Consider the following 55,347-nt stretch of genomic DNA (forward strand, 5'->3'; position numbering starts at 1 on the left):
GGTCTGCGGCGGCATCCACATGTCCGACATCCCAAGCATGCCCTACCGTCTGCTCTGGGGCGAGCGGCGAGTGGTCTCGGTGGCGAACCTGACCCGAAACGACGGAGCCGAATTCTTCTCGATCGCCAAGGCGGCCGGAGTACGATGCGTCACCAGCGTTTACGCTCTCGAGAATGCGAACGGCGCCCTCGACGACCTGCGCGCAGGCCGTGTTACAGGCGCCGCCGTGCTCGTTCCGTAGCTGAGGATCAATCCGGATCATCCGGCAACACGGAAGCTTTTCCGACGACGGACGTCGGCCAACTGCTCGCAATTCTCATTAGGGAGCATTCCCGCGCGCTCGTCACGGTCGCAAGGAACGGCCTCTCTTCGTTGCCGCCGACGTGCAAACCCGGTAGCGACCGCGGAGGCGGTGTTCGGCCCGATGCGATCACAAAGTCGCTCTCGTGCTTGATGAAGATCAACGACGAAGTTCTGCGGCACTGGCACGATCGACATGTCGTAAACCTGAAGGAGGTTGTCATGGACGACATTCGTCTCAGACAGAACATTCTCGATGAAATGGAATTCGAGCCCAGCATCGACGCGGCTGGTATCGGCGTTGCGGTCCACAGCGGGATCGTGACCCTGACCGGTCACGTGCGCACCTACGCGGAGAAGGAAGCCGCAGAGCGGGTAGCAAGTCGCGTCAAGGGCGTACGCGGAATAGCTGCCGACATCGAGGTCCAGATTTTCGGTCCGAAGGCAACAGACGACGACGACATCGCCCGGCGGGCTGTCAAGATGCTCGACTGGAACGTCTCCGTGCCGAAGGATTCGGTGCAGGTGCGGGTCCTAACGGGGTGGATCACCCTGAGAGGTCAGGTCGAGTGGCAATATCAAAAGAACGCAGCCTACGACGCAGTGCGTGATCTCGCCGGCGTGGTCGGCGTGTCGAACCTGATCGAGTTGAAACCGCGCATCACGGCGGTGGACGTCAAGAAGCGCATCGAAGACGCATTCCAACGAGACGCCGCTCTGGAGGCCGATGCAATCAAGATCGATGTCAAAGGCGGAAAGGTTATCCTCTCCGGCAACGTGAAGACCTGGTCGGAACGGCAGGCGGCGGAGCGTGCCGCGTGGTCTGCACCGGGAATCAGCATTCTCGATGACCGGCTGACGGTCGGGTGATCGAATGTTGGGAGCGGCTGGAGTTAGCCGCTCCGCCCACCCGGCAGCGAGAGCGCCGCTGCGACCGCCTCGCATACGTCACCAATCCCAAGATCAAAGGTCCGCCGTCAAGCAGAACCGCCATCATGCCTCGTGTCGAGCAACAGCCTGAGATGCGTCGACATCTCCGACGCCGTGTACGGCTTCTTTAGCCAGCCGGCGCCTGCTTCGATCTCCTTTTCTGCAGCATGGGGCTCCGAGAAGCCGGACGTGAGGAGAATTTTCACCTGCGGCCAGCGCTCGCGAACCTTGCGGGCCAGTTCGTCGCCGTTCATTCCAGGCATGGCCACATCGGTGAACAGGAGCGCTACGTCGTGCGCCGCCTCCAATTCCTTCAATGCGTCGATTCCGTTCGTGGCTTCGATCACAGTGTAGCCGAGCGTCTGCAGACGGCTGACCGCCACTCTGCGAACTCTCGCGTCGTCTTCGACGACCAGAATGGTTTCAGTTCCCTGAGACCGGGTGTGCTCGGTCTGCCCTTCTTCCGGATGGGAATCCTTCCCGCCATCGGCGCGTGGAAGGAAGAGGCGCACCGTGGTCCCCTCGCCAGGTTCGCTGTAGAGCTGCAGGTGTCCTGCGGATTGCTTTGCGAAACCGTAGACCATGCTTAGCCCGAGTCCCGTTCCCGAACCCGTCGGCTTTGTTGTGAAGAACGGCTCGAATGCTCTCTCCCTAACCTCGCTTGTCATTCCAGTCCCTGTGTCGGTAACCGAAATGAGGACGTATCTGCCGGGTCGGATTGCCGGATACATCCCGGCGTAATCGGAATCGATCTCTACCCCGGATATCTCGATCGTCAAACGGCCTCCGGCAGGCATCGCGTCTCTGGCATTGATCGAAAGATTGAGAAGCGCACTCTGGAGCTGCGCCTTGTCTGCCATTGCGGTCAACCGCCGTCCGGGAATGACCGTCCGGAGTTCGACGGAGTCACCGAGCGTTCGCTGGACGAGGTCCGAAAACTCTCCAAGCAGGGCGCCGACGTCCAACTCCTTGGGTGCGAGAGCCTGCCGCCTTCCGAACGCGAGAAGCTGGGAGGTAAGCCTGGCGCCGTCGTCGGCCGCGGACTGCGCCTCCCGCAGCAGAGACAACTGCCCCGGTTCGACAAGACTGGCCTCCAGCATCTCGAGATTACCGCTGATGACCGCCAGCAGATTGTTGAAGTCGTGGGCGAGCCCTCCCGTCAACTGGCCGACCGCCTCCATCTTCTGGGACTGCCGCAGCTCGGCCTCGATGCGGTGACGGCTGGTCAGATCCCTGACGAAGCCTGTGAAAATCCGTTTGCCGCCCGTGACCGCCTCGCCGACGGAGAGCTCCATTGGAAAGGTGGTCCCGTTCTTCCTGAGACCGACGACCACGCGCCCGTAGCCGATGATCCGTCGGCGCCCGGTCCGAATGTATGAATCCACGTATCCGTCATGTGCCTCCCGGTCGGGAGAGGGCATCAGCATGGAGACGTTTCGCCCGATGGCCTCGTGCGCGGAGTAGCCGAAGAGTTTCTCTGCCGCAGCGCTGAACGAGGCAATGATACCTCTGTCGTCTATGACGACCATTGCGTCTGGCACCGTATCAAGAATGGACTGGAGGTGAGCCTGCCGCTCCCGCAGCTCGTCTCCGACCTGCTGCATAAGCGTCACGTCGTTATTGGACTGCACGATGAGCGTGTCGGGATCGCCAAGTTCGAGAACAGTCCACCGCGTTGCGATCGCCAGTCTGACGCCGTCCTTCCGTCGATGATCCACCAGACCGCTCCAGAAGCCCTTGCTACGCACATGGGCCCGAAGCTCGTCCAAGTCGACCGGAAATCGCGTATCCAGGAGTTCGTGGACCACCTTTCCCACGGCCGCCTCGGCGGACCATCCGTAGAGCTGCTCGCAGCCCGCGGTCCAGCGCTGGATAATGCCGTCGAAGCCGTGGACGATCAGGTTGGCCACGTCGAACATGCGCACGATCCGGTCCAGGTCGGTTTCACTGGTAGCGTGTTCCAGCATAGCGTGCTCCAGAGTATTCTTCGAAGTCATCGTCCGGGTCTTCGTCGGCGGTGCGAGCCAACGCCGACCGGCTGGTCACCTTGAACTGATGCTTGTCAGCAGGCAATAGGATGCCTTTGGCGACAAGTTTGGTGAGCGTCCTCGACACGGTCTCGATCGTCATGCCCAGATGGTCGGCGATGTCGGCGCGGACCATCGGCAGACTGATCGTCCGGCCATCCCGTCCCTCGTTCCGTTCAAGCCGCTGCAGCAGGAAGGTGCAGACTCGCTGCTCGGCGTTCTTGTGCGACAGCAGGAGCATGTGGTCCTGCGCTGCAGAAATCTCGTCGCGTAGTTGCGACAGAAGCTGAAGCCGGAATTCAGGCACCAGTTGCAGCTCCTCTTCCAGCGTCCGCTTGTTCATCCGGGTGAAGGCCACGTCGTCGATCGCCTCGCCTGCAAACATGTATCTGTTGTGAAAAGACAGGCCGACCAGATCGCCCGCGCCAAGAAAACCGATGATGAGGCGGCGGCCGTCCGAAAGGAACCGGCATATGCGCACGTTCCCGCGCACGATGCGAAACACATGGCGGGCGGCGTCACCCTCGAAGAAGATCGTGGTTCCCGCCTGGGCTTTCTCTATGGTCTGGCCCATGAACAGCGGCGCGAAGTCGATCATTCCTTGCGTTAGTGGCCGTTCAAGTGAGTGAATATTCGATACCGCAGGCATGTCGTGGCTCCCTCCGCCGTTGTCTGGCGTGGATTTGACCGAAGTCTGATGACACCGGGATGCGAGGAGCGTAAGAATTGATGCGATTGTGTAACAATCCGTAACAACTCGAGAATCCTGGGATGACGAGCGGACCTGTCAGGCGAACCCGCATACTTGTCGTGGACGACGATGTCCGGATCCAAAGAATGCTCGCGCAGTATCTCGGCGAGGAAGGATTCGACGTCGACGTGGCAGGCGGCAGCTCGCAGATGCGTGCCAGGATGGCGGGGGCCAAATTCGACGCCGTCCTGCTCGACCTCGTCCTGCCGGGAGACTGCGACGGGCTCCAGCTTGCAAGGGAGATCCGTTCGGCTTCGGACGTTCCCATCATCATGCTGTCCGGTCGTGACGATGTCATGGACCGCGTCGTCGGTCTGGAGGTCGGCGCGGACGATTATATTGGCAAGTCATTTCATCTCCGGGAGGTGCTCGCGCGCGTGAGGACGGTCCTCCGAAGGCGCACCGTTCCCAACGAAGTCGCACCTGCGGAAGCTGACGTGCTGCGCTTCGCGGGGTGGCGGCTCGATGTGGATCGACGGGCGGTGATCAACCCGGCCGGAGACGAAGTGGCAATGTCGACGGGCGAGTTTGACATGCTGCACGTGTTCGCCACCCATGCCGGACGCGTCATGACGCGCGACATGCTGATGGATCTGACGCATAAACGTGGCCGCGACGGCTTCGACCGCACCATCGACGCACTGATCGTCAGGCTGCGGCGCAAGATAGAGGTTGATCCGGCCAATCCAAGCCTGATCAAATCTATTCGTGGCGTCGGATATCTCTTTACAGCAAGGCCGGAGACGGCTTCTGGTCAACCCTGACCATCAGGCCGTGGTCCCACCGGAGAAATCTGTCGACGTTTTCCATCTCCGCGAAATCGCTTGGAAACCGCCCCCAAAACCGCATGAAACTGCATCCCGCCGATCGCGTCTTCAACGAAGTGAACAGGACGTCCGCGATGGTGACTTCGTCGATGACGCTTGCTGCCACGAAGATCGGAATGTCCATCAATCGCCCGGCGATCGGATGCGCGCCGATCCGATAGACTGCCAGCCCACGCACATAACCTGCCGGATCCTCTAGCGAGACGAGCGTCCAACGATCAGCGCTTGTCACCACTTGCGCCCAATTTTCGGCCGAAAAGCACGGAGCCGCCACCTGGATCAGGCTGTATGCCTGCAGCGCATCGTTCATATCCAGCAGGCGGACGTAATAGCCCGACGTCATGGCTGGTTTCCCTCCTTGATCGAGAGAAATGTTGGCATGGTCCGGCGGTCGGGGCCTTGTCCTAGGTCAATCTTCACTCCGGGGAAACTCGAATGACAAAAGGCAGGTGATTTGACGGTGATCAAAGACCGAGAATGCAATGAACTGTTTCATGTGCACGTCGCCGCCTGTGAACGACGGCATTCTTGAGAAAAGGAGAATGACTATGGCAGACTCTGCACCGAAACTTACCGCAAAGTCAGAAGCAAGGCCGGCGGCGCCAGTCGACCGCTGGTGGCCTCTCGACAGCCTCCGGTCCGAGATCGACCGCGTGTTCAGCGACTTCGGGAGCCCCTCGATTTTTGACCGGGCCTTCAGCAGGATGCCGGCCGCTTTCTCGCGCGGCATGCTCGCCGTCGATCTCGTTGAATCCGACAACGCCTTCGAGCTGTCGGCCGAGCTTCCCGGCGTAGACGCTAAGGATCTTGAGGTCACGCTCGCCGACGGGATTCTCACCATCAAGGGCGAGAAGAACGAGGCCAAGGAGGAGAAGGAAAAGGACTATTACCTTTCCGAACGGCGCTATGGATCGTTCCATCGAAGCCTGGAGGTGCCGCGCGGCGTGGACATCGAGAAGATCGAGGCGAATTTCTCGAACGGCGTTCTCAAGGTCTCGCTACCGAAGACGCCGGACCGTCAGAAGAATGACAAGAAGATCACGGTCAAGGCGGCTTGACGGCCAACCCTGCGCTACGCCGAGGGGCGGCGTACGGTGGGCAGGGAGAGAGGGAGGGGGCGATCCCTCCCTCTTTTCAGTTGATGCGGATGTGATTCTCGACGGTGGCCACGCCTGGTACAGACCAGGCCGTCCGTTCGGCGACGCCGCGCTCGTGCCAGGCGCGCACGCCGCCTTCGAGAACGACCTTGTCGTCCTGAACCTTCACCGAGATTCCGCCGGCGTCGAGTTCGGCGCTCCGTTTCAGCGCTTCTTCAATCCGACGGCGGACGTCCGGCACCGTCGGGCACGGTCTTATCGTGAGCAGATTGAGGACGCCGACCACGCCACCGAGCTTCCTGACGGCATGCTCGGCAGCAGCTTTCTGGAACTGCCAGCGCACTTCGCCCGACAACGTCACCCAGCCGCCCTCCACCTTTACATGAACCGGTCCCTCCGGAAGCGCCGTGGTCCAGGCAATGATGTCGATTGCCCGCGATGCGATCTGGTTGTCCGCATGCTGCTTGTGACCTACGCACCGCACTTCGATGTCCACGGCTACGGCCCGGACGCCCTTCACCCGCGCTGCAACGTCCTCCGCCGTCAGCTTTTCGGCATAGGTCGAGACGTGACCGGAGAGGGTCGCAATACCATCTTCCACCGAGACGCCGATATGGGCGGCATCGATGCTGGGTTCGAACGCCAGCTCGTCGAGTATGTCCTGTTGAAGTCCTAGATCCGTCATTTCTACCTCCTGTTGGGTTCCGAAGCCCGTTGGCCTCGCGGAGTATGATGCGCCGTCCAAAATTTCCGGCGTTGCGCTCGGTCAATTGAACCGTCGACGACCTGCATCTTCCCAATCGACCGAGTGTCGGGCGAACGCCGATGATGTCTTTGACCTTCGTCAACGTGCGGCCGTCCGAGGTGCCTTAAAGTCCCTGACAACACATAGGAGTTGTCATGGCCAATCCGATCCTTCACTTCCATGGCGCTGCGGGCTCGGTGACCGGATCATGTTTCCTTTTGGAAGCCGGTGGCACACGCATTTTGATCGACTGCGGAATGTTCCAGGGCTCGAAGTCGGAGAAGGAGCTCAACTACAAGCCATTCCCCTTCGAACCATCGCGGATCGACGCCGTGCTGCTCACGCACGCGCACATCGACCACTCGGGGCTGCTTCCGAAGCTTGCGAAGGCGGGATATGGCGGGCCAATCTTTGCAACGGGAGCAACGATCGACCTTTGCACAATCATGCTCCAGGATTCAGGTCACATCCAGGAGTCGGAGGTCCGGCAGCTCAATCGAAGGAATCGCAGAAGGGCGCGAGAGACGGTGGAGCCCATCTATACCGCCGACGACGCCCGCAGCATGCTGCCGCAGGTCATCGTGGTTGAGTATGGCGAGTGGCGGGAGACCGGCGGCGGCGTCAGGTTCCGTTACTGGAATGCTGGACACCTGATGGGTTCCGCATCGATCGAAGTCGAAGCGCCCGGCACCGACGGGGCGACAAGAATTTTGTTCTCCGGCGACGTCGGCGCGAGCAACAAGTTGTTCGAAAATCTCCCTCGGGCGCCTTCCGGGGTCGACTACCTCATCTGCGAAAGCACGTACGGAGACCGGGAACGGGAAGAGTACGCCCTGGAGGATCGACGGGATCGGCTGCGTGAAGTGGTGGCGAGTTCGAACAGCCCCGGGGGGGTTCTTCTCATTCCCTCCTTCGCCGTCGAGAGGACGCAGGAAGTGCTGACCGATCTTGTCGCCCTCATGGACGAAGGAGAGGTGCCGCGGTGCCCCATCATGATAGACTCGCCGCTCGCGTCGCGAGCGACCGAGGTCTTCAAGAAGCATGCGGCCGACCTCGGTCACGGCAAGGCGTTCCTTCGCGCTCTGAACGCACCAAACGTCCGCTTCACCGAGACGGCCGAGCAGTCGAAGGCGCTCGATCTGGTCCGTGGCTTTCACATCATCATCGCTGCAAGCGGAATGTGCGAGGCGGGGCGGATCCGCCACCGCCTGAAGAACTGGCTCTGGCGGCAGGAGTGCACCGTGCTGTTCGTGGGGTTCCAGGCGGCGGGGACGCTCGGCCGCATCCTGCAGGAGGGCGCGACCGACGTCCGCATCCAGGGCGATGAGATTCACGTCTGCGCCAGGATGGCGACGCTCGACGCCTACAGCGGACATGCGGATGCAAGCGAACTGGATGCGTGGGTTGCCGAGCGGGAACCAATCCGGAAGACGATCTTCCTTGTCCATGGAGAGGAGAGCGCTCGTGAAGCGATGTCCGCTCGGCTCCCGCAGCAAGCTTCCGCAAAGGTCGTCTGCCCGTCGCTGGACGACGCCTACGAGCTTTCACCTGCGGGTGCACGCCTCATCGAAGACACGAGGCCTGCACGTATCAAGCCGGTCGTGCCCGGCAGACCCGACTGGAACAACGACTATCAGCGGTTCGTTCTGGACCTGTCCGATCGTCTGAAATCCGTCGCCGACGAGAAGGGTCGCGCGGTCGTGCTGCGCAGGCTTCGACGCGCACTGGACCCGGACGATGTTTCGGCGGCCGAAGGGAGAAGAGAAGGCAATGTTGATCATGGATCGTGACTGCAAGCGGGGCGGCGAACGCTTCGCGATACCGACCCAGGGCGAGGTGCAAGGCAAGCTTACCGTCCTGGAGGTCGTCGCTATAACCTGCCTGAGGGAGGTTCTCGCTTCGAAGAATGCCTTTGCGGTCGCTGCGTTAAAGAAGAAGGTCCTGCGGGCAATGAAGGAGCAGTGCGCGTCGTTCGGTCTGTCGTCGGAAGACGAGACGTGCGTCCTCGAGTACGCATGCGAGTTCTTCGAGGAGGCAAAAAAGGAGGCAGGCAGGGAGCCCGCCACCGAGGAGGCTGCGAAGTTTGCCGAAACGGCACGCCCCAGGAGTTCGAGACATGGATAAGGTTGCCGTCGCCTTCAACGCTGGATCCTCCAGTCTGAAGATCGGCGTCTTCAGGCTGGAGGACGGTCTGGCGCGCCGGCTGGGAGGCGGTGTTGCCACGCTTGGAGACCAGTCAAGATTCACCTTCCGATTCTCTGACGGGGATGAGACTGTCGATCTTCCGTCCGGGACAGTGATCGATGCGCGGCTGGTTTCGCAGGTCGTCGATTGCATCGTCCGCGGAGGATTCGACCCCGTCGTGGCCGGCCATCGCATCGTCCACGGAGGACAGACCTTCAATGGCCCCGTTCTGCTGGAGTCCGATGTCGTCCTCAAAATCGAAGATCTGACGCATCTCGCGCCGGTGCACCTTCCTCCGGCGCTGGCGATCGTCCACGCAGTGCGGAGCGCATATCCGGACATACCGCAGACGGCTTCGTTCGACACCGCATTCCATTTTTTGCAGAGCAGCCTTGCCGCACGGCTCGCCATTCCAAGAGCGCTGCACGATGCAGGTCTCCGCAGATACGGCTTCCACGGTCTTTCCTATAAGTACGTCGCCCGCGAACTCAGGAAACACGATCCCGACCTCGCCGCCGGGCGGGTCGTCTGCGCGCACCTTGGAAGCGGCGCAAGCCTTTGCGGGATGATCGACGGCGTCAGCATAGACACCAGCATGGGCTTCTCTCCGCTGGACGGAGTTCCGATGTCGACCCGGCCGGGCTCGCTCGATCCCGGCGCCGTCGTCCACCTTCTGCGCAACAATTTCCACGACGCAGACGGTCTCGAGGATTTCCTCTACCACCGTTGCGGGCTGCACGGCGTCTCCGGGAAAAGCGGGGACGTCCGGGTCCTGCTGGAGGACTTTCATCCGGCTTCCAGGGAAGCCATAGACCTCTTCTGCTTCAGGATCGCCGGCGAGATAGGAAGGCTAACCGTCTCTCTGGGCGGGGTGGACGCGATCGTCTTCACCGCCGGCGTAGGCGAGAACCAGCCGGAGATACGCAATGGCGTCGCCCACCATCTGGGTTGGCTCGGTCTCTCGTTGAGCGAGCCTGCGAACAAGATGAATGCGACTGTGATCAGCTCAAGGGAAAGCGAAATCGTCGCTCTCGTCGTTCCGACGGACGAGGAACAGGTCATCGCCGAAGAAGCGTTGGAAGTCATCAGCCGGCACAAGCATTTGAGGATCGAACATGTCTGAACATCGCAGCCTTCAGCTCGCTGCTCGCGAACTCGAACTCATCGACCGCTACTGGCGGGCCGCAAACTATCTGTCCGTCGGCCAGATCTACCTCATGGATAACCCGCTTCTGCGCGAGCCGCTTCTGCCGGAACATATCAAGCCCCGCCTTCTCGGACATTGGGGAACGACGCCCGGCCTCAACTTCATCTACGTCCATCTCAACCGCGTCATCAAGGCTCGTGGCCTGGACGTCCTTTATGTGTGCGGGCCTGGCCATGGCGGGCCGGGAATGATCGCGAACACCTATCTCGAGGGGACATACAGCGAGGTATATCCCGGCATCTCCCAGGATGCCGACGGCATGCGCAAGCTGTTCAGGCAGTTTTCGTTTCCGGGAGGCATTCCCAGCCACGTCGCCCCGGAAACTCCCGGTTCGATCCACGAGGGCGGCGAACTCGGATATGCGCTGGTCCACGCGTTCGGCGCCGCGTTCGACAACCCGGACCTCGTGGTGGCCTGCGTGGTCGGCGACGGCGAAGCGGAGACAGGACCACTCGCGGCGGCCTGGCATTCGACGAAATTTCTCAATCCTGCTCGCGACGGCGCGGTGCTGCCGATCCTGCATCTCAACGGCTACAAGATTGCCAATCCGACGATCCTTTCGAGGACAAGCGACGAGGATCTCCGCAGCCTGTTCGTCGGATTTGGCTATGAGCCAATCTTCGTCGAGGGCCACGAGCCGGCGGACATGCATCGGCAGATGGCGACCGCCTTCGACCGGGCATTTGGACATCATCGAGTCCTTGCAGGCGGCGGCGAGGAACGGGTCGCCCGCGGCCGGCGTGCCGCGGTGGCCTATGGTCGTGCTTCGCAGCCCCAAGGGCTGGACCGGGCCGAAGGAGGTCGACGGCAAGAAGGTGGAGGGGTTCTGGCGCGCCCACCAGGTGCCTGTCGCCAATTGCCGCGGTGATGCCGGCCACCGAAAAATCCTCGAAGACTGGATGCGGAGCTATGATCCCGATGACCTGTTCGAAGCGGACGGGCGGCTCAAGGACGAGTTGCGGGCCCTGGCGCCGACTGGTGAGAAGCGCATGGGAGCGACGCCCTACGCGAACGGTGGACGGATGCGCAGGGAGCTGCAGCTACCAAGCATTCGCGACCACGCGGTCGCGATCGACGTTCGTGGTGCTGCCCAGGTCCAGTCGACAGAGATTTTAGGACGGTATCTGCGGGATGTAATGCGGCTCAATGCCGAGGCCAAAAACTTCCGGATCTTTGGCCCGGACGAGACTGAATCGAACCGGCTGGGTGCGGTGTTCGAACAGACTGACCGAGTCTGGATGCAAGAAATTGAAGACTACGACGTCCATCTCGGCAGGGATGGACGGGTCGTGGAGGTTCTCAGCGAGCATCTCTGCCAGGGGTGGCTGGAGGGATATCTCCTGACCGGCCGGCACGGCCTATTCTCCTGCTACGAGGCCTTCATCCACATCGTCGACTCGATGTTCAACCAGCATGCCAAGTGGCTCAAGGTTTCGCGAGGATTGGATTGGCGGGAGCCGATATCGTCTCTCAACTACCTCCTGACGTCGCATGTCTGGCGACAGGACCACAACGGCTTCTCGCATCAGGACCCCGGCTTCGTCGATCTGGTCGCCAACAAGAAGGCCGACATCGTCCGCATCTATCTGCCGCCGGACGCCAACACCCTCCTGTGGGTCGGCGATCACTGCCTGAAGACCTACGACCGCGTCAACGTGATCGTTGCGGGCAAGCAGCCGGAGTCTCAATATCTTTCGATCGACGAGGCGGCCAAGCACTGCGAGGAGGGCGTGGGCGTCTGGGACTGGGCAAGCTTCGAGAACGATACGAGCGCGCCGGACGTCGTGATGGCATGTGCGGGAGACGTGCCGACCATGGAGACGCTCGCTGCCGTGATGCTGTTGCACGAGGCGATACCAGATCTCAAGATCAGGACGGTCAACGTCGTCGATCTGCTCGCGCTGCAGGATCCGAAAGCGCATCCTCATGGCCTCGACGATGCACGGTTCGATGGCATCTTCACGAAGGACAGGCCGGTCATCTTCGCCTACCACGGCTATCCCTACCTCATCCACCGGTTGACGTACCGGCGCACCAATCACGGCAACATCCACGTGCGTGGGTTCGTGGAGGAGGGAACGACGACGACGCCGTTCGACATGACCGTATTGAACGAGCTGGACAGGTATCATCTCGCTCTTGAGGCGATCGCGCGAGTGCCCGATCTCGCAGAAAAGGTGCCAAATGTGATCGCAGCCCTGCATGCAAAGCTCAACGAGCACCGGGCGTTCGTGCGGGAGCGTGGAGAGGACATGCCGGAAATCCAGAATTGGCGCTGGGCACGCTCCCTCCGAGGGTGACAGATGACCGGAATTAGGTAGCAACTGTCGCCCGCCGGCGAGCCTGATGCCGCACCTTGGAGGTTCCGGAGACGCCGTCGCGGGAAAGACGGCCTCTCGTGTACGGCTTGATCCACGTCAATGCGCTCAACGTTTGGTGGCTCCGTAATTGTCCGATCAACAAGGAGACAGCGAGATGCTCGCTAGAGACATCATGACGACCCCCGTGACGACGCTCGACGAGGGACATAACGTTAGAGAAGCCGTCGAAATCGTCAACGCCAGCAAGATCGGCGCGGTGCCCGTCGTCGATGGCGAAGGGCGGCTCACAGGCATTGTCACCGAGGGAGACCTGCTGCGCCGGGTAGCGTCGTCCTGGGCGAGACGGACGGTACCGCATACGCGCGACCGCGAAGACGCACTGGCGGATTATGTGAAGGCCCGGAGCTGGCGCGTCAAGGACGTGATGTCGACGCCCGTCGTCAGCGCCGCCCCGACCGCCACGGCGAGCCAGCTCGCCGAACTCCTGCAGGCCCACGACATCAAACACCTGCCCGTCGTCGAAAACGGCAGGCTCGCCGGAATGATCAGCCGTCGCGACTTGATGCGAGCGCTTCTCGATGTTCCACGGCAGTGCACCGCTTCCGGCGACCAGGCCCTAGGGACAGCCGTTCGTAGCCGCCTGGAAGCCGAGCTCGAAATAACGCCCCCTATGGTCAACGCGACAGTCTCCGACGGGGTAGTCGCCCTGAGGGGAGAGGTCGAGACGGAGCTGGAACGCTCCGCGGCCAGGGTGGCGGCGGAAAGCGTCCGCGGCGTCGCCGGCGTCGTGAACAAGATAACGCTGGCCTCCGCATGGTGAGCCGCCTCAAACGATGAAATCGTCCTCGGAGACTTTATGTCATGCTTATCAGGGCCATCGCGGACGCCGTCATGTCGAGGCTCCTCCTCGTCCTCCTGGTCCTCATGGTCGGGACGGTCGTCGGCGTCCTGCTGGTAAAGCCATCCGGCGACTCTCGAAGCGTGCGCGTCGAGCGCTCTCTTTCTGACCCGTGAGTGCGCGGTGGGCACCTGCCGCACCAGCACTGAATTGCTGGGGCGAAGTGCCTGGCTTGATCGATATGAACGTCCACGCCGTTCGAACACGGTAAGGCCGGCCGCTCGATAGCAGCCGGAACCAGTCGTAAGGCGTGGCGCAGACAGTTCGTCAATGTGACATGAGCACCGGCAGCAGAGGCTCGTGCAACACGCCATCGGTTGCTCCGCTCAGGACGAAATCGCGCAACCGAGAGTGCCCAAATCCTCCCATGACCAGCATGTCAGCACTCAGTTCCAGTGCCGTATGCTGAATACTCTGACCGATCGATGACGAACTAAACCGAGCGACCGTTGCGCTTGCATTGACGCCACTCGAAACCAGGATTTCAGCAAGGTGCGCTCCGATTGGCTCAGGCAGCGGTTTTTCGCCCATCAGAGATAGGACCGAGACACGCTTGGCCTTGTGAATGAACGGGTTTGCATCGTTCACGGCCCGAGCGGCGGCTCGGCTTCCGTCCCAGGCGATGACCAGATGGTCGAATGGGCCCGCAAGGGTCTTGTTGGGAAAGATGATGGCCGGCCGGCCGGATCCGAATATGACCGCTTCGGCGACAATACGGGTGTCGGGAACCTCCGCGATACATTCGAGAATAGCGAGATCGAAAAAACGTGCTTCCGTGACTGCCGTGTCGTGCAATAGGGGCAAGGCGGTATTCACCGTTCGACAAGAAAGTTCAACATCGGCGCCCGCTGCGAGGTTCGTTGCCGCTGAAACCAGCGTTGCGGCACGTTCACGGCTCAAAGTCTCGGCATGCTCGATCATCTTCGGAGTATCGAGCAGCAAAGACGACCATGCGTCGGGGATGTGCGGAATCGCGACTGTCAGCGCGCACGCGCGAAGATGCGCGCCGCAATAACCGGCAAACGTTACGGCGTTCGAAATGATCAATCCGGAACTTGAATGGGGATATGTTGCCAGCGGGAGAAAATATTGTACCGTCATGTCCTGCTCCATCGCTCGCGGACTGCGCCGCGATTGTAATCATCTCTCTCCATTCGCCTCAACTCGGCATTGATGTAACGCAATCGCCAGCGCTCCGGCTTCTCTGGCCTTGGTGCGGCGCCACGTGCCAGGATTCCGCCCTTCCTGCAGGCGCAGCTTGGGGACGCGGTGATTTCTAGGATGTTGCGGTTCTGGTCGCAACGAAAGCGGAGCCGACGCAAGTTTGACTCCAGGGCTCGGGGGCCGGAACACATAATCGTCAGATTTCGGCCACCACCTCGGCGAGCATTGAGCGGACCTTGCTTGCCAGACTGTTCAGCACTTCGTTGTTGATCGCCTGCATGGAGGCGACCGGATCGATGGCGCTCACCATGACATCGCCGTCATCGACCCCGCGCAGGATGACATTGCACGGGAGCATGGCCCCCACCTTCGGTTCCAGTTTCATTGCCTCGAACGCCATGCGCGGATTGCAAGCTCCGAGGATGAGGTAGTCGGCGATATCCGCGTCGATCTTCTTTTTCATGGTTGCCTTGACATCGATCTCCGTCAGAACACCGAAGCCGTGCTTGGAGAGAGCGGAATTCGTCCTGCCGACCGCATCGTCGAAGCTCGTCGCCCGGAGGGTTCTATCCAGCGTATAGGTCATGAGAGGTCTCCTTTGGGCTCCCGTGCGACCTCCAGCAAATGCCCAGAGTCCAATCACATTTCTTGCATGAACGCCTGCATTTCTTCAGGTGTGACTTTGCCGTCATTGTTCGCGTCGACCGCGTCGAAGACGCGTTTGTGAATTGCGGTCAACTCTTCGAAAGAAACTGCGCCATCTCCATCGCCATCGGCGATCGCAAACATGATCTTCATCATATGGCCGCGCATTGGCCCCATCATGCGCATTCCTGGGTACATGCCAGATGGCGTCATGTTGCGGCCCATCATTCCTGGCATCATTTCCGATCCGTCGGACTCGGGTTTAGTCTCAGGCTGGGCCGGGTCTGCGCTTTTCGTCTGGGCGGAGGCGCTGCCCATGGAACCGAGGGCACCGAGCAAGGCCAGCATAGTGATCGTTGGCAGTCTGAACATGGACATCCTGACTCTCCTCTTTGAGTTGTCCTCCACGAGTTGGAACGCCCTTGAGGATACGATGCGCACCGGTTTCAAACATTGCGCTGGATCAAACCAATTCTATGCTGCGAGGCGTCGAGGACGGACCGATCGCCTTCGCGCCGCGCAATGACTGCGACGCCAGCCACCTGCGTCACCGAGGAATGATCGCGCGCCCGGTGGTCGTTCGTAGACGCCAGGGCGAGATCAGATCCTTAACCCAGTTGCCCTCCAGTGCTTCAGGTCTTACTCGGCCGCGACGCCGATCCAGCACAATCGGCTCGCTTCCTACCGGTTACCATCGCTCGGATAAGGTTTTCCCTGTGCTCGATGCTTGCCAGGAGGACGCCAGCGATGTGAAGGCCGACTAGGCCAAGCGTGACATTGACCAGCAGCTCATGCGCCTCCTCCACCCATTCCACTCCCCAATAGGCGTCCGTCGTCATCATGTATCCGGTTGCGGCAATGCCCGAGATCGCGACGAGCAGCGCAAACACCATCGCGCCTCCGGCTGGATTGTGGCCGATGTAGCGCTTTGCGCGCAGGGCCAGGCTGTCACGCACGAAGCCGAGGGTCGTGACCGGATGGTAGATGAAGCTGGAAAAGCGCGCGTGGTGACTGCCAACGAAGCCCCAGATGATTCGCATGAGCAGGAGGCCGACGATGGCGTAGCCCGACCGAATATGCGCCTGCTTCCACTCGTCGCCGGTCATATAGGAAAAGGCGAACAGGCCCACCAGACCCCAGTGGAAGATCCGCACCAGCGGGTCCCAGACCCTGATCTTTGGCGGCGAGCAAGCGCCCGCCGCATCCATGTTCATCCTGTCCATGGTCATTCGCTTTCGTTGCCGACCACTGCGCCGGTTTCCGGGTTGAACAGCGTTTCGACCTTTTTGCCCTTCGCATCGACGGCGTAGACCTCGTAGCAAGTGCCCTCCACTTTGACCCGGCGCACGTCGAGGCCTGCGACCTTGGCTTTTTCCTTGATGCCGTCCTCGCTCAGCCACTTGTCCTTGGCAGCCTGCGTGCAATTCTGACCTTCTTCGGCGCGGGCAACACCGATCGCGGTGGCGAGCAGGAGGGTTGCGAACATGATCTTCTTCATTGGTTTTCTCCATCGTCCCAGGAGCGGTTTTGCTCATCTGGTCGGCTCCGAACCTACGGGGCGCGACCTGACGGCGACCTGATCGCGATTGTCAGGTCATTGTCACCTTCGATAGGATATTCTCCGACGATGTACCCACCCCGCACGCTCGCGTTCGTCTGCCTTGTCCTTCTGTGGCCGTCGCTACCAGTATGGAGCGCGCATGCCGACGATATCCCTGCTCGTTCCCCCGAAGCTGATGACCTGAGTTCGTACGAGGACCTGCCTAAACGGGTCCACGAGGGGAAGATCCTGCCTCTGGCCGTACTGAAGTCGAAAGTCCTCGCCAAGCTGCCAGGCGAATTGATCGATGTCAGTGTCGATCGGCATCACGATCGCATAATCTACGAGTTCCGGATCCTGAGGGACGGCGGTCAGGTCACCGAGGTGGAAGTGGACGCCGCGTCAGGCAGGATCGTCGAAATCGAGAACGAATGATGCGCCTGTTGCTTGCCGAAGACGACCCGCTCATCGCCCGTGACGTGACCGCCCAGCTCACCAAGGCCGGTTTTAACGTCGTCCACGAATCCGATGGAGAAGCCACCCTGTTCGCTGGCGAGCATGACGACTTCGCAGCCGTCGTCCTTGATCTGGGTCTGCCGAAGATCGACGGTCTCACGATCCTCAAAAAGTGGAGGTCGAATGGTCGCGACATGCCGGTCATTATCTTGACGGCGCGCGGCAACTGGGAGGAGCGCGTCGAGGGCATCAATGCTGGCGCCGACGACTACCTTGGCAAGCCATTCCGCATCGCGGAGCTTCTTGCGAGGCTGCACGCAGTCCTGCGCAGATATTCCGGGCACGCCAGTGCGATCCTGTCTTCAGGTCCCGTTTCCATCGACCCCCGCCGGCGTGCAGTGATGGTAGACGGGATGCCTGTCGACGTCACGCCTATGGAGTACAAATGCCTGCTGGTGCTGATGCAGAACCGCGGTCGCGCGATCTCCCAGCTCGAGCTTACCGAGCAGCTTTACACTCAGGACTTTGAACGGGAGAGCAATTCGGTGGAGGTCCTGATCGGACGGCTGCGAAAGAAGCTTGGAAGGGACGCGATCGTCACGCGCCGAGGCTTTGGATACCAGATAGCATCGGGCGAGGGGACATGAGGTCGCTTCACGGCCGTTTCATCATCACGTCGTTGATAGCCGTGTCGATATGCCTCGCTGCTGCATCCGTCGCTCTCGTCCAGATCTTTGCGGACAGCTACAGCAAGCGGGTGCAGAACGAGCTGACCGGACACATAAACCGTCTGGCCGCCGTGATCCGCTTCTCGCCCGGAGGCGGGCTGCAGGTGCCCGAGAACCCTGCGGACAATCGTTTCCTGATACCCTATGGGGGGCTCTACTGGCAGATCGACGATCCTGTGGGGAAGGCGGAGGTCCGATCGTCCTCGCTCTTCGACTACGTCCTGCCTCTGCCGGAGGAGTCCCATCCTGTCGGTATCATGCACCAATATCGTCTCTCCGGGCCGGAGGGGAAAGATGTCCTTGTTCAGGAACGGGTGCTTTCGTTGAGCGCGCCTGAGGGCCGTAGGCCCATTCGCATCGCGGTAGCGGTGAACGCCGACGAGGTCGACAGCGCTCGCCTTGGATTTGCTCTCGACATTCTGCCCTATGTCGCCGTTCTTGCCGCGCTCCTCGTGTTGATGTCGATCGGGCAGCTTTGGATCGGATTGAGACCTCTCGACCGCATCGGTCGTGATCTTGAAGCCGTTCGCGACCGGAGGGCTAGCCGACTCGCGGGCGCCTACCCGCGCGAGGTCCAACCGCTCGTCAACCAACTGAACAAGCTGCTGCAAAGCCAGGCCGCGGCGATGGAGAAGGCCAGGAGCAGGGCCAGTGATCTCGCCCACGGGCTGAAGACCCCTTTGACCGTTCTCACAAACAACGCGTACTCACTCCGGGAGAAGGGCGAGGTCGAGATCGCTGATGAACTTGATCATCTTGCCGAGACCATGCTCTCGCACGTCGAGCACGAGCTCGCCCGAGTGCGTATCACTCCGAGCTCCGATCAGCGGAGTGGTGATGCCGACGTCGGGAAGATCATCAACGAGACCGTTCGGATGCTCAGACACACTGAGGCAGGCGAACGTCTCGGTTGGGAAATAGACGTTGCCGACCATTTAAGCGTGCCGGTTGACCCGCACGACTTTCGCGAACTTGCGGGGAACTTGCTTGAGAACGCCTGCAAGTGGGCCAGGAGCAGAATAGGTGTCCGCGCGATTCGACAAAGTGGGAAGTGCCGCCTCATGATCGAGGACGACGGCCCAGGCGTTTTGCCAGAGAGATTGCCCGATCTTCCGCGCCGGGGTGTCCGTCTCGACCGTCTGAAACCCGGCTCTGGTCTAGGTCTTGCAATCATATCGGAGATTGCAGCGGTGTACGATCTGACGCTCACGTTGGAAAACCGCGTCGAAGGCGGCTTCCGTGCGGAAGTCGTCTTCCCTGACGTCATCGCCTCCCGGACGCTCCGCTTGGACGCTCTCGACGCTCTAGCGAAGTAGGCCTTCGAACTCGTCCCAACCGCTTAACCCGGTCGCAGCGTCTTCAGCCTACGCGAGCGTCTCAACCGCGCTCTCCGCGAGGTCTCCGGTGGAGCCCTTTTCAGCGGCGATATAGTCCGATAGCAGCGCCGGTGCGGATACGAATCGCCTATCGTTATTCTCCGCCCAGAGCATCGCTTCCGTGGTCGCGACGTCATACATTGAGCTGAACCGTTCTGTCACGGCGGGAGCTTTCGGGGCCTGCCCAGTATTGTTCGACTGGTTGCTATGGCGTTCACGATTTAGGCCAGGAAAATCGCATAATGGATCGAATGGAAGCGGCTGTGTGCCGACGAACGGAAAAATCACCGATCGCCAAATACATAGCTATTCGCGCAGGTGGTTTTGCGGTTCGAATCCACAAGAGCAGCGGATTTGCAGCCCGATCGCTCAATTCGCCACCTCACGAAAGCCGAACCAAAGGTTGCGCGGTTAAGCCAATCATCAGTCGCACGCGCGACAAACATGATCAAGGAAGTCCGCCTGGGAGATGTTTGAGATAGGATCGGCAGCGTGTTCGAGGAGGCTGGCGGTGTCAGGCATCTTCATGGGTGTCCGACAAGCGGTCCTATTCCTGCGAAGTGCAATGAGCCGATCGTCATAGATGCGCCATTTATCGAGGCCAGTTAGCGCCGACTTCCATGCCCACCTTGTAAGCTGCCGTCAGGATCGGCCCGAGTGATCCACCATGGCCTGGATAACCTTTTCCGAAGATACTTGCGGCAACATTGCCGCAGGCGAAGAGCCCGCCGATCAAAGATCCATCGTGGCGGACGACTTCGCCGCGTGAAGTCGTCTTCAATCCGCCCTTTGTTCCATTATTTCCGGGTAAGATCTCCACTGCGTAAAATGGTCCGACGCCGATTGTCGCCAAGCACGCATTTGGAAGGTGTCGGGAATCCCCGTAATACAGTCCGTGCGCGTCGTCACCGCGGCCAAAATCGAGATCATGTCCCTCAAGAGCGTAAGCATTGAATCGGTCGACCGTTGCCCTCAGCCCTTCGGCCGAAATGCAAAGCTTGTCGGCCAATTCTGCAATGGATCCCGCAGTGACCATCCAATCTGGAGCGGGCTCTGCCGGGGAGATAGACGCGATCGTATAACGAGTCTTGAAGGCGTTATCGAAAATAAGCCAAGCGGGTCGGTTCGGATAGGAAAACGAACCCGGATCGAACGCGTTGAAGGTCATGCCAAGATCATTATACGAGCTCGCCTCGTTGACGAAGCGCTCGCCCTTCCGGTTGACCATTATCGAGCCGGGTAAGGCCAATTCTCGGACGATGTTGCGCGTCAACGGCTTGCCATCAAGGACGTCTTCTGGAATACGATAGGCGGCGGTCCACCAAGCTTCCGTCATGTTTGCGACTGCTGCGCCGGCCTCGAGGGCAAAGCGCAGGCCGTCTCCTTCATTGCCCGGCGGTGTGGTCGGCGCGCTTGAGAATCCTGATAGATAGGCAGAGACAAGTGCGGAATTCCATTCGAAGCCGCCCGTAGAGAGGACCACGCCCGCTCTGGCCGACGCCGAGCCCGCAATGGTTTCCACGCCGATACAACAGCCACCTTCGAAGGACAGGGCTGTCGCGGCGGCATCGACGTGAAACTGCACGCCAAGCCTGGCGCAAGCCTGCACCAGCCCGGCCACCAAGCCGGCACCTTGCGTGCGGACGTTGCGTTGCCGACGCTCCGCAATGATTTCTGGCGCCACTCCCTTGCGCCCCTCCGTCGACGTTATCGGCGGACGCAAGTGCGAATATCGCAGCTTCTGAAACAGCGTTCCGTCCATCTCCGGCTGGAAAGGTAAAGGTTCGACGGAACGCCCAGTGCGTGCGCCAGGCCACCCGGGATGGTAGTCGGGACGATCGACGCTAAAAAAGCGCAGGTTGGATTGGCGCTCCAGGAAGCGCAACATTTCGGGACCTGCTTTCAAAAAATCGTGCAGCAGATCGGGCTCGGTTTCCCCGAGAGTCAGTCGAGCAAGATAAATTTCTCCGTCTGTTTCCCGGTCCTCGAAACCTGACGCGTGCATCACATGGTTATTTGGAATCCATATTCCGCCGCCCGAGATCGCTGTGGTTCCTCCGATGAGCGATGTCTTTTCGAAGACGCCCACCGAAAGGCCCCTTGAGGCCGCAGCGAGCGCAGTCATCAATCCAGCGCCACCGCTTCCCAAAACGACGACATCGTATTCCCGAATTGGCATACTTTTCTATCCCAGCGATCGGCTCACTCGCCGATCATGATTGTTGACCAGATTACGGTGTGTTTCGACTGTGAGCGAAATGATATTGGTGCGGACATGCGCTTCGATCTCTGAAGGCGCCTTTTTGGCGATATAGGCAGCAATAATCCACTCATGCCCGTGAAGGGTTGACTTGCCGCTATCCTTTCCAAGCGTATGCAGGATTGTGGCTTCCGTCCTCGGTTGGATGAAGCGATTTATCATTGCAATTCGCGAGCGCAGTTGCGCAATCTGCTCGACGATTGTTTCGTTCGGGCACCGCCTGTTGATCACGGAATGGAAATCCAGGTTTCCCTGGGTCCAGGCCGACAGGTCGAAAGAAGCAAGAGCCTCTGCCATGCGTTCATTGATCTTTTGAAGCTCCTTGATATCGCCGGCCGTAATTCTTGGCGCGGCGGCGCCGGTCACGTAACCTTCCAGCACTGCCAGCAGCTCCATCTGTTCGGCCCAGAGATCTGGATCAGCCCCGGCCACGATCGCGCCGGAGTTTTTACTGAAGATGACCAGGCTCTCTGCTTCTAACCGGCGTATGGCCTCGCGCACCGGTACGGGACTAATCGACAGCTCCTTTGCAAGTGTGTCGATCACAAGCCGTTGTTTGGGTGCATAGAGGCCGCGATCGATCCCGGCCTTGATATAATCGTAGGCGAGTTGCTGTTTGCTTTTAGCCTCTGTGGCGGCTGCCACCACCTTTGCCATGCGTCACTCTCCAACGATGATCAAATTGAAAATCAGATTTGATTTCCTGTCGGCGTAAAGATTTCAGACCGCTTCGGCAAGAGCTAGTGCTTCCAGGCCAGCCGCCGCTCCAGGTTCAAGCTCAGCCGCGATAGGACGAAGACGATCAGGATGAAGATCACCCCAGCGACAGTCAGATACTCGAACTGCTTGTAGGTGATGGATGCCTGGGCGTTGGCGACGTAGAGAATATCTTTGACGCCGATGACGCCGACGATTGCGGAATCTTTCAAAATCACGATGAACTGGTTCAGAAGGAGCGGAATTGCCGTACGTAGCGCCTGCGGCCAGATGACGATTGAATTGGTTTTCCAGTGCGACAGACCCATGGCGGCAGCCGCTTCCCACTGGCCGCGGTCAATGGTGAGCAATACGGACCGATAGATTTCCGCTACGTAGGCGGTGTTCAATAGCGTTAAGGAAATGATGGCCGCTGTAACCGGGTCCATTTTCCAGCCGGTCGCTCCGGCCAGCGCAAAATACACGAGTAGAACGTAAACATATGGCGACAGCGACCGGAAGATTTGGATGTAGAGAAATCCAGTGACGCGGATGGCCGCGGATTTGCTCCTGAGAAGCGAAACAATCAGCCCGCCGAAGACCATTGAAAGCGCGAGCGAAACGATTGCAATCAAGAACGTGAACCGAAGCCCGTAAAGCATGGCGGGCAGGTGGTTGAGAACTGCGTACCAGCTATTCATCGTCTTAAGCCCCTTTGCTTTCATTGAGACGGTTTTCGACGACTTTCACCAGAAGAGACAAAACCAGCATCGTTGCAATCAGCAGAACTGCGACCGAGATGTAAGCCTCAAATGGCCTGTATTGATTGAGACTGATGTCCTGGGCCGCGAAGATCAGTTCCGGGACAGCGACCACTGCCGCGTACGTCGATGCTTTGAAGCAGATTACGAAGACGTTTAACAGGGGCGGAATCACGACGCGGATGACCTGTGGAAACAGGATAGAACGATTAATCCGGTAGTCGGAAAGACCAAGGGCCTTGCCAGCTTCGCTCTGCCCGATATCGATCGAATTGTACCCGGTCCTGAAGATCTCGGAGGCAAATGCCGAGCTCATAATCGCGATGGCAATGATAATTGATTGTGATCCGGTCAAAGCCAAACCGAATTTTGTTGCGATCCCGAAGTAGACCCACAAAAGCAAAAGATACATCGGCAGGCCGCGAACGATTTGCACGTAAATGTATGACACTGCTCGGGCAAGTTTCAGCCGGGAGGCCGAACCCAGGTAGGAGATGAACCCTATGACGCAGCCGATGGCAAAGCCGGCCAAAGCGAAATAGAGGTCGTAACCCAATCCCCAAAGGAAGCGCGGCCATTGCGCCAGGATAATCGAGAAATCCAGGTTCATGACGTTTCCATTCTCATTGCTCGGTTTCTTCTGCGGAGTGCCTAATCGATACGCCCGCCCGACAGTCCCGTCAACATCATATATGATTTCATATTGCAAGACAGATAGGTTTAGGTCATAAATGTCGCCCAGGCGATCGCAAAAGGTCGATGAATAAGTAGGACGGGCGGATCGAAATGCGGTTTTCAGGAAAAACGGTCATCGTTACAGGAGTCGCGAGCGGCCTTGGACGCGCCGTTGCGCAGTTATTGGTGAAAGAGGGTGCAAAGCTTGTTCTTGTTGATCGCGCAAAAGATCAGCTTGAAGGCTTCGTCCTCGCATTGCGCCATGAGGAGGCAGAGGTTGTTGAGGTTGTTGGTGATGTCTCCCAGGAAGAAACCTCCAAAGTGGCCGTTGCGCTGGCACTGTCTCGGTTCGGAACGCTCGACGTTCTGATTAACAATGCCGGCATCAATCCCACCGGGACGATCTCGCAAACAGATCCCACAACGTGGCAGCAGGCTTTGGATATCAATCTCAAGTCGGCTTACCTTTTTTGTCGAGAAGCGATCCCGCACATGGTGAAGGCGGGGAGGGGGGTGATCGTCAACACTGCCTCGATCGCAGGCCAGCGCGCCTCGACCGCTGAGTCCGTCTATGGGGTTTCTAAAGCCGGTTTGATCATGCTGACCCGCACGATTGCTCGTGATTATGGACCAAAAGGGATACGCGCGAATGCGATTTGCCCCGGTGTCCTCGAAAGTGTCATGGCCGATCGCTTAACTCGAATGTCAGCTGACCAAATCGCCGCACGTGACCAACGTTTCGCGCCGACAGTGCCTCTCGGTCGTCTCGGAACTTACGAGGAAATCGCCAGAGCCACGCTCTTTTTGGCGAGTGAAGAGGCTAGCTACGTGAATGGTGCGCAGCTGACAGTCGATGGCGGACTGACCGCCTAGCAAGAGCTGCACCCCACAGGAGTGGGTTGCAGGCCGGAAATTTCATTGTGGAAACAACAAGGGGAATGCTCATGGATACGAAACAAGATAATGGAATGCAGGCAAACCGTCGTTCGCTCCTAACTGCCGGTCTGTTTGCCGGTGGCGCAGCGGCTGTTGCTCTTGGTGCGACAACACCGGTCAGCGCGCAGGATGCCAAGGAATCGGTTCTCGACAAAGCGATCCGCACCAAGAAAATTGTGGTTGCGGCGAGCCTGAAATACCCGCCCAACCTCTATATCAATGACAAGGGCGAGCCGGACGGCTACGAGATCGCCCTCATTCGTCAAATGATCAAGGATATCTCTCCTGATATCCAGATCGAGTTCGCGGACATGGATTTTGGACAGATGTTCGCGGCCGTGGAGTCGGGCCGAGCCGATATCATGACGACCGGAACGATCTTGCCGTCTCGATCTCTACGCGGCTGGTTTGCAGGTTGTGCCGTTACCTTCCAACCGGTCTACGTCGTCGGACGGCAGGCGGCAGATTTGACGTTTGACGAAATGAACACGTCTGACTTCAAGTTCGCAGCTCTGCAGGGAAGCTCTCAGGAAGCAAAGATCCGTTCACTTTACCCGAAGGCAACCGTGTCGGTTTTCCCGGACCAGACCGGCGCGATCGGCGAGGTCATGTCGGGCCGTGCGAACGCGACCTTGCAATCGCTGTTTACCATCGTGAACACCAAGAAGCAGGGCGTCGACCTGGCAATTATCGGCAAGGGGCCTGCTTACGTCGATCACAACACCTTCTTCATGCCGACGGGAGATATGAAGATGTACATGTTCGTGACTAACTGGCTGCTGTTCAATGCCGCCGGCGGCATCCTCAACTCCGTGTTCCGTGAGTATGTCGGCAAGGATGCGATTGCTGCAGGCCTGCCCTATCTTGCCGTCGGCCCGGGTGGTAGCCCGCTTCGCGTGGAAGCCTAATACCCTTATGGGGCGGCCGGTCGTGTCGCCCCGCTCTATAAGGAGCGGAAAAATGGAAAACGCCGAGAATAAAAAAACTGTCATCTCACTGCACAATGCCAGCAAATGGTTTCCCAGTCCTGACCTCCCCCATGTCAGGGGATTGAACTCCGTTTCGCTAAACGTTCTGGAGGGTGATGTGGTTGTATTGCTCGGTCCCAGCGGCTCGGGCAAGAGCACACTCTTGAGGTGCCTCAACCTACTTACCATTCCTGATGAGGGGCACTTACGAGTCGGATCGGTGGAATGGGACGCCCGTACCTATCACGGTACACGTTCGAAAGAACGCCGCTACAAGGGTGATTTTCAGCGGCTTCGTCGCGAAACCGGGATGGTTTTCCAGCACTTCAATCTTTTCCCGCATATGACCGTTCTGGAAAACGTTATGTGTGGCCTCATCCACACCAAGGGAAAATCCAAAGACGAAGCCCGCGAAATCGCCCGCCAAGAAATTGCAAAGGTGGGATTAGCCGAAAGAGAGGAGCATTTTCCTGGGCAGCTATCAGGTGGACAAAAGCAACGCGTTGCCATTGCGCGTGCAATTGCGACGAAACCGCTGGCAATGCTCTTTGACGAGCCCACCTCCGCCCTTGATCCGGAATTGCGAGGCAGTGTGCTGGCGGTAATGCAGGACCTTGCCAAAGAAGGGATGACCATGGTTGTCGTGACCCACGAAATGGGTTTTGCACGCGCTGTCGGCAACCACATCGTTTTTCTCGAAAGCGGCGAAATCATCGAGGAGGGGCTTTCAAGCAATTTCCTCGACAATCCAAAGACCGAGCGCGCAAAACGATTTTTATCGGAGATTGCCTAAAGCCCATTAAGACAGGTACCGAATGGGCGCCGAAATCATAAGTTTTGTCCTATGGTTCAAGGGGCAATGCAGTAGCGGAACAAGGAAGGTGTCGGTACCTGGTGTTGGCTGATGTACATCCTGCTCGATACACCGGCGCCGAATGACCGAGGCCGTCCGCCGGTTTGTTGCCCATAGGCCCAAGACTTGTCGCACAGGATCAGACGCCTGGATCGGTCGTCCAAACCGGTTCTTGTCGGCATGTAACCTTCAGATCCGGGGGAGCGGCGTTAGATGGTCCTGGAACTGCGATTTGTTCCAGACATACTTCCTCGCTGTCCGCGCCATCCCCTCGATCGCCTCGGGCGTCAGTGGGCGTCTGACTTTAGCCGGCATTCCAACCACGAGTGATCCGTCGGGGATGTCCATCCTCTCGGTCACCAGTGCTCCGGCCCCTATCAGGCAATTCCGGCCGATCCGGGCGCCGTTGAGGACAGTGGCTCCCATACCGATCAGGCTGCCGTCGCCAATGGTGCAGCCGTGCAGCATAACCTTGTGCCCGATCGTACAGCCCGCTCCGATGGTCAGCGGATACCCAGGATCGACGTGCAGGACGCAATGTTCCTGAATGTTGCTGTTTCTTCCTATGACGATGGGTTCGTTGTCGCCACGCAGCACCGATCCCCACCAAACAGAGGTGCCGGCAGAAAGCGTCACTTGTCCGATGACCCGCGCATCTGGCGCGATCCAAATATCGCCGTCCGGCGGAAGGCTGGGGGAGTGATCCCCCAGCGCATAAAGGTTTGATGGCGCACTCATTCGAAGAAAGTCGCGTTGCGGCCGCCGACGACAATATCGAACCTGTAGCCCTTTTCCACATCGAGCCCGGGCGTGTCATAGGGTTTGCCAATGTTCCGCTCGAACGCGTCTCCCATCAGGATAGCCATCGGATCGGTAACGTTATTGGGTTCGTCCGGGAAGTACATTTGGGTGATCAGCCGAGCCGAGCCGCCGCTAACCGACAGATGGATATGCTTAGGCCGCCAGCGCCCGATGTCGGGGCGGGCCAGATAAGCTCCAGGGCTGATAGTCCAGAACCGATAATTGCCGTCGTCGTCGGTCAGCACCCGGCCCATGCCCAAAAAGCGCTCATCGAGCTTCAGCCCCGAGTGATCCTCGACATGCCGATAACGCCCATAGTGATTGGCGTTCCAGATTTCCAACAGCGTGTTGCGTAAGGGCCGTCCGCTCTCGGACCGCACGGTGCCGGTGACCTCGATTGGAACGCCGTCGGCGCGGGTAAGGTCCGGCGAAATGCGGGTCATGTCCCATTCGTTCTGGCGGGTCAGCACTCGCGCAGGCACGCAAGGCACGAAGCTTTCGCGTGCCGCCGCGGGGATCAGACGTAGCCGCTTGCGCGGGGTCCGCTGATCCGAGGTGTTGTCGGTCGGCCCAATGCCGAGCTGCCGTCCTAGCTGTGTCATGTGAGCATCCTCCTATCAGCTTGCGAAATCATCGAAGAACGGGGTCTCATTCTCCCCGGCCATCACTATATCGAGACGATAGACCTCCGCCCCGTCCACCGTGCGCCCGTCCGGTCGTGCGGTCAGCCGTGCGCGATCCGCATCGTCCAGCCCCAATAACAACGGGTCTTTGTCGTTGCCGGGTTGGTCGGCAAAGAAGATCTGCGTGACGATCCGGCTTATCCCGTCCGAAAACAACGTCACCGTGATGTTCGGCGCCCGCCCGCCGGCGGCGCCGGGCAGGATAGTACGAAAAGAATATTCGCCGCTCACACTGCGGAGCCTGCCGTATCCATAGAACCAAGGGTCGATGTCTGGGTGACCTGCCGTTATTGGGGTGCGATAAACCCCCTTAGAATTAGCCTGCCAGAATTCCATGACGACGCCATTGGCCAGATCTCCGTGCCGGTCCAGAACGCGACCGCGGAGGATAACATGCTGCCCACTCGCCCCGCCAATGACGCCCGGATGGATGCAGGTCAGATCTTCGAGGCTCTCATCCCCGAAATAGATCGGAAAGTAGGGGCCGCAGGTGTCTTCGTTGGTGGGTTTCAGGGCATTTTCTCCCCGATGCTGCGGTGTCATTTGCATTCCTCCGTTGAACCTCTGATGTTTTGGATATAAAACGGCCCGGCACCTTGGCGAAAGACCAGTCCGAACTATGACCGAATCCCCCAATCATTCCATATACTTCGTCCCTGGGCTCCACCGAGGGCTTCGGGTGCTCGAGATCCTTGGCGAGGCAGGCAGGCCGATGCCGCTCAGCGAGATCTCGCAAGCGATGAAGCTGAGCCGGTCCTCGGTGTTTCGTCTGATCTATACCCTGCGGCAGATGGGTTTCCTCAAGGAGGCAGAGCAAGCTAACAGCTATACGCTGGGCGCACGAGTTTTGAACCTTGGCTTTGCCTATCTCAATCAATTGCCGATCACGACAATCGCGCGGCCGCACCTTGCGAATTTGCGGGACAGAACCGGCGTCAGCTCCCATTTGAGTGTACTTGAGGGTCACGACGTTCTTTATCTCGGTAGCCACCAGGCACGAACGGGGTTCGTGTCGAATATGGTAACCGGTACACGAACTGCCGCCTACGCATCGGCGATTGGCTGGTGTCTTCTGGCGGCGCTGAGCGATGCCGAGCTTGAGGAGTTCTGCGAAGGGCAGGTTATGACCGCCTATACGGAACACACCCCGACCGACGCCGCAGCACTCAAGGCTCGTGTCGATGAGGTCCGCGCTCAAGGTTATATCGTCTCGCGCGGGTTCCGGGAGCCTGGCGGATCGAGCGTTGCGGTTCCTGTGCGCGACAACAGCGGAAAGGTGGTCGCCTGCATTAATATCTCGGGGCCAGACAGCGGCTTCGATTTCGACCGTCTTCATAGCTTCTACATCCCCGAAACTCGGGCCACCGCGCTGCAGATCTCGCGTGAAATGGGATATAGCGGGCCGGGCTAACATCAGCGTAAGCCAAGGATCGCGCGAGCCTCGCCGGAGGTGGCGATGGTGCCGCCAAGGCTATGGATGATGGAAAGGCCCTTCTCCACCAGTTGTGCATTCGACCGGCAGTGTTCGCCTTTGTCAATATAAGCTGTGTCCTCCATGCCGATCCGGCAGTGGCCACCCAGAAGAAAGGCCTGTGCCAGCATCGGGAACGCCATCCGCCCAATCCCGAATGCCGCCCATTGCGTTCCCTCGGGCAACTGACTGACCAGGTAGGCCATCGTTTCGGTGTTGGCCACGGCGCCGAAGCGAACGCCCAACACGATTTGCACCATGAGCGGTGTCTTGATAATTCCGCGCGCGATAAAATCCTTCGCCATGTGCAGATCGCCGGAATCGAATATCTCAATCTCAGGCTTGACGCCTGCCGCGTAAATCCGTTCTGCCATGATCTCCAGGTTACGCGGCGAGTTGATGACACTGGCCTGACCCGACCACATAGTGTTGAAGTCGAGCGTGCAGATATGGGGGCGCAGCTCTTCGACATGAGCCACGCGCTTTTCGGGTACACAAAGCGTTGATCCAGGCGCTGCGATCTGCGGATCGTCGTCAGACGGGATGAAGCGACCGCCCTCGCCGGTGGTCAGGTTGAGGACGACCTCCTCATTCTGTTCGCGAATTCGCTCCACGAGTTCGCGGTAGAGATCGAGCCGCATCGAGCCCTTGGCGGTCTCGGGGTCGCGCACATGCAAATGCAAGATGGCGGCCCCCGCCTTGGCCGCGTCCAGCGCCTGTTCGGCGATTTGTTTCGGCGTGACCGGCAGATGCGGGCTGTTTTCCGGCGACATCAGGTTGCCGGTGATAGCGGCTGTCAGGATGGTTTTTTTGACCATGTCACTTCTCCAGCCCGCCGAGTACTGTTTCGACCGCTTGCGCGAGCAGATCAACGATGAGCGTGATCTGGTCGGGGGTCGAGGTATAGGATGGGGCCAGTAGGACGTGATCTCCATTCGTCCCATCGGCGCAGCCCTGTGCCGGGTAGCACATCAAGCCCACGTCCAGTGCGGCTTTCTGGGTCTTTTGCGATAGCCTGGCTGCAGCAGGGAAGGGCGCCTTGGTGGCTTTGTCCTGCACCAATTCCATGGTCCAGAACAAACCGCGGCCCCGGATATCACCGATATTAGGATTCTGACCGAAGCGCGCGTTCAGCGCATCGCGCAGCTGTTCGCCGCGCGCGCGGACGTTTTCCAGTAGGTTTGCGTCCTCGATCACCTTCTGCACGGCCAGTGCGCCGGCGGTGGCGACGGCATGCGACATGTAGGTGTGGCCGTTCCAAAGCAGTCCGCTGCCTTTCTGAATTGCGGCGACGACCCTTTCGGCCGCCATGACAGCAGCGATCGGCTGGAATCCCGCGCCCAGACCCTTAGCGAGAGTTGTTATATCGGCGGCGATTCCTTCCTGTTCCAGTGCGAAAAGGCTGCCGGTGCGCCCCATGCCGCACATGACCTCGTCGGCGATGAACAGAACTCCGTGCTTGTCACAGATCTCGCGGATGCGTTTAAAATATCCATCCGGCGCCGGTTGCGTACCGAGCGAAGCGCCGACCACCGGCTCGGCCACGAAGGCCATGACGGTGTCGGGACCAAGTTCGCGGATGCGCTGATCCAACAGGTCCGCCATGCGTCGAGCGAAATTGGCCTCGGACTCGCCGTCTTTGCGCATCCGGTATTCGTAGGCGGCGTCGATGTGATCGACCTCCAACAACAGCGGCTGGAAGGGTGCCCGCCTGCCAGCATGGCCCCCGGTCGCCAGCGCGCCCAATGTGTTACCGTGATATGACGGGGCACGTGCGATGATCCGCGTACGTGCGGCTTCTCCGCGTTCAAGATGATACTGCCGCGCTAGTTTCAGCGCCGCCTCCATCGCCTCAGATCCGCTGCCCAAAAACATCACTCGGCCGTTGCCCGTGCCTTCGGGTGCGCGCGCCACAAGGAAACTTGCGAGTTCTTCGGCCGGTTCGTTGGTGAAAAAGCTGGTGTGCGCGAATGCGATCCTGTCGATCTGCGCCTTGATGGCGGATCGGACCCTTGCGTTGTCGTGGCCGAGACATGACACAGCCGCGCCCCCGCACGCATCCAGGTAGCGCTTGCCGGTGTGATCAATCAGGAAGTTTCCGTCGCCTCCGACAATAGTTGGGAGCGCTGCTTCTAAGGAGCGGTGCAGAACGTGGGACATGCTTTCAATTCCGTCTTGCATATAAAACGAAGTTTTGTATACTAAACATCGTGAGAGGACTCAAGCGAATTCCTCCTCAGGGCGGAATACGGAGTTTATCGTTATGAGTGCATTATCCGGGCTTCGAGTGATCGAGCTGTCGCAGGTTCTTGCCGGGCCGTTCTGTGGCTATCAGTTTGCGCTGCTCGGGGCGGATGTGATCAAGGTCGAGCTGCCGCATTCACCCGACTGCGCGCGCGGGCGCGGTCCTTTACCGACATTGAATGCAGCGGGAATTGGCCTGACCTACCAAGTGCAGGGTGGCAACAAGAAGTCGCTAGCGCTCGACTTCCGCGGCGGAGCGGGGCGTGCGGCGCTTCTGAAGCTGGTCGAAACCGCGGATGTTTTTCTGGAGAACTACTCGACCGGTGTTTTGGATGGGTTCGGGCTGGGATATGACGACTTGCGGAAATGCAATTCGCGCATCGTCTACTGTTCAATGACCGGGTATGGTGATACTGGCCCAAGGGCCGTCAAAGGCGCTTATGACAATACTATACAGGCCACCTCGGGTGCTATCGCGCAATGCGGCGGTCAGAAGCCGGGGGTGTCCTTTGTTGATTACGCGGCTGGATATTCCGCTGCTTTCGCGATTTCCGCTGCGCTCCTCCAACGCGAGCGCACGGGTGAGGGATGCCATATCAGCGCGTCCATGCTGGAGGTGTCGCTATCGTTGATGGCGCCAGAAGTCGCCGCGAAACAGGCGCCCGAGGCAAAGTCGAAGGTCCGCGAGGCGGGAATTTCAATGTACGACACGGCGGACGGCCGTCTGATGTTGGGCGCGTTTAAGCCGTCGCAATATCGCAAGCTCGGGGCGTGCCTTGCGACCCTGGGCCACATTGTTCCGCTTCTCGCTGAAATCCGCGATTGGACCGATGTTGAGGATCACTCAGCTGCAATCCGCACGGCGCTTGAGGCGATATTCCAGGGGCGCAATGCAGAGGAATGGCAGGCGATCCTCGAAGCCGCCGACATCCCCGCCGAGAAGATCCTGCCACTGGAGGAGGCCGTTGCCTCGCCGCAGATCGCGGCGCGGGGCTACTTCGTTCCGTCCCCCGCCGATCCGTCGATCCCCCTGCCGCTGGCAGCCTATCGGATGAGCCTGGGTGGTCCGATGCTAACCGGCGCCCCGCCCAAGTTGGGGCAGGACAACTGCCAGATTTTGGAGAGTCTGGGGTATGGTCCGGAAGCCATCGCAGCCCTTCAGAACACTGGGGTAATGCAATGACTCTCCGGCTGACCGCGGAATCGGCCTTCTGTTTGCCGGAAGAGTTACGCCACAAAGGCGAGCCCTCATCCTGGGCAAAGATGACCAGACCCGGGCAGGCGATCCATTCTTTCCTCGAAGCCGCCTTCTTTGACGACGATCGTAACTTGTGGCTGTCGGACGTGCCCTACGGCCGCGTGTTCCGGGTCTCGCCCAAAGGGGCGTGGGAGGTGATGCACTGCTTTGATGGAGAACCCCATGCCATGCGCATTGCCCCGGACGGCCGCCACATTGCCGCGGATTATCGGCATGGTTTGATTGAACTAACCGGGCACGATAGCTACACCGTGTTGACGAACGGGCTGAGAGGCCAACCTTTCCTTGGCCTTTCCGACATGTGTTACGGAGCGGACGGGACGCTTTGGTTCACCGATAGTGGCCGTACCTCTCTGAGCGATCCACGCGGGCGGGTCTATTGCATCTCGGCCACAGGCGAGATGCGTCTGCTGCTCGAGTGCGTACCCTACTCCAACGGCATTTGCCTGTCGCCAGACGGCGCTTGGCTCTATGTTGCCGCGACCCGCGCCAATCAGGTTTGGCGGCTGTCCACCCGACTTCCCGCGACAGGTCAGCCGATGGCGGGCACGTTCCTGCAACTCTCTGGCGGGTTGGGACCGGACGGGCTGGCCAGCAACGCAAGAGGCTGGCTGGCCGTGGCGCAGGCTCAGGTCGGACGAGCTTATGTTTTCGACGCGCACGGCGACGCGATTGCCGAAGTCCGCTTGCCTGAAGGGCTTTGGACAACCTCCGTGACATTCCACCCGGACGAGCAGACCCGCCTTTTCGTTGTCGATGCCCAGACAGGCACCGTTTTCACAATTGACATTCCCGAGTGAGGAATCCGACACCTATGAAAAAAGAAGACCTCCACGGCTACGTGCCCGCTATCGCCACGCCCTTCAGCGATACGGGCGAAATCATGGAAGACGCGTTTGTTGAGTTATTCGAGTTCCTGATCGGTCGCGGGGCGACCACCATCTGCATCGCGGGCGACAACGGTGAAAGCTGGGCGCTATCGGCGGATGAGCGCGGCCGGCTGGTGCGACTGGCCAAAGATACCGCAAAGAGCCGTGTGCAGGTGATGATGGGAATTTCCGCCCCCACTATCGCCGCTTCCTTGGCCTATGTGAGAGCGGCCGAGGAAAATGGCGCCGATGTGCTGCTGTCGATGCCACAGACCTATGTTTTGAAGGCTTCTGAGGCCGAGCTGATGGCGCGGTTTGACCAGGTCTCGGCGGCGACGGCCAAGCCGCTGGTACTTTATAACTCGCCGCGCCGGATGGGCTTTTCATTGAGCGTGGATCAGATTGAAACCCTGTTGAATAACCACAATGTCATCGGCATCAAGGAAAGCCAGCGCGACTACTTCCATCACACGCATCTGTTGCAGCGCCTCGGCGAAAAAATGTCGGTGATGACTGGCCCTTGCCATTATATTCTTCCCAACTTCGCGCTCGGGGCCAAAGGGTTCATTGCAACCGGGCCCGAATTCACTGATCTAAAGCCGTCCGATATGGCTGCCGTCGGCGCCGGTGCCCCGAACCCGACCTGGCGCCACGCCCACTACCAACTTACCGTCCTTTATGAATTGCTGATGGGCACTGCCACATGGCCCGCGTCATTCAAGGCGGCGTTAAACCTGATTGGCTTGCCCGCCGGGGTTCCGCGCGATCCGGTCATGCCTGCAACCGTAGATGACATCGACAAGATCAAACGCACTTTCGACCGGCTTGGGATCAGCTATTCTTAATGCGCCTTACGCCCGATCAGTCCAGCCGGATCCGACGCAGGCCCAAGGTGGAATTCACCTTCGACGATATCCCGGTCTCTGGCCATGATGGCGAAAGCCTGGTGGTCGCGCTGATGCGGGCGGGCCATCTTCACCTGCGCGATGCGCCGGCAGATGGCGGAGCGCGGGGGGCATTCTGTTGCATGGGCCTGTGCCAGGAATGCGTCGTGCGAATCAACGGCACAATGGTCGAAAGCTGCCGCTATACCGTCGAGCAGGGAATGGCGGTTACCTCGCTAAGGCAGAAACCATGATACAAAATACAGACGTCGCCGTGATCGGAGCTGGGCCCGCCGGTGCGAACGCGGCGCTGGCGGCCGCGAGCCATGGCTTTTCCGTTACGCTGATTGACGAGCAACCCGCAGCAGGTGGCCAGGTCTGGCGCGCCAAGAGCACAGCGATTCTGGACGCTCCGGCTACGCTTGAAACGGTGGCGGGAAATCGACTGCGAAAGGAGATCGACGACAGCTTGGTCAACCATATCGGCGCGGCGCGGGTCTGGCAAATCGAACGCGGCGGGGAGGGCTCGACTCTCTACGTGCTGCGGCAAGGACGCAGTGAAGTTCTGCATGCGCGTGCCTTGATCATCGCCACTGGTGCACGCGAATTCGTGCAGCCGGTCCCGGGCTGGACAACGCCAGGGGTGCTGGGATTGGCCGGGGCGACGGCGCTATTCAAGCAGGAAATGGCTCTTCCGGGCAAGCGCACCATCGTCTCCGGTACCGGACCGCTGGTGTTCTTCGTTGCAACTGAGATCCGCCGTCTGGGTGGTGAGGTAGCTGCCGTAATTACCCCTAACAGCCGGGGTGACTGGCTGCGCTGCCTGCCGGCAATGTTGTCCCACGCCGATCTGCTGTTGCGCGGCGGGCGCTGGATCGCCGATTTGATCCTGGCCGGCATACCCATATGCTGGCGCCACGCTGTGACACGGGTTGAGGGTGAAACCCAGGTCGCGGGCGTTGAATTCCGTAAGCTCACCGCTGATTGGTCGCCCACTGGTCCGGCGCGTCGCATTGACGGTGACAGTCTGTGTATCGGCAACGGACTGATCCCGGCCACCGAGGCCGCACAGCTGGCAGGTTTGGGGCTGGAGTATAGCCTCGGATTGGGCGGTTGGGTGCCGTGTGAAGCTGCGGACGGAGGAACGCACCTCACTGATGTTTTCTTGTGCGGTGACGGCACTGGTATTCGTGGAGCCGCCGCAGCGGAACTTCACGGTCGGCTTGCCGGTTTGAGCGCCGCTCAGCATCTGGGCGCCGACACGAGCGCAGAACGCGATCGCCTGCGCGCGCCCTTTGATCGTGCAGCTCGCTTTGGCATGGCGATGACGAGCCTTAGCATTCCACGTGCGGGGCTCACGCGGCTGACCACCGAGGAGACCATCGTTTGCCGATGCGAAAGCCTCTCGCGGACGGATATCGCCGCAGAGATAACCAGCGGCGCTCGCAGTACCAACGCCGTGAAATCAGGCCTACGGGCTGGAATGGGACCTTGCGGCGGCAAGTTCTGCCAGACCACCGTGGCCCGCATGATCGCTGAAGCTGAGGGCCGCGCCGAGGCCGACGTGCCGCCACCTACACCGCGCCCACCTCTGCGCCCGGTGCCCGTTGCGGCGCTCGCAGGTGACTTCAGCTATTCCGACCTGCCAATTCCGAAACCGGCACCGCTATGACTAAAAGCTATGACATAGCCATCGTCGGCGGCGGCATCATGGGGTGCGCAAGCGCGCTTCGTATGGCCGAAGGCGGAATGCAACCCGTTGTTCTGGACCAAGGCGATCTGGGACAGGGGGCATCGGGCGTGAATGCCGGCACATTGAGCCTGCAAATTAAGCGCGTCCGGCTAATGCCCTATGCGCTGCAGGGTCACCACGAATGGGAAGCGATGGGCGATGCTGTCGGCTTTCACAAGACCGGCGGCTTTACCCTGGCATTCACCGAACGTGAGGCGGCGTTACTGCATGAGCGCCAGACACTCAAGGCCGAGGCCGGGGCGCCTATCACGTTCGTCTCAGATCGGCAAATCAGGGAGGCGGAGCCGGGCCTCACCCGAAAGGTACTGGCCGCGAGTTATTGTCCCGAAGACGGCTATGCCAATTCGTCACTGACGGGTCAATATTACCGCCGGCGGCTGTGCGACGCCGGGATTGCCTATCGCGAACGTTGCCCGGTCAGTGCAGTCGATCGCAGGAAGGAAGGTTTTACCCTGACCACGCCTGACGGATTGGTTCATGCGCGACGTCTGCTATTGGCCGCCGGAGCCTGGCTTAGACCCGTTGCGGCACTGCTGGGCGTGGACTTGCCAGTTCAGGCACGGATTAACACGGTGTCGGTGACCGAGCGGCTGCCGCCCCTGGTATCCACCGTGATAGGCCACGCAACCGGCCTGCTCACCATGAAGCAAAAGTCAAACGGCACAGTTCTGATTGGCGGCGGCTGGCAGGGAAGCGGAACGCCGCAGGAGGGGCGCGGACACGTCATGGCAGAAAGCCTGCAACCCAACTTGGCGCTGGCGCAATATGCACTACCCGCGCTAGCCAAGGCACGGATCCTGCGAAGCTGGACGGGGTTCGAGGCCAACATGCCTGATTTCTACCCCCTAGCTGGTGCGCTGCCGGGAGTACGGGACGCATTCGTCCTGGGCTGCGTCCGGGGCGGTTTCACCATTGGTCCCTATATCGGCAAACTGATGGGCGATTTCATATTGGGTCGGCAGCCTGAACTGCCCCTGTTCGATCCCGCCCGAAACTTTGATGAGGAAACTTCATGAGCCAGATTTCGACCGAACTCTGCCGTTTGGAGGGCAAGCTAGCCATCGTCACCGGGGGTGGTAGCGGCATAGGCGAGGCCACCGCAAGGGTTTTTGCGGATGCCGGTGCGACCGTGGTGGTTGTCGGTCGCCGCATTGAGCCGCTAACGCGTGTGGCGGCGGAGATTGGCGGCCATGCCATTGCTTGTGACGTGTCCGAGCAAGAGCAGGTAAAGGCCATGTTCGCAAGCGCGCTAAAGATCAACGGCCGGGTAGACGTTCTGCTCAACAATGCCGGCGGCCCGGGTCCGATCGCCCCGGTGGCCGACGTTGACATGGCTGAGTGGGTTGCCTGCATGAACATCAATCTCGTGGGTGCAATGTACTGCCTGCAAGAGGCTGCGCGAATCATGAGCGCGCAAAAATCCGGTTCGATCATCAACATGTCCTCCCTCATGGGCATTCAGGGCTACCCCATGCGTTCAGCCTATGTGGCGTCGAAATTCGCGCTAATCGGCATCACGGAGACCATGGCACGCGAACTGGGCCCAGTGAATGTGCGCGTCAACGCTCTGATGCCGGGAGCGGTCTCGGGGGAGAACATGGACCGTATCCTCAAACGGCGTGCCGACGCCGAGGGCCGCACCGTCGAGGAGATCGAGCGTGCGAACTATACCGATGTAGCCGCGCTCAGACGCTGGGTCACTCCCGAAGAGGTGGGCCGCGCGGCGCTCTACTATGCCTCTGGCCTCAGCTCGGCGATCACAGGCGACAAAATGAAGGTCGACTGCGGCCGTTTCTGATTTTTACTCACTAACAGACGGGATTCTGCCTCATGACATCAAGCAGAGAGCAAGGTTCTGAGAGCTGCTGGCTGGTGCAACAGCGGTCCGTTCGACGACTTGTCGCGCGCCAAAAGCGAAGTAGGTGCTGAGCCTCGCGGTCGGCCCCATTCCAGTCAAGTCGAACAATAGCGCACTGCTCGTTAAGGGGCAGGTAGAATCTCAAATAAGGTTAGCCTAGTCATGTCACAACCTCTATGGACGCCGTCGGACGCCACGATAGACGAAAGCCCTATGACTAAGTTCCGCGAGTTCTGCGCGATCAGGAACGGAGTTGAACTGCCGGACCATGAAGCATTCCAACAATGGTCAATCGACGAGCGCGGCGCCTTCTGGTCCGCGATTTGGGATTTCTGCGGCGTGCGTGGCGATAAGGGCGTGCGCGAGCTGATCAACGGCGACAGCATGCTCGGCGCCCGCTTCTTTCCCGACGCGACGCTCAACTTCGCCGAAAACCTGCTGCCCGGCCGCGGCGAGGCGGACGCAATGATCTTTCGCGGCGAGGACAAAGCCGAAGACCGCTGGTCATGGGACCGGCTGCGCGCCCTGGTTTCCAAGCTGCAGCAGGCTTACGCGGCACTCGGCATCGGCAAGGGCGACCGCATTGCCGCTATGATGCCGAACATGCCCGAGACCGTCGCCGCCATGCTTGCCGCCGCCTCGATCGGCGCCATCTGGTCATCCTGCTCTCCCGATTTCGGCGAGCAGGGCGTGCTCGACCGCTTCGGCCAGATCGGCCCCCGGCTGTTCATCGCCTGCGACGCCTATTGGTATTCCGGCAAGCTGCAGGACGTAGGCCAGAAGGTTGCCGCGGTGGCGAAAAGCCTCGGTGTCCCCACGATCGTCGTCCACTATGCCGGCGATGCCGAGGCAGTGGCGGGCAAGACATCAGGGGCTTCGACGCTGGAAGCTTTCATTGCGCCCTACGAGGCCAAGGAGATCGCCTTCACGCCGCTTGCTTTCGCCCACCCGCTCTACATCCTATTTTCCTCAGGCACGACCGGTGTGCCCAAATGCATCGTGCATTCGGCCGGCGGCACACTGCTGCAGCATCTCAAGGAGCACCGGCTGCATTGCGGCCTGGAGGCAGGCGAGAAGCTCTTTTACTTCACCACCTGCGGCTGGATGATGTGGAACTGGCTGGTCAGCGGGCTCGCCAGCGGAGCCACGCTCTGCCTGTTCGACGGCTCGCCCTTTGCACCTGACGGCAATGTGTTGTTCGACTATGCCGAGGCGGAAAGATTCGCGATTTTCGGCACCTCGGCAAAATATATCGATGCGGTGCGCAAGGGCGGGTTGACGCCGCGCAAAAGCCACGATCTCTCCAGCCTCCGGCTGATGACCTCCACCGGTTCGCCGCTGTCGCCCGAGGGTTTCACCTTCGTCTATGAGGGCATCAAGGAAGATGTACAGCTCGCCTCGATCTCGGGCGGCACCGACATCGTTTCCTGTTTCGTGCTCGGCAACCCGCTGCAGCCGGTCTGGCGCGGCGAGATCCAGGGGCCGGGCCTCGGTCTTGCGGTCGACGTCTGGAATGATGACGGCAAGCCGGTGCGCGGCGAGAAGGGCGAACTCGTCTGCACCAAGGCCTTCCCCTCCATGCCTGTCATGTTCTGGAACGACCCTGATGGCGCCAAATATCGCGCCGCCTATTTCGACCGGTTCGACAATGTCTGGTGCCACGGCGATTTTGCCGAATGGACGGAGCATGGCGGTCTCGTCATCCATGGGCGTTCGGATGCGACGCTCAACCCCGGCGGTGTGCGCATCGGCACGGCCGAAATCTACAACCAGGTGGAACAGATGGACGAAGTGGCCGAGGCGCTGTGCATCGGCCAGGAGTGGGATGATGATGTCCGTGTCATCCTCTTCGTCCGCCTTGCGGCAGGTGTGACGCTGACCGAGGATCTCATCAAGGCGATCAAGGCGCGTATTCGCACCGGCGCCTCGCCGCGGCACGTGCCGGCAAAGGTCATCGCGGTTGCCGATATTCCCCGCACCAAGTCAGGCAAGATCGTCGAGCTTGCGGTGCGCGAGGTCGTTCACGGCAGGCCGGTGAAAAACCAGGAGGCGCTCGCCAACCCCGAAGCGCTGGAGCTTTATACCGGACTCGATGCGCTGAATGTCTGAGGGTTGGTGGGATGGCTGCCTTCTCGAAAGAAATGGGCACCTCGTCACCAATGCGAATAGTTTCATAAATTGCCGTTATGCCTCGAAACCAATTTATTAGCGGATTAGCTTTTTGACTAAAGGTGTCACAGGTTCGATTCCCTTTAAGAGCAAAGAGACCGGTTGAACTCCAGTTGGTTGTCTGGCGCCGGACGACCGACTTGAAAACCGTCCAATCAATCCGTGGCGCCCGGATGCTCAAGATCACGCAGCCTTAAGACTTGCCTCACTGTGTTCGCTCCCACGCCTCAACAAAAATTTAAGTAATTTGTCACAATCCTAATGAACGCATCGATGTTGAGCGTGACACAGTTCTAAGTTCTGAAATGCCAGTGTTGCTGGAACAGACTTGTCCAGCTGAACAACCACACGTCCGCCGGGAGCCAGGCATCCCGCAATAAGGAGCGTAGGATGCCATCAAACCTTTTCGCCCGCATTGGTGCCAAGATGACCGCCATGTCCGCAGCTGGCATTGTCATGGTCGCAGCCTTGTTGGCAGCGGTTTGGATCGGGGACAATTCGGTCAGTGAGAGCTCGGATTTTGGCCGGTCGCAGTTAATTCTCTCACGAGACTTGGTCGATGCGAAAGCGTCACTGCGCGGCATGTTGGTGGGCATGATGGAACTGCGTCTTGCCGGAAGCCCAGACGAGGCGATGAAAGCGCGCGAGTATGTCGCCAAGCGTCATGAGTCCGTTATTAAGTATCTGACAAGCGCGAGCTCTCATATCACCCTTCAAGCGAACAAGGATCGCGTGTCGAAGATCACAAAATTGACAGACCAATGGATGACCGAGTTCAAGGGCCTTTCGAAAGCCGTCGACGCACAGTTGACCGGCTCTGATGGATCCAAGATTCCTGATGAGGCAAAGGTCGCCCACGCCAAGCTGCTCGATATTGCCGACGAAGTTGGGTCGCTGCTCGATGAATGTGTAACGGCGGCCAAAGGAAAGGCCGAAGACGCTGGTCAACAAATGGCGGCGGCGTCGAGCTTATCGCTGCAGATAAGTCTTGGAATGGGATTTCTGGTCGTTGCGACACTCGTCGGATCTGCAATCTTTGGCTCAAGGGCGATTGCGCGACCAATCGGGCAGTTGACGACAAGCATGAAGCAGCTCGCTGATGGGGATCTCGAAACAGCCGTCCCATATGCAAATCGCATCGACGAGATCGGCGACATGGCCGGGGCGGTAGAAGTGTTTAAGCAGAACGGCATTCGGATGCGCCAACTCAACGCCCAAGAAAGCGCCTTGCAGGCGAAGAGTGCAGACCTTTCATCGAACATTTCGAGCGTCGTTGCGGCGGCGGTTGCCGGAGACTTCACGCAGCGCATTACGTCGCGATACGACAGCCCGGATCTTGACCGCTTTGCTGCCAGTGTGAACGAGCTTGTGACCTCCGTTCACCAAGGTATCAGTGAAACGCAGCGTGTTGTCGCGGCGCTCGCGCAGGGCGACCTCACCGAGGAAATGCAGGGCGAATTCCAGGGTGTGTTCGGAGAGCTCAAGCGCGATGTGAATGCTACCATGGATGGTCTTCGAACAGTGATGGCGGAAGTCACGGCTGCGACAGATACGATCAAATCCGGCACTGCCGAGCTCAGCAATGCTGCAGGGGATCTCTCCAAGCGCACGGAGCAGCAAGCCGCATCTCTCGAGGAAACGGCAGCGAGCCTAGAAGAAATCACGTCAGCCGTTAAGAGCTCCACCGACAGGGCAGCCGAAGCAAGCCACATGGTCGGCGAGGCACGCAAGAGCACCGATCAATCGAGTGTGGTTGTCACCAATGCTGTTGCCGCCATGGGTCGCATTGAGCAGGCCTCAAGCGAGATCAGCCAGATCATTAGCGTGATCGACGAGATTGCTTTTCAGACGAACTTGCTTGCGCTCAATGCAGGGGTTGAGGCGGCACGCGCCGGTGAAGCCGGAAAGGGCTTTGCGGTCGTTGCGCAAGAGGTTCGCGAACTTGCCCAGCGTTCCGCGCGGGCCGCAAAGGACATCAAGGAACTAATTACCCGCTCAAGCGTCGAGGTACAGACGGGCGTCAGACTGGTCACCGAAACGGGTGACGCGTTGGGACTGATCCAGACCCAGGTGACCAAGATCAACGACCATGTCCATTCGATCGCGACGGCGGCACGGGAGCAGACGACCGGTCTCTCCGAAGTCAACACCGCCGTCAATCAAATGGATCAGGTCACGCAGCAGAATGCGGCCATGGTTGAAGAAGCAACGGCTAGCACCAACAGGTTGGCTGATGAAGTCGTGACGCTATCCCGGCTGATCTCCCGATTCAAGGTCGAAGCTGGAAGCCCGCGCATGCTGGCTGTTGTTGGTGGCGCGGAAAGCTATCACGCGTCCTCCTCCTCTCCCGCGCGGGCGCTTCATCAGACGTTAGCAAATGCCATCGGCCATAGAACGCGGTAGCGAACTCGAGGTGAAAGCGCGTCTTGTCTCGATTTCCGATGTTTCAGACGAGGCATCAGGCAAGCGGCTCTGGACGTCATGTCCGAGCGCCTGCTTGCAGGCCGAGTGCGTTCTGGCGTCCAATTTTGGCTCTGTGGGGCCGTCTATCTCATAGACGATGTCACCCATTCGAACATCGCCGAAGCTTCTCCTGAGCAACCTCTAATCGATCTGCGGTCTCAGGCGTCATGTGCTGAGCTTCGGCAATCGACCTTCGAAACACGTCGGCCGATCCCAGAGCCGCGCAAGGAAGGCCGATCGACTGCTTGCAGGAACTGCCAGGAGCTGGGAAGCCCTCATTCCCACCTGGTGCGCTTCCCGCACCTGCTAAGCGGAATGCCAGCTGCAGCAAACCCGCCCCTCCTGCCAGGGGACGTTCTTTCGCAATGGTTGTCGACTTTTCCCAAGCTTCTCACGGTCAGGAACAAGCTCTTCCGTTCCGCGTTAAGGCTTGTTGCGTCGCTTGGCGGCGCGCGTTCAATCGATTTCACTGGAAATCACAATGAATCTCGGGTTGGCAAACAAGCGCGTTCTCGTGACAGGAGGCAACTCAGGTCTTGGGGCTGCGATGTCGAAGGCATTCGCCGCGGAGGGCGCACGGGTCGCGATCAATTACCTGACCAACCCCGAGCAATCCGACACGCTCGTTGCCGAGGTCACCGCCGCCGGTGGTCAAGCTTTCGGAGTGATGGCGGACATCAGCGATGCCGCAGCAGTCGAGGCGACGTTCCGTGCCATCGACACCGAATGGGGCGGCATCGATATTCTCGTTAATAATGCTGGAATCGACGGGAGCTATTCGCTTGGCTGGGAAGGTGATGTCGAAGCCTGGTGTAAGGTCATCGATGTGAACTTAAAGGGAACCTACCTGTGTACGCGCGAAGCGCTGAAACGAATGGTCGCGCAGAGATCCGGCGTCGTGCTTAACACCACCAGTGTTCATGAGGTCATCGGCTGGACCGGCTACAGCGCTTATACGGCCAGCAAGGCGGGCGTTTCTATGATGTCCAAATCGCTGGCACAGGAGGCAGCGCCGCATGGTGTGCGTGTCCTTTGCATCGCCCCGGGAGCGATCCGCACTCCGATCAATCAGGCGGTCTGGCAGGATGCCGAGGGCTATAACGATTTGCTGACCAAAATCCCACTGCGGCGTATAGGCCAGCCGGAGGATATCGCAAATATGGCCATCATGCTTGCGTCGGAGGCCGCCGGCTACGTTACCGGGACGACAGTTTTCGTCGATGGGGGTATGACCGATTATCCTGCCTTTGCGCACGGTGGTTGAATGAGACATGGTCAGGCGCATCGAAGATTACGGGCTGATCGGCAATATGCTGTCTGCGGCACTCGTGGGCAAGAACGGGTCAATCGATTGGCTCTGTCTCCCACGGTTTGACTCCCCTGCTTGTTTTGCAGCGGTTCTCGGAACGCCTGAAAACGGCCGTTGGAAGATCGCCCCCGTCGGAGGAAAGGTAAGAACGAGCCGACGTTACCTTCCCGACACCGCGATCCTAGAAACTCGTTTCGAGACGCCTACGGGCGCCGTCACCCTCATGGATTTCATGCCGGTCAGCGAGCCGGATCGCACACTCGACGTGATCCGCATCGTGACGGGTGTCTCCGGCACGGTCGAAATGGATATGGAACTCGTTCTAAGGTTCGAAAACGGCCAGGCAGTACCTTGGGTCCGGCGTAAGGATTACGGCTTAAGCGCGGTCGCGGGTCCTCACGCGGTTGAACTGCATACTGCTTTGCCGCTTGAAGGCCGCAACATGAAGACCTGCGCACGTTTCCGCGTGACCGAAGGTGAAAGCGTACCGCTGACATTGTCTTACCACCCTTCGAACGAGAAGCCCCGCTTCGTTGCCGACCGTCGCGAGGTGCTGGGACGCACAGCAATTTGGTGGCGCGAATGGGTCAAGAGGGGGAGTTTTGAGGACATGCCGGACATTTGGCGCGAGCCGGTGGTCCGCTCGCTCATCACACTCAAGATGCTGATCTACGCGCCGACGGGGGCCATTATCGCCGCGCCCACGACCTCGCTTCCCGAGAAGATCGGAGGCGCGCGCAATTGGGACTATCGTTACTGCTGGCTGCGTGATTCCGCCTTGACGCTCTACGCGCTGTTGAATTCAGGATATCGCAAGGAAGCGGAAGACTGGCGGCAATGGCTGCTTCGCGCAGTAGCCGGCTCTCCCGATCAACTCCAGATCATGTACGGGATCGGGGGCGAGCGCTGGCTGCCCGAGGTCGAGGTGCCGTGGCTGGAAGGATTTGAGAAAAGTAGTCCGGTCAGGATTGGCAATAAGGCAGCTGAGCAAGTGCAAATCGACGTCTTTGGCGAGTTGATCGACACCCTCCATGCGGCCCGCGATGCCGAACTTCAGCCGCACGACGAGGCCTGGCGGCTGCAAAAGGTCCTGCTGCGGCATTTGGAAAGCACATGGCGAATTCCCGACCGCGGAATTTGGGAAGTGCGTGGTCCGGCGCGCGCGTTCACCCACTCTCGTTTGATGGCCTGGGTTGCTTTCGACCGAGCCGTCATCGGCGTCGAGAGATACGGTCTCGAAGGACCGGTTGCCAAATGGCGTGAGCTGCGCCAGCAGATTCACGACGATATCTGCACGAACGGTTTCGACGCCGGAAAGAACAGTTTTGTCCAATATTACGGAGGGGATACACTTGATGCGAGCCTGCTGCTTATGCCTCAGGTCGGTTTCCTGCCGCCCAACGATCCGCGTGTCATCGGCACGATCGCAGCGATCGAGCGGGAGCTGCTGGAGGGCGGGCTGGTCCTGCGCTACTCGACCGATAAGACCGACGACGGGGTCGGTGGCCGCGAAGGGGCATTCCTAGCCTGCAGCTTTTGGCTGGCAGACGCCTATGTCCTCGCTCACCGCGGGGCGGATGCCCGGAAATTGTTCGATCGCTTGCTCGACCTTCGCAACGATCTCGGGTTGCTGGGGGAGGAATATAACGCCGCCACGGGCCGCCTGCTCGGCAATTTTCCGCAGGCCTTCTCGCACATCGGGCTGATCAATACGGCACATAATCTTGTTAGCGCTGGAGGTCCGGCGCGGCAGCGCGCCCGGAAGACCGCACCGAGCAAGCCAACCAAGGTTTCTCCGAAACATCCCACTTCCGGTGAGGTTCGGGAATGACCTTTACCGCTGCGGTTTGCCGGATTTCCTCGATCCGCAGCTTTGCGCTGTGACTGATCGGCCCGACCGAAAGGCAATAGGGCCGAAGCCTTTTCCTCCATGACCCGCAGGAGCGTGCTGCTTTCTGGACGTGCTGCAGCGATCAAACGTCGCAGCCAATGTGCTGCCGCCAGGCCGCCACCATTGCGGCGTTCGTCTTGAAATATATCGTATTACAATACCAATTAAGAGGACATTGATGATTGAGGAGCGCGCCTCGATGGAAAATCGATCGACATTGCGTCGCGCGAAGTCTTACCCCGCGAATAAAACACTCGACGATCTGAGGCAAAAGGTTCACGACTTGCTCAACGATAGAAGAGCGGGTCGTTTGGAGCTCCTACGCGCCGAATGGGTTTACGATCTAGCTCTGCTAACCAACGATTTCCGGCGTTGGATGCAGCGCCTCGATCAGAGTTTCGATCGCTCCCACTGACGACTGCTTGTCCGCCTCGGCCGTTTATAGAAGCTCGTTATCTGCCGCTCTGCAGTCATCGGTAGTGATCCGACCGAGGGATGGAAGCCGGCGTATGCTGGTTGTTGTGGGCACGGAAAGCTATCACGCGTTCCTCTTCCTCTCCCACGCGGGCGCTCATCGGACGTTAGCACGCCATAAAAGCGGTAGCGAACTGGGGTTGAAAAGATGTCTTGTGAGGTTCGCGATTTTCAATGTTTCAGACGAGGCAACGGCAACGGACCCTGGGTTGATACGCCGATCTGGAAGTGATGTTAAAAGAGCCAAGCGGCTCTAGACGCCACGGGCACTGTCCGCAGCCCGGAGTCAGGCGGCCGGAATTACATCCCGATGAAATCCGGCGGATGTCCCATGAGCCATATGTGGTGCGGCGGGCGAACTCCGCCCCTGCTCCATCCAACAATGGCCCGCCCGAAATCATTTCGGACGGGCCTCGCGCGGACCGAATAACTCAACACTTCCGACCTGTAAGCTAGCTGTCGGTGACTGCAGCCTCTCCTCCTGATAGCGGCAGCTCCTTCAGTTTCACGAGCTCGTCGGCGCAGGCGTCCGCCGCGTCCGTGATGGTACCCTCGATCCCTGCGATCTTTGCCCAGCCTCCTTCGTCAATGAAATCCTCGCGTTGCCATGACGACTTCGCCTGCAGAGCCTTGAGGTTCTCCTGCGCGTTGTTCGCGGTGATGAAGTTATGGACGCAGATTTCCGCGACCAGATCTGCCTTCGCGTCGCGAACCGCATTGGCGGTCATCACTGTTGCCCTTCCCGACGTCGTCCATCCGCCCCAGGTGAAACCAAGCGCCATCGTTAGTGCCGAGGCACCGACAATGGACCATGCCCATAGAGTCTTGGAAGGCCGGTAATCCGACCAGCCGCCTTGGCTGTTTGGCATTGCTGTTTCCTCCAATTTATATCATTACATGATACAAATCCGCGCCCGCAGGTCAATCATGCCGCTATCAAAAAATGGTGAGCTCGTCAGCGAGATCGGTGACGAGTGACGCGGCAGATAAGGGCGACATTAACGATCACAGCGCCGAACTGGTCCATCGTTCCGCCATATTCCACGATGTACGGGAACACGTCGCGACCAACCGCTCTCGGATTACCGGCGGGGTTGCCTGGTGCTACAGGATAGTGACGTTGATAGATTGGAAGCGTCCGCCGTCACCAGATAGGGGATCGCGCAAGAGCATTCCGGGTGAGGCCGCTGTTTTGACAGCACGACATTGAGAAATCGCGATCTCAGGCCATCGTCAGAAGCTGCCTCGGAAATCTACTTATCCAAGCTGGCAAGACGCCGAAGTTGGGCGAGGGACTCCGCCAGAAGCGGCTCATGGGTCAGCATGCCCTGCAGATGGATTGTTGCGAGCATCTCGAGAACATGGTCGCCCGTCGAAGTCAGAGCAACGAGTACGCTTCGCTTGTCCTCGGTTGACGGGATGCGTGCCACCAGCCCCGCGGCTGAAAGCCGATCGACGAGCTGTACCGCGCCATTATGTTGAATCAGCATCTGTTCGGCCAAGTCGCGGACCGCGATCTGGCGGGCAGGGCTCGTTTTGATAACGAGCATTGCCTGATATTGTTGCGATGTGACCTTCGCATCGGCCAGGGTCGCCTCACTGAAGGCCAGGAATCGGCGCATCGCAAGCCGGACACCTGCGAGCCCCTCATAGATGCCTTCCTCCAGTTCTGCCGGTTCTTCGTGCTCTTCGCGAATCATCAAGCTAATGCCCCTTTTTACTATGTTGATGATATTTCGGTCCGCGCCAGGAGGCGTGAAGGCGCATCGAGAGAAGCGGGCTAACCTCCGTCATTCGAACGACAGTGCAGCAATCACAAACCCTGATTTTGGGCAAACAAAAAAGGAGATGGAGTCCAAGTACGTGTCATCTCCGCTTACGGTGGGCTTTCTCCCGCCGCCGTTTTCACATTTGCGGCGACGCTTATTTTTGGGATGCTCTGAATGAGCCGAGAGAATCTAAGAAGCAGCACCGCCGCACTTGACTTGGTCCCGCCGATATCGTCGCATTGGACTTACTGCGCGGCGAATGTGCCGCCGGTCCTGGGGGCCATTATCCTATCCAAGCGTCGATATATGCCGTGAACCTCTTCTCCAGATAGGCCCGAATTGCGGTCTAGATCAAGGAGTCCATGGGGTGCAAGTTTTGCGATTTTTCCGAAAATGCCTGCGGCATGGTAACCCAGTTGCAAGTGCAAACAGCACTCATCCCGTCCTCGTTCGAAGACCTCTTTGGGATAAACGCCCCAGAGAGAGGACTTTTCGACGAAGCCACAGGAAAGTGAGCATGAAAGAAGCTGGATCCGCACCCTCGGTTCAAGTCTGGCCTGAATCGTGCCATTTTTCCGCATCGGCGTCCTCAAAGGTACCGTGTCTTTCAGCCAGGGACCGACAACAGCGGTGCGGCGGCTTGAGAGCAGTAACCGATGCATCCATCCGAAGATGCCGTGGCAATCGCGAACCTTCCGCCAATTGCCGTATTCCTCGATGATCTCCAAAGGCAGGCTCTGCGCCAGGTACACCCATTCCACGCCGTCTTCGAAGGAGGGACCGACCCTCATGTGGGCACGGTTCGCCTTCAGCGAGATGATGTGGCGCAACGATAGCAGTCATGGCGAGAAAGCATTTCAAGATTATCTTGCGGAGCAACATTTGTTTTTCTGGCGATGTATCTGCATTAGGGTCGGGTGCGGCGTGGTCGGCGTCCGAACTTGACCGGTCTGTCGAGGAGCAGTGACGTCGAATTCGTTATGTCATACCATGATATTTTGGCTATCCGGATTGCTGTCAATCATAGGCATGAGCGGTCAGACGCACGATCTTCGGACGCAAACATCACGTGAGGCCTCCGGATTAATCCGCCGGACTGGTTCCCGACCTATCGGTCGACGTGCCGGCGGTCTGATCAGTAATTTTGCAGACAGTATCTGCAAAATTGTCTTCGAGCGTATTTCCGCGGAATGGATGTGAATCTCAAACAAACGGCGCGTCCATCGACCGAGAGTGGCATCTCCTCCGGCTGGTGCGGCCCCGACGCAGTGCTATCGAGATCGGCAGGCAGTTACAGCTTTAAAGGCAGCGGTGAACCCGTCTAGTGGGAAGCTCTAGCTTGTGTCAGTCCCACGCCGGGAGGTCGCCTTGACCAGCATTTCTGCGCCTGCGCGCATTGCATCAAGCAGCTCCGGTCCGCGTGTTTCATTTTGTATCCAGGCTCGGTCGCCTTTCGTGAACAACCAGAAGGTTTTGTCCCCGATCTGCACCTCGATTTTAGTTCCTGGTCTCAGTTGGTATCCGAAACGCGCCTGCGGTTCGTATTTCGCTTCGTCGCGACTTACGTGCCCGACGATGAAGTAGTTTTTACCATGGTCGACGTTGGTTGGCTCTGATTGAGTCGGCGCGGCAAGGGTATAACAGACGTTCCTTCCACCCTCGGAATATGAGAACACGTTCCAGTGTTCGACCTGTTTGACCAAACTCGGTTGGGCAAAGGCGGCGGAGGTCGTAAGTGTAGTGATGAGAAAAAAAGAGACGGCGATTTTCATGTTTAGCTGTTCCGGCCGATGATTTTCGAAGACGCTGGTCTTTGCCAAACCGGCTGGGCGACAGCGCCATCCAAGGCTGAAACGGTAAACGAGAACTTAACGCCAGTTGCGAATTTTGTGGATCGTATTGTGACTAGGGGCCTGTTGAAGTGACGGTCGCACATTGAGCGGCAGGAGGCAATTGTTTCGCGCCTCGTGCCAAGGCGTAGGCGGTAGCGGCTCTCAACCATGAAACAATGTCTGAGGACTCAGCTGAACTGCCCGCGGCGAAGCCTCAGCCGAGCTGTGCCAGCTGGCGCAGCGATGCGAGGGATTCTGCCAGCAATGGCTCATTGGCAAGCATCCCCTCCAGATGGACTTTCGCGAGCGATGCCACCAGGTCCTTTCCCTCCGAGGTCAGAGTCACATATACGCTGCGTTTGTCCTCTAAGGAGGCAATCCGTTGGGCGAGGCCAGCCGCCGCCAGCCTGTCCACAAGTTGAACCGCTCCATTGTGCTGCAGGAGCATCTGTTCGGCCAGCGCTCCCATGGTAATTTTCGAGCCAACTTTGATGACCAGCAGAGCTTGATACTGCTGGGAGGTCACATGTGCAGCAGATAGCGCGGTTTCGCTGAAAGAGAGAAAGCGCCTCATTGCCAGCCTCATTCCCGCCAGTCCCTCATATACACGCTCGTCAAGGACAGGTTCTTTTATAGGCCGTTCAGGACGATCGGCGACGGCTTCTACGGAACTCACTCGACAAATTCCTTTATTCATGTCACGGCATGATATAGTTTCGACGTCGGGATTGAGCAGATCCGCGGGCGTCGGGTTCCTGGGGAGGTTTGCCGTTGCGCTTGGGAGGTGCCGTAGCCCGGTCTTCATAGACTCAATTTTCAACGAGAAAGAAGGGAATTTGAGGGCGACTGCGCCTCGAGTCATCTCAAAATATCTCGCCGGCAGCAGCTATTCCTCAGGGGCAAGTACCGATGTTTTCCGCCGCAACGACAAATAGCCTTGTCTTGGAAATCGACGACGTCGCAGACAGATTTGGGCTGAGGGGCAAAGACTTCCAAAAATACCGGCGTCTCGGCCTCATTCTGATCAGAGTTGAAACCGGGTCGAACGAGCACGAAGGTCTGACGCAGTTAACCTGCCAATTTGGCAATCGTGTCTGGCATGCGTTGGTGGGAGGCGACAAGCGGATAGTGCATGAGGAAATCAGATATTTGCGAGGAAAACTTTCACGGGAGCGGCGCGGTGCAAGATAGTGTATCGACGTTTGTGTCGGCTGGAACCCGATTACAGTTAACGGGCAGGGTCGGGGTTCCTAGATGATGATTATCGCGGCCTTGGTTTCCGCCCCGCTGGCCTTTGTCCCGCCGGGCAGGGCGCAATGGGGCATTGAAATGGCACAGGCGAGAACTGTCGATTGCGGCGAAGCGGCAGAGGAAATTCTAGCAAAAAACGATGCCCGTCTCCTGTCAATCCGTCCTCACGACGGTCGATGCACCATCATTGTGCTGGTCACAAAGGATGGAGAACGGCCCCAAAAAATAATTTTCCAGGTTCCGCCCGCTGCTCTTACCGAAACGAAGTGATGATAACGTCGATGTTGGAAGCCTGGAGAAAAGCTTCAGCCGACGCCGGAAATCTTGCTCGAACTCACTTGTACGTCCCACTTAGCGCGACTTAAAACAGCAAAAGCGGGGCGCGGACGGATGCGCTTCGGCGGCGCGATATCTCTGCTTGGTTTTTACCATCGTGGCAACAATGTTCGTGGCAGCCTTGCTGGTCGTCTACGCGTTGCGCGACTATGCTCCGGTCATTGCAAACACCTACGAGCTCCGCCGCAAAGGGGACGGGTCAACGTTCAGGACAAATCGAAGTTTTCGGCCAGTCAAGGTCGAAACGATCAGCAGTAAGGTTAAGCGGGAAAAGGGCTCGGTCGACCTCGGCAGTCACACCAGGCCTCTAGTTGTTCACCCGTAGCAACAGATCCAGCGTGTTGCACGGTTCCAACCGTCGCACCAATAAAATTGGAGACAATGGACGAGCAAATTCATTTGCTTAACAGGCATAACGGCATCAAACTATCTGGTGATATCGAGGCAGATGCCCAACTGGCTTTTGAACTCATCAGCACGACCGGCCGGATCTGGCCCAGCAATGAGAACTAGCTGGCGACATAACACAGTGAAGCAAAAGGAGATGAGCCATGTCAATGTTGTCCTCGCAAGATTTCGATTCTGTCGTGCTTTCTCCATCTGCTCCTGCAAAGCACTACTCACGGTTAATAAAGTTCGTCGACGAGATTGCCGAGCACGAGCCACACAAGGCCGCAACCACGGTGGATATCTATTCGGATGATAACAACGAGTGGTACTGCCAAGTTTGCCGCGGGGGACAAAAGACCCAAGCTATGGGTCCTTACACCAAGCGACAGGCAGAGCGGGTTCAAGACGCTCGCAGAAGCAGGATAGCAACAAAGGGCACCTCTTGGTTGATCTTTGAGAAAACCGAAGAGGGCGAAAGTGACGAGAGGGGCTGAGCGGTAGTGACAGTCAAGCGCTCGCCCTATTGGGCCGCTGGCGAACCCGAGAACTCGGGTAAATGATTTAGCCGTCCATTGAGGATTCTGATAACGCGTCGGCTCCCGGCTCCCGGCATTTTGCCAGATCGCATGCCTTCCGACGCGTCATTCTTTGCCCAAGCGCCTGCAGCTTACGAGTCGCCACAAAAAGTAAAAAATCTTGTAGTTCTTGTTGTCGGAGTTATTGTCATTGGAAGAGCGGGCATCCAAGAGCGCGGAAAGATCGCCCTCGGACTGCCTCGTAAGGAAGTGTTTGCCATTCAAATACGGGTGGTCTTTCGAACTGCCGGCGACACCAAAATTCAAACGCATGGGAACGAGAGATGGCAAGAGCGAAGTCAGATCGGACAATCGCGGTTGCAAATGGCATTGCGGCAGACAAAGCGTTTGGCGCGGTCACGCCCCCTCTTTATCTGTCCAGTAATTTCGCCTTTTCAAAATTTGAGCAGTCGCAGGATTATGAATATTCTCGGACTTCCAATCCGACGCGCGATATTCTCGCTGATACGCTTGCTAAGCTGGAGGGCGGTTCAGGCGCAGTAGTCACGCCAACGGGGATGTCGGCCATCCATCTTCTTCTTAGTCGCGTGCCGGCCGGTGGCCTCGTGGTCGCACCACATGATTGTTATGGCGGAACTTACCGTCTTCTCGCAGCCTTGAAGGAACGCCAGCAGTTGGATGTCGTCTTCGTTGACCAAAGCGATAGCGCTGTTCTCACAAGCGCGTTTCAACGAGAGCCTTCGCTAGTTTGGGTGGAGACGCCTAGCAACCCGCTCATGCGCGTCGTCGACATCCGCGGGATAGTCGAACTGGCGGGCGGATGGAACGTCAAAGTGGTGGTTGACAACACGTTTCTCTCTCCCGCGCTCCAGCAACCCCTGGGCCTTGGAGCGGACTACGTCGTCCATTCGACAACGAAATATCTCAATGGGCATTCAGACGTGGTCGGCGGCGCAATCGTTGATTCCGACCCGTCTGAAGTCGAGGCCCTACGATCCTGGGCAAACATAACAGGCGCGACGGGATCGCCATTTGATTCATACCTAACATTGCGTGGTGTCCGAACTCTGTTTGCGCGGGTTGAGCGGCAGCAGTCCTCGGCCTTGGTTATAGCAGATTTTCTCGCCCAGCATCCGGCTGTCTCCGCGGTCCACTACCCGGGTTTGCCCTCTCATCCAACACACGGCATCGCAGCGCGCCAGCAAAAAGGCTGGGGTGCGATGCTAAGCTTTGAATTGAAAGGTGGGATTGAGGCCGTTCGACCGTTTGTCGCGTCGCTTGGTATTTTCACGCTTGCGGAATCGTTGGGAGGCGTCGAAAGCCTCGTTGCGCACCCGTCAACAATGACACATGCGGGGATGAGTATCGAAACACGGAGACTCGCAGGCATCACGGATGGATTGTTGAGAATGTCCGTTGGGCTGGAGGCTGAAGAGGACCTGATTGACGATCTTACGCAGAGCCTGTCACTGATTGCCTAGAAGCTAGACCTCAACGTCGCGTGGTTTTAGGCAGTCGACAGCACCTGCCATGGCTGGTCAGGATTGGAAAGTTGCCGCGAGAGCATCCAGGTGTGATGAACCTGAACGACCTTCTTCGGGTCCCCGTCAATGATCGTATTCTCGCTCGATCGGGTAAAATGGACCACTTCGGGGGAGAACAGCACTGTCACCTGGACTCTCTCCGGTTCAACGGCGACCCCCAAGATTGTCGGTGAGGGATCGCTGATCAGGATGAATTCCGAGAACTCGCGTCGTGATTGGCGCGCTTCAATCTCCTGCTCGAACGTTACAAGAACAGTGGCGTCCAGCAACGGACGCAATGTCTGAAGATCACCAGCGATGAAGGCTTTAGTCACTATTTCATAGGTCTTCGCTGCATAGCTCAGGAAGTCTTCGGCGGTGAAATCCGGATCGATATCGTGCAATACGTTTAGTGCCGACCGGGTCGAAGGTGTGCTTTCTGCATCCCGCAGTGCCAATTGTTGCTTTTTGGTTTCGCTCAGATCGCTAGACGTTTTGTAGTTCTGTGAAGCCAAGTTCACGAGCATCCAGTAGAACAGGAACAACGAAACAAGGTAGATAGTATTATTGAGGTTGATGGACTCGGTCACGGGATTGCCTCCAACGTCTGGATGCCTCCTCTCACTTAATGATCGGCAGCGAAGAAACTGGTGGCGTGGTCGTGGAGAGGAGGAAAACCATTCCAGTGTCGTCGAACCGCTGAGACACGTGCTGCACCCCTACAGGAGATCTTTGCCGCCAGGTCCCACAAACTCGATTCGAAAACCCTGAGCCCGTGCGCTTTTGATAAATCGATCCGCGCTCAAGACATCAACGGTGATCCTTCCGCCCAGACAATAACCGAACGGCTGAGCCAGTTCTGTGCGAACCCAGGCATCGGCTCGTTCCGAGCGGATTGAAATCTCCCACTGATCAACCGTTTTGCGATCGAGCGCGAGATCGCAGTTACTGTGTTGCGGCGCTGGGCATCCCGTTTCCGAATGCAGCGCTTCGCTTTTCTGATTGAAATCGGTGGGCATTGGTACGCTCCTGCCTGTTCCTACATGAGAGCCATCATGATCGTCTTGGCGGGACTGAGATCATTATCTGTTGCGATGACGTCTTTGGCTGCAAGGACATCATTCTTCGGTTTGGAGCACGGCGATCGTTCGCCTGCTGTGGGCAGTTCTCCGAACATTTCTCCGCCAAAGGATCGGATGCGCACAGCAGCTCATAGCCGTGCTTGTGACGGCATGTTG

Annotated in this window: 57 protein-coding genes and 1 pseudogene (1 of these 58 cut by a window edge); 33 read left to right on the forward strand and 25 right to left on the reverse strand. The window is 58.9% G+C overall.

Features of this window, described 5'->3' with window-relative positions; all coding sequences use genetic code 11:
• Positions 1-241: the 3' end of a zinc-dependent alcohol dehydrogenase family protein gene (locus NMA58_RS24630; protein ID WP_434714311.1), read on the forward strand. 743 nt of this gene lie to the left of the window's left edge; the window shows 241 of its 984 coding nt (coding positions 744-984); the start codon falls outside the window, past its left edge; it ends in the stop codon at positions 239-241.
• Positions 242-522: 281 nt separating this feature from the next.
• Positions 523-1,170: a BON domain-containing protein gene (locus tag NMA58_RS24635; RefSeq protein WP_434714312.1), complete on the forward strand. Its 648-nt coding sequence runs from the start codon at positions 523-525 to the stop codon at positions 1,168-1,170.
• 107 nt (positions 1,171-1,277) lie between these two features.
• On the opposite strand, the gene NMA58_RS24640 is transcribed toward NMA58_RS24635, so the two are convergent.
• Positions 1,278-3,197, reverse strand: coding sequence for a PAS domain S-box protein (locus NMA58_RS24640; RefSeq protein WP_434714376.1), 1,920 nt, complete (start codon positions 3,195-3,197; stop codon positions 1,278-1,280).
• Positions 3,175-3,906, reverse strand: coding sequence for a helix-turn-helix domain-containing protein (locus NMA58_RS24645; protein WP_434714313.1), 732 nt, complete (start codon positions 3,904-3,906; stop codon positions 3,175-3,177). The genes NMA58_RS24640 and NMA58_RS24645 overlap by 23 nt, the downstream gene beginning before the upstream one ends.
• 122 nt (positions 3,907-4,028) lie before the next feature.
• On the opposite strand from NMA58_RS24645, the gene NMA58_RS24650 reads away from it, so the two are divergent.
• Positions 4,029-4,772: a response regulator gene (locus NMA58_RS24650; protein ID WP_434714315.1), complete on the forward strand. Its 744-nt coding sequence runs from the start codon at positions 4,029-4,031 to the stop codon at positions 4,770-4,772.
• Here the strand turns inward: NMA58_RS24650 and NMA58_RS24655 are convergent.
• Positions 4,735-5,178: a hypothetical protein gene (locus NMA58_RS24655; RefSeq protein ID WP_183706266.1), complete on the reverse strand. Its 444-nt coding sequence runs from the start codon at positions 5,176-5,178 to the stop codon at positions 4,735-4,737. The two genes, NMA58_RS24650 and NMA58_RS24655, sit on opposite strands and share 38 nt — an antisense overlap.
• A gap of 205 nt (positions 5,179-5,383) precedes the next feature.
• Here NMA58_RS24655 and NMA58_RS24660 point away from each other — a divergent pair, with 205 nt between their 5' ends.
• A complete protein-coding gene (locus NMA58_RS24660; RefSeq protein WP_246722007.1) occupies positions 5,384-5,893 on the forward strand; it encodes an Hsp20/alpha crystallin family protein in 510 nt (169 codons plus the stop codon).
• A gap of 76 nt (positions 5,894-5,969) precedes the next feature.
• On the opposite strand, the gene NMA58_RS24665 is transcribed toward NMA58_RS24660, so the two are convergent.
• The gene (locus NMA58_RS24665; protein WP_434714317.1) at positions 5,970-6,617 is read right to left on the reverse strand and encodes a BON domain-containing protein; all 648 of its coding nucleotides are present in this window, start codon (positions 6,615-6,617) and stop codon (positions 5,970-5,972) included.
• A gap of 215 nt (positions 6,618-6,832) precedes the next feature.
• On the opposite strand from NMA58_RS24665, the gene NMA58_RS24670 reads away from it, so the two are divergent.
• The 6 genes and pseudogenes from NMA58_RS24670 to NMA58_RS24695 all read left to right on the forward strand — a co-directional run bounded on the left by NMA58_RS24670 (position 6,833) and on the right by NMA58_RS24695 (position 13,403).
• On the forward strand, positions 6,833-8,467 hold the full coding sequence (locus NMA58_RS24670) for an MBL fold metallo-hydrolase (RefSeq protein ID WP_434714319.1): 1,635 nt from the start codon (positions 6,833-6,835) through the stop codon (positions 8,465-8,467).
• Positions 8,448-8,801 (forward strand): hypothetical protein, encoded by a 354-nt coding sequence (locus NMA58_RS24675; RefSeq protein ID WP_434714320.1) that lies wholly within the window; start codon positions 8,448-8,450, stop codon positions 8,799-8,801. The genes NMA58_RS24670 and NMA58_RS24675 overlap by 20 nt, the downstream gene beginning before the upstream one ends.
• Positions 8,794-9,984 carry an acetate/propionate family kinase gene (locus NMA58_RS24680; protein WP_434714322.1) on the forward strand — a complete coding sequence of 397 codons (1,191 nt, stop codon included), beginning with the start codon at positions 8,794-8,796 and terminating at the stop codon, positions 9,982-9,984. Before NMA58_RS24675 ends, NMA58_RS24680 begins: the two co-directional genes overlap by 8 nt.
• Positions 9,977-12,368, forward strand: a pseudogene (locus tag NMA58_RS24685) (phosphoketolase family protein). Before NMA58_RS24680 ends, NMA58_RS24685 begins: the two are co-directional and overlap by 8 nt.
• Before the next feature lie 175 nt (positions 12,369-12,543).
• The gene (locus NMA58_RS24690; protein ID WP_434714323.1) at positions 12,544-13,209 is read left to right on the forward strand and encodes a CBS domain-containing protein; all 666 of its coding nucleotides are present in this window, start codon (positions 12,544-12,546) and stop codon (positions 13,207-13,209) included.
• Between the two features lie 41 nt (positions 13,210-13,250).
• Complete coding sequence (locus tag NMA58_RS24695; protein WP_323993033.1) at positions 13,251-13,403, forward strand: hypothetical protein; 153 nt, start codon at positions 13,251-13,253, stop codon at positions 13,401-13,403.
• A gap of 151 nt (positions 13,404-13,554) precedes the next feature.
• On the opposite strand, the gene NMA58_RS24700 is transcribed toward NMA58_RS24695, so the two are convergent.
• The 5 genes from NMA58_RS24700 to NMA58_RS24720 all read right to left on the reverse strand — a co-directional run bounded on the left by NMA58_RS24700 (position 13,555) and on the right by NMA58_RS24720 (position 16,594).
• A complete protein-coding gene (locus NMA58_RS24700; protein ID WP_434714325.1) occupies positions 13,555-14,388 on the reverse strand; it encodes a universal stress protein in 834 nt (277 codons plus the stop codon).
• Between the two features lie 259 nt (positions 14,389-14,647).
• Complete coding sequence (locus tag NMA58_RS24705; RefSeq protein ID WP_434714326.1) at positions 14,648-15,037, reverse strand: DUF302 domain-containing protein; 390 nt, start codon at positions 15,035-15,037, stop codon at positions 14,648-14,650.
• A gap of 53 nt (positions 15,038-15,090) precedes the next feature.
• On the reverse strand, positions 15,091-15,474 hold the full coding sequence (locus NMA58_RS24710; protein ID WP_434714327.1) for an EF-hand domain-containing protein: 384 nt from the start codon (positions 15,472-15,474) through the stop codon (positions 15,091-15,093).
• 254 nt (positions 15,475-15,728) lie between these two features.
• Positions 15,729-16,325 (reverse strand): cytochrome b/b6 domain-containing protein, encoded by a 597-nt coding sequence (locus NMA58_RS24715; RefSeq protein ID WP_434714329.1) that lies wholly within the window; start codon positions 16,323-16,325, stop codon positions 15,729-15,731.
• The gene (locus NMA58_RS24720) at positions 16,322-16,594 is read right to left on the reverse strand and encodes a PepSY domain-containing protein (RefSeq protein ID WP_434714331.1); all 273 of its coding nucleotides are present in this window, start codon (positions 16,592-16,594) and stop codon (positions 16,322-16,324) included. Before NMA58_RS24720 ends, NMA58_RS24715 begins: the two co-directional genes overlap by 4 nt.
• A 129-nt stretch (positions 16,595-16,723) precedes the next feature.
• On the opposite strand from NMA58_RS24720, the gene NMA58_RS24725 reads away from it, so the two are divergent.
• Genes NMA58_RS24725 through NMA58_RS24735 form a run of 3 tightly spaced genes read left to right on the forward strand, consistent with a single transcriptional unit; the run spans position 16,724 to position 19,136 of the window.
• Complete coding sequence (locus tag NMA58_RS24725; RefSeq protein WP_434714332.1) at positions 16,724-17,071, forward strand: PepSY domain-containing protein; 348 nt, start codon at positions 16,724-16,726, stop codon at positions 17,069-17,071.
• Positions 17,068-17,739: a response regulator transcription factor gene (locus NMA58_RS24730; RefSeq protein ID WP_434714334.1), complete on the forward strand. Its 672-nt coding sequence runs from the start codon at positions 17,068-17,070 to the stop codon at positions 17,737-17,739. The genes NMA58_RS24725 and NMA58_RS24730 overlap by 4 nt, the downstream gene beginning before the upstream one ends.
• The gene (locus NMA58_RS24735) at positions 17,736-19,136 is read left to right on the forward strand and encodes a sensor histidine kinase (protein ID WP_434714335.1); all 1,401 of its coding nucleotides are present in this window, start codon (positions 17,736-17,738) and stop codon (positions 19,134-19,136) included. The genes NMA58_RS24730 and NMA58_RS24735 overlap by 4 nt, the downstream gene beginning before the upstream one ends.
• Before the next feature lie 652 nt (positions 19,137-19,788).
• Here NMA58_RS24735 and NMA58_RS24740 read toward each other — a convergent pair.
• From NMA58_RS24740 to NMA58_RS24755, 4 genes are all read right to left on the reverse strand, one after another.
• Positions 19,789-21,375 carry an FAD-dependent oxidoreductase gene (locus NMA58_RS24740; protein WP_434714337.1) on the reverse strand — a complete coding sequence of 529 codons (1,587 nt, stop codon included), beginning with the start codon at positions 21,373-21,375 and terminating at the stop codon, positions 19,789-19,791.
• Positions 21,376-21,381: 6 nt separating this feature from the next.
• Positions 21,382-22,113, reverse strand: coding sequence for a GntR family transcriptional regulator (locus NMA58_RS24745; RefSeq protein WP_434714338.1), 732 nt, complete (start codon positions 22,111-22,113; stop codon positions 21,382-21,384).
• Between the two features lie 83 nt (positions 22,114-22,196).
• Positions 22,197-22,853 carry an amino acid ABC transporter permease gene (locus NMA58_RS24750; protein WP_434714339.1) on the reverse strand — a complete coding sequence of 219 codons (657 nt, stop codon included), beginning with the start codon at positions 22,851-22,853 and terminating at the stop codon, positions 22,197-22,199.
• 4 nt (positions 22,854-22,857) lie between these two features.
• Positions 22,858-23,523 carry an amino acid ABC transporter permease gene (locus NMA58_RS24755; protein WP_434714340.1) on the reverse strand — a complete coding sequence of 222 codons (666 nt, stop codon included), beginning with the start codon at positions 23,521-23,523 and terminating at the stop codon, positions 22,858-22,860.
• A gap of 176 nt (positions 23,524-23,699) precedes the next feature.
• On the opposite strand from NMA58_RS24755, the gene NMA58_RS24760 reads away from it, so the two are divergent.
• The 3 genes from NMA58_RS24760 (at position 23,700) to NMA58_RS24770 (ending at position 26,285) form a co-directional block, all read left to right on the forward strand.
• Positions 23,700-24,461 carry an SDR family NAD(P)-dependent oxidoreductase gene (locus NMA58_RS24760; RefSeq protein ID WP_434714341.1) on the forward strand — a complete coding sequence of 254 codons (762 nt, stop codon included), beginning with the start codon at positions 23,700-23,702 and terminating at the stop codon, positions 24,459-24,461.
• Between the two features lie 71 nt (positions 24,462-24,532).
• On the forward strand, positions 24,533-25,432 hold the full coding sequence (locus NMA58_RS24765) for a transporter substrate-binding domain-containing protein (RefSeq protein WP_434714342.1): 900 nt from the start codon (positions 24,533-24,535) through the stop codon (positions 25,430-25,432).
• Between the two features lie 52 nt (positions 25,433-25,484).
• Positions 25,485-26,285, forward strand: a complete 801-nt coding sequence (locus NMA58_RS24770) for an amino acid ABC transporter ATP-binding protein (protein ID WP_434713523.1) — start codon at positions 25,485-25,487, stop codon at positions 26,283-26,285.
• Between the two features lie 249 nt (positions 26,286-26,534).
• On the opposite strand, the gene NMA58_RS24775 is transcribed toward NMA58_RS24770, so the two are convergent.
• The 3 genes from NMA58_RS24775 to NMA58_RS24785 are packed head-to-tail and all read right to left on the reverse strand — an operon-like array spanning position 26,535 to position 28,372.
• On the reverse strand, positions 26,535-27,083 hold the full coding sequence (locus NMA58_RS24775; RefSeq protein ID WP_434713525.1) for a gamma carbonic anhydrase family protein: 549 nt from the start codon (positions 27,081-27,083) through the stop codon (positions 26,535-26,537).
• Positions 27,080-27,748 (reverse strand): protocatechuate 3,4-dioxygenase subunit beta, encoded by a 669-nt coding sequence (locus NMA58_RS24780; RefSeq protein ID WP_434713527.1) that lies wholly within the window; start codon positions 27,746-27,748, stop codon positions 27,080-27,082. Before NMA58_RS24780 ends, NMA58_RS24775 begins: the two co-directional genes overlap by 4 nt.
• A gap of 15 nt (positions 27,749-27,763) precedes the next feature.
• Positions 27,764-28,372, reverse strand: a complete 609-nt coding sequence (locus NMA58_RS24785; RefSeq protein WP_434713528.1) for a hypothetical protein — start codon at positions 28,370-28,372, stop codon at positions 27,764-27,766.
• A 136-nt stretch (positions 28,373-28,508) separates the two neighbouring features.
• Between NMA58_RS24785 and NMA58_RS24790 the strand changes: the two genes are divergently transcribed.
• The gene (locus NMA58_RS24790; protein WP_434713530.1) at positions 28,509-29,240 is read left to right on the forward strand and encodes an IclR family transcriptional regulator; all 732 of its coding nucleotides are present in this window, start codon (positions 28,509-28,511) and stop codon (positions 29,238-29,240) included.
• A gap of 2 nt (positions 29,241-29,242) precedes the next feature.
• On the opposite strand, the gene NMA58_RS24795 is transcribed toward NMA58_RS24790, so the two are convergent.
• Together NMA58_RS24795 and NMA58_RS24800 are read right to left on the reverse strand one after the other, a co-directional pair.
• A complete protein-coding gene (locus tag NMA58_RS24795) occupies positions 29,243-30,118 on the reverse strand; it encodes a 3-keto-5-aminohexanoate cleavage protein (protein ID WP_434713532.1) in 876 nt (291 codons plus the stop codon).
• A gap of 1 nt (position 30,119) precedes the next feature.
• Positions 30,120-31,460, reverse strand: a complete 1,341-nt coding sequence (locus NMA58_RS24800; protein ID WP_434713533.1) for an aspartate aminotransferase family protein — start codon at positions 31,458-31,460, stop codon at positions 30,120-30,122.
• Positions 31,461-31,563: 103 nt separating this feature from the next.
• Between NMA58_RS24800 and NMA58_RS24805 the strand changes: the two genes are divergently transcribed.
• The 12 genes from NMA58_RS24805 (at position 31,564) to NMA58_RS24860 (ending at position 46,413) form a co-directional block, all read left to right on the forward strand.
• The gene (locus tag NMA58_RS24805; RefSeq protein ID WP_434713534.1) at positions 31,564-32,727 is read left to right on the forward strand and encodes a CaiB/BaiF CoA transferase family protein; all 1,164 of its coding nucleotides are present in this window, start codon (positions 31,564-31,566) and stop codon (positions 32,725-32,727) included.
• Positions 32,724-33,602 (forward strand): SMP-30/gluconolactonase/LRE family protein, encoded by an 879-nt coding sequence (locus tag NMA58_RS24810; RefSeq protein WP_434713535.1) that lies wholly within the window; start codon positions 32,724-32,726, stop codon positions 33,600-33,602. Before NMA58_RS24805 ends, NMA58_RS24810 begins: the two co-directional genes overlap by 4 nt.
• 14 nt (positions 33,603-33,616) lie before the next feature.
• Positions 33,617-34,516 (forward strand): dihydrodipicolinate synthase family protein, encoded by a 900-nt coding sequence (locus NMA58_RS24815; protein ID WP_434713536.1) that lies wholly within the window; start codon positions 33,617-33,619, stop codon positions 34,514-34,516.
• Between the two features lie 47 nt (positions 34,517-34,563).
• The gene (locus tag NMA58_RS24820; protein ID WP_434713537.1) at positions 34,564-34,809 is read left to right on the forward strand and encodes a (2Fe-2S)-binding protein; all 246 of its coding nucleotides are present in this window, start codon (positions 34,564-34,566) and stop codon (positions 34,807-34,809) included.
• Positions 34,806-36,227, forward strand: coding sequence for an FAD-dependent oxidoreductase (locus NMA58_RS24825; RefSeq protein ID WP_434713538.1), 1,422 nt, complete (start codon positions 34,806-34,808; stop codon positions 36,225-36,227). The genes NMA58_RS24820 and NMA58_RS24825 overlap by 4 nt, the downstream gene beginning before the upstream one ends.
• Entirely contained in the window at positions 36,224-37,324 is a 1,101-nt protein-coding gene (locus NMA58_RS24830; protein WP_434713539.1) for an NAD(P)/FAD-dependent oxidoreductase, read from the forward strand. The genes NMA58_RS24825 and NMA58_RS24830 overlap by 4 nt, the downstream gene beginning before the upstream one ends.
• Complete coding sequence (locus NMA58_RS24835; RefSeq protein ID WP_434713540.1) at positions 37,321-38,106, forward strand: SDR family NAD(P)-dependent oxidoreductase; 786 nt, start codon at positions 37,321-37,323, stop codon at positions 38,104-38,106. Before NMA58_RS24830 ends, NMA58_RS24835 begins: the two co-directional genes overlap by 4 nt.
• 273 nt (positions 38,107-38,379) lie before the next feature.
• Positions 38,380-40,275 (forward strand): acetoacetate--CoA ligase, encoded by a 1,896-nt coding sequence (locus NMA58_RS24840; protein ID WP_434713541.1) that lies wholly within the window; start codon positions 38,380-38,382, stop codon positions 40,273-40,275.
• A 450-nt stretch (positions 40,276-40,725) separates the two neighbouring features.
• Entirely contained in the window at positions 40,726-42,738 is a 2,013-nt protein-coding gene (locus NMA58_RS24845) for a methyl-accepting chemotaxis protein (RefSeq protein WP_434713542.1), read from the forward strand.
• A gap of 541 nt (positions 42,739-43,279) precedes the next feature.
• Positions 43,280-44,062, forward strand: coding sequence for a glucose 1-dehydrogenase (locus NMA58_RS24850; protein ID WP_434713543.1), 783 nt, complete (start codon positions 43,280-43,282; stop codon positions 44,060-44,062).
• A gap of 7 nt (positions 44,063-44,069) precedes the next feature.
• On the forward strand, positions 44,070-45,938 hold the full coding sequence (locus tag NMA58_RS24855; RefSeq protein WP_434713544.1) for a glycoside hydrolase family 15 protein: 1,869 nt from the start codon (positions 44,070-44,072) through the stop codon (positions 45,936-45,938).
• A gap of 238 nt (positions 45,939-46,176) precedes the next feature.
• Positions 46,177-46,413, forward strand: a complete 237-nt coding sequence (locus NMA58_RS24860; RefSeq protein WP_434713545.1) for a hypothetical protein — start codon at positions 46,177-46,179, stop codon at positions 46,411-46,413.
• Positions 46,414-46,924: 511 nt separating this feature from the next.
• Here NMA58_RS24860 and NMA58_RS24865 read toward each other — a convergent pair.
• The 5 genes from NMA58_RS24865 to NMA58_RS24885 form a co-directional block, all read right to left on the reverse strand.
• Positions 46,925-47,341, reverse strand: a complete 417-nt coding sequence (locus NMA58_RS24865) for a hypothetical protein (RefSeq protein ID WP_434713547.1) — start codon at positions 47,339-47,341, stop codon at positions 46,925-46,927.
• A 384-nt stretch (positions 47,342-47,725) separates the two neighbouring features.
• Entirely contained in the window at positions 47,726-48,172 is a 447-nt protein-coding gene (locus NMA58_RS24870; protein ID WP_434714377.1) for a MarR family winged helix-turn-helix transcriptional regulator, read from the reverse strand.
• A 314-nt stretch (positions 48,173-48,486) separates the two neighbouring features.
• Entirely contained in the window at positions 48,487-49,071 is a 585-nt protein-coding gene (locus NMA58_RS24875) for an SH3 domain-containing protein (protein ID WP_434713548.1), read from the reverse strand.
• Between the two features lie 504 nt (positions 49,072-49,575).
• Complete coding sequence (locus NMA58_RS24880; protein ID WP_434713549.1) at positions 49,576-50,013, reverse strand: invasion associated locus B family protein; 438 nt, start codon at positions 50,011-50,013, stop codon at positions 49,576-49,578.
• Positions 50,014-50,287: 274 nt separating this feature from the next.
• Positions 50,288-50,749, reverse strand: coding sequence for a MarR family winged helix-turn-helix transcriptional regulator (locus tag NMA58_RS24885; protein ID WP_434713550.1), 462 nt, complete (start codon positions 50,747-50,749; stop codon positions 50,288-50,290).
• Positions 50,750-50,982: 233 nt separating this feature from the next.
• Here NMA58_RS24885 and NMA58_RS24890 point away from each other — a divergent pair, with 233 nt between their 5' ends.
• The 4 genes from NMA58_RS24890 to metB all read left to right on the forward strand — a co-directional run bounded on the left by NMA58_RS24890 (position 50,983) and on the right by metB (position 54,067).
• The gene (locus NMA58_RS24890) at positions 50,983-51,264 is read left to right on the forward strand and encodes a DUF6522 family protein (protein ID WP_434713551.1); all 282 of its coding nucleotides are present in this window, start codon (positions 50,983-50,985) and stop codon (positions 51,262-51,264) included.
• 63 nt (positions 51,265-51,327) lie between these two features.
• A complete protein-coding gene (locus tag NMA58_RS24895) occupies positions 51,328-51,594 on the forward strand; it encodes a hypothetical protein (protein WP_025418249.1) in 267 nt (88 codons plus the stop codon).
• A 617-nt stretch (positions 51,595-52,211) separates the two neighbouring features.
• The gene (locus NMA58_RS24900; RefSeq protein WP_434713552.1) at positions 52,212-52,544 is read left to right on the forward strand and encodes a hypothetical protein; all 333 of its coding nucleotides are present in this window, start codon (positions 52,212-52,214) and stop codon (positions 52,542-52,544) included.
• 365 nt (positions 52,545-52,909) lie between these two features.
• Complete coding sequence (metB, locus tag NMA58_RS24905) at positions 52,910-54,067, forward strand: cystathionine gamma-synthase (protein ID WP_434713554.1); 1,158 nt, start codon at positions 52,910-52,912, stop codon at positions 54,065-54,067.
• A gap of 26 nt (positions 54,068-54,093) precedes the next feature.
• Here metB and NMA58_RS24910 read toward each other — a convergent pair whose 3' ends face one another.
• Positions 54,094-54,699 carry a Tim44/TimA family putative adaptor protein gene (locus NMA58_RS24910; protein WP_434713555.1) on the reverse strand — a complete coding sequence of 202 codons (606 nt, stop codon included), beginning with the start codon at positions 54,697-54,699 and terminating at the stop codon, positions 54,094-54,096.
• Positions 54,700-54,828: 129 nt separating this feature from the next.
• Positions 54,829-55,128: a hypothetical protein gene (locus NMA58_RS24915; protein WP_434713556.1), complete on the reverse strand. Its 300-nt coding sequence runs from the start codon at positions 55,126-55,128 to the stop codon at positions 54,829-54,831.
• Positions 55,129-55,347 lie beyond the last annotated feature (219 nt).

It is taken from the genome of Rhizobium sp. YTUHZ045 (genome assembly GCF_051124255.1).
Lineage (GTDB): Bacteria > Pseudomonadota > Alphaproteobacteria > Rhizobiales > Rhizobiaceae > Rhizobium.

Coding starts and splice junctions, on each gene's coding strand:
- NMA58_RS24635 (WP_434714312.1), top strand. CDS start 523: ATGGACGACATTCGTCTCAGACAGAACATTCTCGATGAAATGGAATTC.
- NMA58_RS24640 (WP_434714376.1), bottom strand. CDS start 3,197: ATGCTGGAACACGCTACCAGTGAAACCGACCTGGACCGGATCGTGCGC.
- NMA58_RS24645 (WP_434714313.1), bottom strand. CDS start 3,906: ATGCCTGCGGTATCGAATATTCACTCACTTGAACGGCCACTAACGCAA.
- NMA58_RS24650 (WP_434714315.1), top strand. CDS start 4,029: ATGACGAGCGGACCTGTCAGGCGAACCCGCATACTTGTCGTGGACGAC.
- NMA58_RS24655 (WP_183706266.1), bottom strand. CDS start 5,178: ATGACGTCGGGCTATTACGTCCGCCTGCTGGATATGAACGATGCGCTG.
- NMA58_RS24660 (WP_246722007.1), top strand. CDS start 5,384: ATGGCAGACTCTGCACCGAAACTTACCGCAAAGTCAGAAGCAAGGCCG.
- NMA58_RS24665 (WP_434714317.1), bottom strand. CDS start 6,617: ATGACGGATCTAGGACTTCAACAGGACATACTCGACGAGCTGGCGTTC.
- NMA58_RS24670 (WP_434714319.1), top strand. CDS start 6,833: ATGGCCAATCCGATCCTTCACTTCCATGGCGCTGCGGGCTCGGTGACC.
- NMA58_RS24675 (WP_434714320.1), top strand. CDS start 8,448: ATGTTGATCATGGATCGTGACTGCAAGCGGGGCGGCGAACGCTTCGCG.
- NMA58_RS24680 (WP_434714322.1), top strand. CDS start 8,794: ATGGATAAGGTTGCCGTCGCCTTCAACGCTGGATCCTCCAGTCTGAAG.
- NMA58_RS24690 (WP_434714323.1), top strand. CDS start 12,544: ATGCTCGCTAGAGACATCATGACGACCCCCGTGACGACGCTCGACGAG.
- NMA58_RS24695 (WP_323993033.1), top strand. CDS start 13,251: ATGCTTATCAGGGCCATCGCGGACGCCGTCATGTCGAGGCTCCTCCTC.
- NMA58_RS24700 (WP_434714325.1), bottom strand. CDS start 14,388: ATGACGGTACAATATTTTCTCCCGCTGGCAACATATCCCCATTCAAGT.
- NMA58_RS24705 (WP_434714326.1), bottom strand. CDS start 15,037: ATGACCTATACGCTGGATAGAACCCTCCGGGCGACGAGCTTCGACGAT.
- NMA58_RS24710 (WP_434714327.1), bottom strand. CDS start 15,474: ATGTCCATGTTCAGACTGCCAACGATCACTATGCTGGCCTTGCTCGGT.
- NMA58_RS24715 (WP_434714329.1), bottom strand. CDS start 16,325: ATGACCATGGACAGGATGAACATGGATGCGGCGGGCGCTTGCTCGCCG.
- NMA58_RS24720 (WP_434714331.1), bottom strand. CDS start 16,594: ATGAAGAAGATCATGTTCGCAACCCTCCTGCTCGCCACCGCGATCGGT.
- NMA58_RS24725 (WP_434714332.1), top strand. CDS start 16,724: ATGTACCCACCCCGCACGCTCGCGTTCGTCTGCCTTGTCCTTCTGTGG.
- NMA58_RS24730 (WP_434714334.1), top strand. CDS start 17,068: ATGATGCGCCTGTTGCTTGCCGAAGACGACCCGCTCATCGCCCGTGAC.
- NMA58_RS24735 (WP_434714335.1), top strand. CDS start 17,736: ATGAGGTCGCTTCACGGCCGTTTCATCATCACGTCGTTGATAGCCGTG.
- NMA58_RS24740 (WP_434714337.1), bottom strand. CDS start 21,375: ATGCCAATTCGGGAATACGATGTCGTCGTTTTGGGAAGCGGTGGCGCT.
- NMA58_RS24745 (WP_434714338.1), bottom strand. CDS start 22,113: ATGGCAAAGGTGGTGGCAGCCGCCACAGAGGCTAAAAGCAAACAGCAA.
- NMA58_RS24750 (WP_434714339.1), bottom strand. CDS start 22,853: ATGAATAGCTGGTACGCAGTTCTCAACCACCTGCCCGCCATGCTTTAC.
- NMA58_RS24755 (WP_434714340.1), bottom strand. CDS start 23,523: ATGAACCTGGATTTCTCGATTATCCTGGCGCAATGGCCGCGCTTCCTT.
- NMA58_RS24760 (WP_434714341.1), top strand. CDS start 23,700: ATGCGGTTTTCAGGAAAAACGGTCATCGTTACAGGAGTCGCGAGCGGC.
- NMA58_RS24765 (WP_434714342.1), top strand. CDS start 24,533: ATGGATACGAAACAAGATAATGGAATGCAGGCAAACCGTCGTTCGCTC.
- NMA58_RS24770 (WP_434713523.1), top strand. CDS start 25,485: ATGGAAAACGCCGAGAATAAAAAAACTGTCATCTCACTGCACAATGCC.
- NMA58_RS24775 (WP_434713525.1), bottom strand. CDS start 27,083: ATGAGTGCGCCATCAAACCTTTATGCGCTGGGGGATCACTCCCCCAGC.
- NMA58_RS24780 (WP_434713527.1), bottom strand. CDS start 27,748: ATGACACAGCTAGGACGGCAGCTCGGCATTGGGCCGACCGACAACACC.
- NMA58_RS24785 (WP_434713528.1), bottom strand. CDS start 28,372: ATGACACCGCAGCATCGGGGAGAAAATGCCCTGAAACCCACCAACGAA.
- NMA58_RS24795 (WP_434713532.1), bottom strand. CDS start 30,118: ATGGTCAAAAAAACCATCCTGACAGCCGCTATCACCGGCAACCTGATG.
- NMA58_RS24800 (WP_434713533.1), bottom strand. CDS start 31,460: ATGTCCCACGTTCTGCACCGCTCCTTAGAAGCAGCGCTCCCAACTATT.
- NMA58_RS24805 (WP_434713534.1), top strand. CDS start 31,564: ATGAGTGCATTATCCGGGCTTCGAGTGATCGAGCTGTCGCAGGTTCTT.
- NMA58_RS24810 (WP_434713535.1), top strand. CDS start 32,724: ATGACTCTCCGGCTGACCGCGGAATCGGCCTTCTGTTTGCCGGAAGAG.
- NMA58_RS24815 (WP_434713536.1), top strand. CDS start 33,617: ATGAAAAAAGAAGACCTCCACGGCTACGTGCCCGCTATCGCCACGCCC.
- NMA58_RS24825 (WP_434713538.1), top strand. CDS start 34,806: ATGATACAAAATACAGACGTCGCCGTGATCGGAGCTGGGCCCGCCGGT.
- NMA58_RS24830 (WP_434713539.1), top strand. CDS start 36,224: ATGACTAAAAGCTATGACATAGCCATCGTCGGCGGCGGCATCATGGGG.
- NMA58_RS24835 (WP_434713540.1), top strand. CDS start 37,321: ATGAGCCAGATTTCGACCGAACTCTGCCGTTTGGAGGGCAAGCTAGCC.
- NMA58_RS24840 (WP_434713541.1), top strand. CDS start 38,380: ATGACTAAGTTCCGCGAGTTCTGCGCGATCAGGAACGGAGTTGAACTG.
- NMA58_RS24845 (WP_434713542.1), top strand. CDS start 40,726: ATGCCATCAAACCTTTTCGCCCGCATTGGTGCCAAGATGACCGCCATG.
- NMA58_RS24850 (WP_434713543.1), top strand. CDS start 43,280: ATGAATCTCGGGTTGGCAAACAAGCGCGTTCTCGTGACAGGAGGCAAC.
- NMA58_RS24855 (WP_434713544.1), top strand. CDS start 44,070: ATGGTCAGGCGCATCGAAGATTACGGGCTGATCGGCAATATGCTGTCT.
- NMA58_RS24860 (WP_434713545.1), top strand. CDS start 46,177: ATGATTGAGGAGCGCGCCTCGATGGAAAATCGATCGACATTGCGTCGC.
- NMA58_RS24865 (WP_434713547.1), bottom strand. CDS start 47,341: ATGCCAAACAGCCAAGGCGGCTGGTCGGATTACCGGCCTTCCAAGACT.
- NMA58_RS24870 (WP_434714377.1), bottom strand. CDS start 48,172: ATGATTCGCGAAGAGCACGAAGAACCGGCAGAACTGGAGGAAGGCATC.
- NMA58_RS24880 (WP_434713549.1), bottom strand. CDS start 50,013: ATGAAAATCGCCGTCTCTTTTTTTCTCATCACTACACTTACGACCTCC.
- NMA58_RS24890 (WP_434713551.1), top strand. CDS start 50,983: ATGTTTTCCGCCGCAACGACAAATAGCCTTGTCTTGGAAATCGACGAC.
- NMA58_RS24895 (WP_025418249.1), top strand. CDS start 51,328: ATGATGATTATCGCGGCCTTGGTTTCCGCCCCGCTGGCCTTTGTCCCG.
- NMA58_RS24900 (WP_434713552.1), top strand. CDS start 52,212: ATGTCAATGTTGTCCTCGCAAGATTTCGATTCTGTCGTGCTTTCTCCA.
- metB (WP_434713554.1), top strand. CDS start 52,910: ATGGCAAGAGCGAAGTCAGATCGGACAATCGCGGTTGCAAATGGCATT.
- NMA58_RS24915 (WP_434713556.1), bottom strand. CDS start 55,128: ATGCCCACCGATTTCAATCAGAAAAGCGAAGCGCTGCATTCGGAAACG.